54 protein-coding genes and 1 other RNA gene (1 of these 55 only partly in view) are annotated in these 56073 nt (G+C 69.2%); 35 read left to right on the top strand and 20 right to left on the bottom strand.

All coding sequences use genetic code 11. The features are described 5' to 3' along the window. The 4 genes from EV670_RS10220 to EV670_RS10205 form a co-directional block, all read left to right on the top strand. A protein-coding gene (locus tag EV670_RS10220) for a cell division protein ZapA (RefSeq protein WP_130431770.1) crosses the window boundary here: on the top strand, window positions 1-211 show its 3' portion. 113 nt of this gene lie to the left of the window's left edge; the window shows 211 of its 324 coding nt (coding positions 114-324); its start codon lies off the left edge, out of view; its stop codon occupies window positions 209-211. Between the two features lie 39 nt (window positions 212-250). Further along, a non-coding RNA gene (ssrS, locus tag EV670_RS10215) (6S RNA) lies at window positions 251-430 on the top strand. Window positions 431-480: 50 nt separating this feature from the next. After that, a complete protein-coding gene (locus tag EV670_RS10210) occupies window positions 481-951 on the top strand; it encodes an EVE domain-containing protein (RefSeq protein WP_130431769.1) in 471 nt (156 codons plus the stop codon). Then, complete coding sequence (locus tag EV670_RS10205) at window positions 948-1766, top strand: sulfite exporter TauE/SafE family protein (RefSeq protein WP_130431768.1); 819 nt, start codon at window positions 948-950, stop codon at window positions 1764-1766. Before EV670_RS10210 ends, EV670_RS10205 begins: the two co-directional genes overlap by 4 nt. A gap of 30 nt (window positions 1767-1796) precedes the next feature. On the opposite strand, the gene EV670_RS10200 is transcribed toward EV670_RS10205, so the two are convergent. Continuing rightward, window positions 1797-2774 (bottom strand): sensor domain-containing diguanylate cyclase, encoded by a 978-nt coding sequence (locus tag EV670_RS10200; RefSeq protein ID WP_242616908.1) that lies wholly within the window; start codon window positions 2772-2774, stop codon window positions 1797-1799. 163 nt (window positions 2775-2937) lie between these two features. Between EV670_RS10200 and EV670_RS10195 the strand changes: the two genes are divergently transcribed. From EV670_RS10195 to dinB, 5 genes are all read left to right on the top strand, one after another. Then, window positions 2938-4161 (top strand): BaiN/RdsA family NAD(P)/FAD-dependent oxidoreductase, encoded by a 1224-nt coding sequence (locus EV670_RS10195; RefSeq protein ID WP_130431766.1) that lies wholly within the window; start codon window positions 2938-2940, stop codon window positions 4159-4161. Window positions 4162-4373: 212 nt separating this feature from the next. After that, entirely contained in the window at window positions 4374-4586 is a 213-nt protein-coding gene (rpsU, locus tag EV670_RS10190) for a 30S ribosomal protein S21 (protein WP_130431765.1), read from the top strand. Between the two features lie 113 nt (window positions 4587-4699). Next, entirely contained in the window at window positions 4700-5146 is a 447-nt protein-coding gene (locus EV670_RS10185; RefSeq protein ID WP_130431764.1) for a GatB/YqeY domain-containing protein, read from the top strand. 35 nt (window positions 5147-5181) lie between these two features. Continuing rightward, a complete protein-coding gene (locus EV670_RS10180) occupies window positions 5182-5538 on the top strand; it encodes a protein tyrosine phosphatase family protein (RefSeq protein WP_130432772.1) in 357 nt (118 codons plus the stop codon). 19 nt (window positions 5539-5557) lie between these two features. Continuing rightward, on the top strand, window positions 5558-6724 hold the full coding sequence (dinB, locus tag EV670_RS10175) for a DNA polymerase IV (RefSeq protein WP_130431763.1): 1167 nt from the start codon (window positions 5558-5560) through the stop codon (window positions 6722-6724). A gap of 1 nt (window position 6725) precedes the next feature. Here dinB and EV670_RS10170 read toward each other — a convergent pair whose 3' ends face one another. From EV670_RS10170 to dcd, 3 genes are all read right to left on the bottom strand, one after another. Next, window positions 6726-7091 carry a DUF1801 domain-containing protein gene (locus EV670_RS10170; protein ID WP_130431762.1) on the bottom strand — a complete coding sequence of 122 codons (366 nt, stop codon included), beginning with the start codon at window positions 7089-7091 and terminating at the stop codon, window positions 6726-6728. Between the two features lie 15 nt (window positions 7092-7106). Beyond that, the gene (ypfJ, locus tag EV670_RS10165) at window positions 7107-7967 is read right to left on the bottom strand and encodes a KPN_02809 family neutral zinc metallopeptidase (protein ID WP_130431761.1); all 861 of its coding nucleotides are present in this window, start codon (window positions 7965-7967) and stop codon (window positions 7107-7109) included. Between the two features lie 77 nt (window positions 7968-8044). Then, entirely contained in the window at window positions 8045-8614 is a 570-nt protein-coding gene (gene dcd, locus EV670_RS10160) for a dCTP deaminase (protein WP_130431760.1), read from the bottom strand. Window positions 8615-8754: 140 nt separating this feature from the next. Between dcd and EV670_RS10155 the strand changes: the two genes are divergently transcribed. The 3 genes from EV670_RS10155 (at window position 8755) to EV670_RS10145 (ending at window position 11726) form a co-directional block, all read left to right on the top strand. After that, window positions 8755-9285, top strand: a complete 531-nt coding sequence (locus tag EV670_RS10155) for an Mpo1 family 2-hydroxy fatty acid dioxygenase (RefSeq protein WP_130431759.1) — start codon at window positions 8755-8757, stop codon at window positions 9283-9285. Window positions 9286-9310: 25 nt separating this feature from the next. After that, the gene (locus EV670_RS10150; protein ID WP_130431758.1) at window positions 9311-10303 is read left to right on the top strand and encodes an MBL fold metallo-hydrolase; all 993 of its coding nucleotides are present in this window, start codon (window positions 9311-9313) and stop codon (window positions 10301-10303) included. 70 nt (window positions 10304-10373) lie between these two features. Continuing rightward, window positions 10374-11726, top strand: a complete 1353-nt coding sequence (locus tag EV670_RS10145) for a metal-dependent hydrolase family protein (RefSeq protein WP_130431757.1) — start codon at window positions 10374-10376, stop codon at window positions 11724-11726. A 4-nt stretch (window positions 11727-11730) separates the two neighbouring features. Here the strand turns inward: EV670_RS10145 and EV670_RS10140 are convergent, their stop codons facing one another. The 13 genes from EV670_RS10140 to apbC all read right to left on the bottom strand — a co-directional run bounded on the left by EV670_RS10140 (window position 11731) and on the right by apbC (window position 24116). After that, window positions 11731-12585: a formate dehydrogenase accessory sulfurtransferase FdhD gene (locus tag EV670_RS10140; protein WP_130431756.1), complete on the bottom strand. Its 855-nt coding sequence runs from the start codon at window positions 12583-12585 to the stop codon at window positions 11731-11733. 91 nt (window positions 12586-12676) lie between these two features. Then, window positions 12677-13090, bottom strand: coding sequence for a hypothetical protein (locus EV670_RS10135; protein WP_130431755.1), 414 nt, complete (start codon window positions 13088-13090; stop codon window positions 12677-12679). A 26-nt stretch (window positions 13091-13116) separates the two neighbouring features. Beyond that, window positions 13117-14256 carry a formate dehydrogenase subunit gamma gene (locus EV670_RS10130; RefSeq protein WP_130431754.1) on the bottom strand — a complete coding sequence of 380 codons (1140 nt, stop codon included), beginning with the start codon at window positions 14254-14256 and terminating at the stop codon, window positions 13117-13119. Window position 14257: 1 nt separating this feature from the next. Further along, on the bottom strand, window positions 14258-14524 hold the full coding sequence (locus EV670_RS10125; RefSeq protein ID WP_130431753.1) for a hypothetical protein: 267 nt from the start codon (window positions 14522-14524) through the stop codon (window positions 14258-14260). Then, window positions 14521-15144, bottom strand: coding sequence for a formate dehydrogenase FDH3 subunit beta (gene fdh3B / locus EV670_RS10120; protein WP_130431752.1), 624 nt, complete (start codon window positions 15142-15144; stop codon window positions 14521-14523). The genes EV670_RS10125 and fdh3B overlap by 4 nt, the downstream gene beginning before the upstream one ends. 9 nt (window positions 15145-15153) lie before the next feature. After that, window positions 15154-18144, bottom strand: a complete 2991-nt coding sequence (locus tag EV670_RS10115; RefSeq protein ID WP_130431751.1) for a formate dehydrogenase subunit alpha — start codon at window positions 18142-18144, stop codon at window positions 15154-15156. 16 nt (window positions 18145-18160) lie between these two features. Next, entirely contained in the window at window positions 18161-18388 is a 228-nt protein-coding gene (locus tag EV670_RS10110; protein ID WP_130431750.1) for a formate dehydrogenase, read from the bottom strand. A 162-nt stretch (window positions 18389-18550) separates the two neighbouring features. Continuing rightward, a complete protein-coding gene (locus EV670_RS10105; RefSeq protein WP_130431749.1) occupies window positions 18551-19180 on the bottom strand; it encodes a TorD/DmsD family molecular chaperone in 630 nt (209 codons plus the stop codon). 19 nt (window positions 19181-19199) lie between these two features. Further along, window positions 19200-21431 (bottom strand): 4Fe-4S dicluster domain-containing protein, encoded by a 2232-nt coding sequence (locus EV670_RS10100; protein WP_130431748.1) that lies wholly within the window; start codon window positions 21429-21431, stop codon window positions 19200-19202. Next, window positions 21358-22005 (bottom strand): DUF3306 domain-containing protein, encoded by a 648-nt coding sequence (locus EV670_RS10095; protein ID WP_130431747.1) that lies wholly within the window; start codon window positions 22003-22005, stop codon window positions 21358-21360. Before EV670_RS10095 ends, EV670_RS10100 begins: the two co-directional genes overlap by 74 nt. Before the next feature lie 4 nt (window positions 22006-22009). After that, window positions 22010-22495: a DUF3305 domain-containing protein gene (locus EV670_RS10090; RefSeq protein ID WP_130431746.1), complete on the bottom strand. Its 486-nt coding sequence runs from the start codon at window positions 22493-22495 to the stop codon at window positions 22010-22012. Next, window positions 22492-22974, bottom strand: a complete 483-nt coding sequence (locus EV670_RS10085; protein WP_130431745.1) for a hypothetical protein — start codon at window positions 22972-22974, stop codon at window positions 22492-22494. Before EV670_RS10085 ends, EV670_RS10090 begins: the two co-directional genes overlap by 4 nt. Before the next feature lie 38 nt (window positions 22975-23012). Continuing rightward, the gene (gene apbC / locus EV670_RS10080) at window positions 23013-24116 is read right to left on the bottom strand and encodes an iron-sulfur cluster carrier protein ApbC (protein ID WP_130431744.1); all 1104 of its coding nucleotides are present in this window, start codon (window positions 24114-24116) and stop codon (window positions 23013-23015) included. Window positions 24117-24279: 163 nt separating this feature from the next. On the opposite strand from apbC, the gene metG reads away from it, so the two are divergent. Further along, window positions 24280-26334, top strand: a complete 2055-nt coding sequence (metG, locus tag EV670_RS10075; protein WP_130431743.1) for a methionine--tRNA ligase — start codon at window positions 24280-24282, stop codon at window positions 26332-26334. Between the two features lie 270 nt (window positions 26335-26604). Here metG and EV670_RS10070 read toward each other — a convergent pair whose 3' ends face one another. Beyond that, entirely contained in the window at window positions 26605-27243 is a 639-nt protein-coding gene (locus tag EV670_RS10070) for a cation efflux transmembrane domain-containing protein (RefSeq protein ID WP_130431742.1), read from the bottom strand. Window positions 27244-27314: 71 nt separating this feature from the next. On the opposite strand from EV670_RS10070, the gene EV670_RS10065 reads away from it, so the two are divergent. After that, window positions 27315-27773, top strand: coding sequence for a Cd(II)/Pb(II)-responsive transcriptional regulator (locus tag EV670_RS10065; protein WP_165393293.1), 459 nt, complete (start codon window positions 27315-27317; stop codon window positions 27771-27773). Between the two features lie 24 nt (window positions 27774-27797). On the opposite strand, the gene EV670_RS10060 is transcribed toward EV670_RS10065, so the two are convergent. After that, complete coding sequence (locus EV670_RS10060; protein WP_130431740.1) at window positions 27798-28568, bottom strand: IclR family transcriptional regulator; 771 nt, start codon at window positions 28566-28568, stop codon at window positions 27798-27800. 102 nt (window positions 28569-28670) lie between these two features. Here EV670_RS10060 and EV670_RS10055 point away from each other — a divergent pair, with 102 nt between their 5' ends. The 21 genes from EV670_RS10055 to EV670_RS09955 all read left to right on the top strand — a co-directional run bounded on the left by EV670_RS10055 (window position 28671) and on the right by EV670_RS09955 (window position 55555). Further along, window positions 28671-29537, top strand: a complete 867-nt coding sequence (locus EV670_RS10055; protein WP_130431739.1) for an SDR family oxidoreductase — start codon at window positions 28671-28673, stop codon at window positions 29535-29537. Further along, window positions 29534-30886, top strand: a complete 1353-nt coding sequence (locus EV670_RS10050) for a flavin-containing monooxygenase (protein ID WP_130431738.1) — start codon at window positions 29534-29536, stop codon at window positions 30884-30886. Before EV670_RS10055 ends, EV670_RS10050 begins: the two co-directional genes overlap by 4 nt. 16 nt (window positions 30887-30902) lie before the next feature. Further along, a complete protein-coding gene (locus EV670_RS10045) occupies window positions 30903-31820 on the top strand; it encodes a bile acid:sodium symporter family protein (RefSeq protein WP_130431737.1) in 918 nt (305 codons plus the stop codon). Further along, the gene (locus EV670_RS10040; protein ID WP_341274605.1) at window positions 31778-32830 is read left to right on the top strand and encodes an SDR family oxidoreductase; all 1053 of its coding nucleotides are present in this window, start codon (window positions 31778-31780) and stop codon (window positions 32828-32830) included. Before EV670_RS10045 ends, EV670_RS10040 begins: the two co-directional genes overlap by 43 nt. Window positions 32831-32868: 38 nt before the next feature. Further along, complete coding sequence (locus EV670_RS10035; protein ID WP_130432767.1) at window positions 32869-33768, top strand: EamA family transporter; 900 nt, start codon at window positions 32869-32871, stop codon at window positions 33766-33768. Window positions 33769-33883: 115 nt separating this feature from the next. Further along, window positions 33884-34672 (top strand): ABC transporter permease, encoded by a 789-nt coding sequence (locus EV670_RS10030; RefSeq protein ID WP_130431736.1) that lies wholly within the window; start codon window positions 33884-33886, stop codon window positions 34670-34672. A gap of 13 nt (window positions 34673-34685) precedes the next feature. After that, entirely contained in the window at window positions 34686-35357 is a 672-nt protein-coding gene (locus tag EV670_RS10025) for an ABC transporter ATP-binding protein (protein WP_130431735.1), read from the top strand. Continuing rightward, complete coding sequence (locus EV670_RS10020; protein ID WP_130431734.1) at window positions 35358-36461, top strand: KpsE/RkpR family capsule polysaccharide export protein; 1104 nt, start codon at window positions 35358-35360, stop codon at window positions 36459-36461. Between the two features lie 2 nt (window positions 36462-36463). Next, on the top strand, window positions 36464-38167 hold the full coding sequence (locus tag EV670_RS10015; RefSeq protein WP_130431733.1) for a polysaccharide biosynthesis/export family protein: 1704 nt from the start codon (window positions 36464-36466) through the stop codon (window positions 38165-38167). Window positions 38168-38174: 7 nt separating this feature from the next. Continuing rightward, complete coding sequence (locus tag EV670_RS10010; protein WP_130431732.1) at window positions 38175-40532, top strand: glycosyltransferase family 2 protein; 2358 nt, start codon at window positions 38175-38177, stop codon at window positions 40530-40532. Next, on the top strand, window positions 40529-42370 hold the full coding sequence (locus EV670_RS10005; RefSeq protein WP_130431731.1) for a glycosyltransferase: 1842 nt from the start codon (window positions 40529-40531) through the stop codon (window positions 42368-42370). Before EV670_RS10010 ends, EV670_RS10005 begins: the two co-directional genes overlap by 4 nt. Window positions 42371-42392: 22 nt before the next feature. Continuing rightward, window positions 42393-43655 (top strand): glycosyltransferase family 4 protein, encoded by a 1263-nt coding sequence (locus EV670_RS10000; protein ID WP_130431730.1) that lies wholly within the window; start codon window positions 42393-42395, stop codon window positions 43653-43655. Beyond that, complete coding sequence (locus tag EV670_RS09995) at window positions 43652-44815, top strand: polysaccharide pyruvyl transferase family protein (protein WP_130431729.1); 1164 nt, start codon at window positions 43652-43654, stop codon at window positions 44813-44815. Before EV670_RS10000 ends, EV670_RS09995 begins: the two co-directional genes overlap by 4 nt. 38 nt (window positions 44816-44853) lie before the next feature. Next, window positions 44854-46131, top strand: a complete 1278-nt coding sequence (locus EV670_RS09990) for a hypothetical protein (RefSeq protein WP_130431728.1) — start codon at window positions 44854-44856, stop codon at window positions 46129-46131. A 124-nt stretch (window positions 46132-46255) separates the two neighbouring features. Next, a complete protein-coding gene (locus EV670_RS09985; RefSeq protein ID WP_130431727.1) occupies window positions 46256-47419 on the top strand; it encodes an alginate O-acetyltransferase AlgX-related protein in 1164 nt (387 codons plus the stop codon). A gap of 189 nt (window positions 47420-47608) precedes the next feature. Continuing rightward, complete coding sequence (locus tag EV670_RS09980; protein ID WP_130431726.1) at window positions 47609-48832, top strand: glycosyltransferase family 2 protein; 1224 nt, start codon at window positions 47609-47611, stop codon at window positions 48830-48832. Window positions 48833-48913: 81 nt separating this feature from the next. Continuing rightward, window positions 48914-49933 carry a glycosyltransferase gene (locus tag EV670_RS09975; protein WP_130431725.1) on the top strand — a complete coding sequence of 340 codons (1020 nt, stop codon included), beginning with the start codon at window positions 48914-48916 and terminating at the stop codon, window positions 49931-49933. Further along, the gene (locus EV670_RS09970; protein WP_130431724.1) at window positions 49930-51402 is read left to right on the top strand and encodes an alginate O-acetyltransferase AlgX-related protein; all 1473 of its coding nucleotides are present in this window, start codon (window positions 49930-49932) and stop codon (window positions 51400-51402) included. Before EV670_RS09975 ends, EV670_RS09970 begins: the two co-directional genes overlap by 4 nt. After that, on the top strand, window positions 51399-52142 hold the full coding sequence (locus tag EV670_RS09965; protein ID WP_165393292.1) for an SGNH/GDSL hydrolase family protein: 744 nt from the start codon (window positions 51399-51401) through the stop codon (window positions 52140-52142). The genes EV670_RS09970 and EV670_RS09965 overlap by 4 nt, the downstream gene beginning before the upstream one ends. Then, complete coding sequence (locus EV670_RS09960) at window positions 52139-54118, top strand: capsular polysaccharide biosynthesis protein (protein ID WP_207225051.1); 1980 nt, start codon at window positions 52139-52141, stop codon at window positions 54116-54118. Before EV670_RS09965 ends, EV670_RS09960 begins: the two co-directional genes overlap by 4 nt. A 210-nt stretch (window positions 54119-54328) precedes the next feature. Next, window positions 54329-55555 (top strand): capsule biosynthesis protein, encoded by a 1227-nt coding sequence (locus EV670_RS09955; protein WP_130431722.1) that lies wholly within the window; start codon window positions 54329-54331, stop codon window positions 55553-55555. 129 nt (window positions 55556-55684) lie between these two features. Here EV670_RS09955 and EV670_RS09950 read toward each other — a convergent pair whose 3' ends face one another. Then, a complete protein-coding gene (locus tag EV670_RS09950; protein ID WP_130431721.1) occupies window positions 55685-55933 on the bottom strand; it encodes a cupin domain-containing protein in 249 nt (82 codons plus the stop codon). Window positions 55934-56073 lie beyond the last annotated feature (140 nt).

Raw genomic sequence — 56073 nt, 5'->3', positions numbered from 1 at the left:
CGCGATCCGCGACGCCGGCAAGGTGCGCGCGCGCGAACGCATCGCCGTGCTGGCCGCGCTGAACCTGGCCTACGCTCTGGCCAGGCAGCCGGAGCCAGCGCCGGCCGCCGCCAAGCCGGCCGCGCGCCTTCCCGGCGACGAACAGCCCGATGTCGATGCGCTGGTCAAGCGCATCGATGCATTGCTCGGATCAGACGGTCAGCTGCTGTAACGCTAGGCCCGCACGCAGCGGGTGCGTCGTACACTTTGATCGTCCGTCGCGTTCGCGGGAGTTTTATATTTCCTTGAACCAATGCTCATATGAGCCCGGGCTGGGAACATTGCTAGGCGGGCGTGAGCGTCTCGCGTCAGACGAACCCGAAGCCTTGCTGACCTGGCCCACCTGAACCCCCGCGTTCAGGAATGCGGCTCCCGGCTCGCGGCGGACACCTTTTCTTCCTCCCGCTGCCGCCGCGCGACAGCCCCGACGCGATCCATCCGATGGCCTACTGGCTGATGAAGAGCGAGCCCGAGGAGTGCTCGATCGACGATCTTGCGCGAGCCCCGATGCAGTCGGTGCCCTGGACTGGCGTTCGCAACTACCAGGCGCGCAACTTCATGCGTGACGCGATGCAGATCGGCGACGGCGTGCTGTTCTATCACTCGTCCTGCCCGCAACCCGGCGTGGCCGGGCTCGCCGAGGTGAGCGCCCTGGCCTACCCCGACGCCACCCAGTTCGATCCGCACAGTCCCTACTACGACCCCAAGTCCAAGCCCGATGCGCCGCGCTGGCTGCACGTGGACGTGAAGCTGGTTCGCAAGACCTGCCTGCTGCCGCTGGCCGAGATGCGCGCCGCGCCGGAGCTGGCTTCGATGGAGCTGCTGCGACGCGGCAGCCGGCTCTCGATCACGCCGGTCACCCCTGCGCAGTGGGCCGCGGTGCTGGTCAGGCTCGAAGACAAATCTCGATGAGCCTGCTCGACGGCAGGCTGGTCCTCGAACTGCTATTGCTCGGCAGCATCGGCGGCTTTCTCGCCGGGCTGCTCGGCATCGGCGGCGGCATGATCCTCGTGCCCTTCACCAGCTGGATCCTGGCCGGCCGCGGCGTCGAGCCAGGCCTCGCACTGAAGATGGCGATCGCGACCTCGATGGCGATGATCCTGTTCACCTCGATCTCGAGCGTGCGCGCCCACCATCGGCGTGGCACGGTGCGCTGGGACCTGGTGCGCGGCCTGGCGCCGGGCATCGTCGGCGGCGGGCTGCTGGCCGGCGCCGGCGTGTTCGCGATGCTGCGCGGCCAGGCGCTGGGGCTGGTGTTCGGCCTGTTCGTCGCGCTGTCGGCAACCCAGATGCTGCTCGACCGCAAGCCGGCTCCGACCCGCCAGATGCCGGGTCCGGGCGGACGCGCCGCCGCGGGCGGAGTGATCGGCTTCGTCTCGGGTCTGGTCGGCGCCGGTGGCGCCTTCATCTCGGTGCCCTTCATGACCTGGTGCAACGTGCCGATCCACAACGCGGTCGCCACCAGCGCCGCGCTCGGCCTGCCGATCGCGCTGGCCAACGTCAGCGGCTACCTGATCGGCGGGCGCGGCCTCGACAACCCGGTACCGGGCTCGCTGGGCTACCTGTGGCTGCCGGGCGTCGCGCTGCTGGCCAGCGCCAGCGTGCTGTGCGCGCCACTGGGCGCCCGCATGGCCTACAGGATGAACGTGGGCCAGCTCCGGCGCGCCTTCGCGCTGCTGCTCTACGGCATTGCCGCCCACATGCTCTGGAAGGCCGTTCGCGGCTGAAGCCGCGCAGCGGCCGCTGCACGAACCGTGTCAGCGCGGGTCGAAGGGGATGCTGGCCAGCGCCACGTGGTTGCCGCCACGCTGCTTGGCCTCGGCCAGCGCGTCACTGGCGGCCTGGACCAGCCCGCTCTGCGTCTGCGCGGTGTGCGGGAAGCTCGCCACGCCCATCGAGACCGTGAAGCGCAGCGCCTGCCCGTCGCGCACCACGAGCTGGGTCGCGCACTGGCGGCGCAGGCTCTCCATGCGCGAATGCGCGGTCGCCAGGCCGACGCCCGACAGCAGCACCGCAAAGCTGTCGCGGCCCATCCGGCAAGGCGCGTCCATCGCCCGCGTGTTGCCGCGCAGCAGACCGGCGAGGGACTCGGCCACGCGCTCGCGGTCGGCCTCGTCGTGCGCCGGCCCCTGTGCCGACGCCGGATCCAGCTCGACCAGCACCACGGCAAACTCGCGATGCTCGCGCATCGAGAGGTCGACCTCGCGCCGCAGGTGATCTTCGAACTGCTCGGCCGGGTACAGGCCGCCACCGGCCGCACGCGAGGTGCCCCGGCTCTCGGCATCCTCGCGCAGCCCGGCGTTGACCTGCTGCTGGGCTTCGAGCTGCAGCAGGGCCTCTCGCAGCGAGGCCTCGGCACGCCGCAAGGGGCTCGACTCGAGCCAGACGCCGAGCAGCGCCGCGCCGCCGGGGCCGGCCGGATCGAGCCGCATGCGCACGGTCTGAAACTCGCGCCGCTGGCCGTCGCGATCGATCGTGAACTCGCTGCGCACGGGGCCGGGTTGCACGCCGAGCGCCTGATCCTGCAATCGCAGCGTGGCGGTCAGCGCCGGAGGCAGCAACTCCGCATCTGCGCGACCGGCCAAGCTGCCGTGTGCGATGCCGAGCAGCCGCTCCGTCGCCTCGTTGGCAAACACGTAGCGGCTATTGCCGTCCTTGAGGTAAACCGCGGCCCCGATGGCGTCGAGCGCCACGGCAAGCGACATCCACGAAGGATCCAGGGCGGGCGCGGTCATCGCTTCGGTGGCGGGCAGCATTGCTGTGATCGCGCGGTTGGCTTCGGGCCTGAGCGTCCGAACGGACACCGGATGAAATGATGATAGCGGCGGCACCGCCAACCGCACCCCCGAGGATTGGTAGAACTGTGGTTCGATCAGGGTGGGTCCCGATAATCGCCCGATGCAAGTCTTCGATGTCGTGGTCGTCGGCGCCGGCGCTGCCGGCCTGTTCTGTGCAGGCGTTGCCGGCCAGCGTGGTGCCCGCGTGCTCTTGCTGGACCATGCCGCCAAGCTGGCCGAGAAGATCCGCATCTCTGGCGGCGGCCGCTGCAACTTCACCAACAGGGAAGCCGGCCCTGCAAACTTCCTGTCAGACAACCCGGCCTTCTGCCGCTCGGCACTGGCCCGCTTTTCGCCACGCGACTTCATCCGCCTGCTCGACCGCGACCGCATCGGCTGGCACGAGAAGCATCGCGGCCAGCTGTTCTGCGACGAGGGCAGCGAAGAGGTCATCCGCTTGCTGCTGCGCGAGTGCGAGGCCGGTGGCGTCACGCTGCGCCAACCCTGCGGCGTGCACGCGGTGCGCCATGGCGACGCCGGCTTCGAGCTCGACACCGACGCCGGCCCGGTGCGTTCGGCGCGGCTGGTGATCGCCAGCGGCGGCCTCTCGATCCCGAAGATCGGCGCCACCGACTTCGGCTACCGCGTCGCGCGCCAGTTCGGGCATCGGGTCATCGAGCCACGGCCGGCGCTGGTACCGCTGACTTTCGACGCCGCGGCCTGGGCGCCGTTCGCCGAGCTTGCCGGTCTTTCGCTCGAGGTGCGCGCCAGCACGGGCGCCGGACGAGTCGGCGGGACGCGCGGCGAGTTCCTCGAAGACCTGCTGTTCACCCACCGCGGCCTGAGCGGACCGGCGATCCTGCAGATCTCGAGTTTCTGGCAGCCGGGCGCGCCGATCAGCCTCGACCTCGCGCCCGGCATCGACCTGGCCGCGACCCTGACCGGCGCCAAGCAAGGCGCCCGGCGCCAGCTCGACACCGAACTCGCGCTGCACCTGCCGGCGCGCCTGGCGCAGCGCTGGCTGGCTCCGCTCGGCGAACTCGGTCGGCGGCCGCTGGCCGACGTGCGCGACCGCGACCTGCAGGCGCTGGCCACCTCGCTGCAGCGCTGGCAACTCACGCCGACCGGCACCGAGGGTTGGCGCAAGGCCGAGGTCACGATCGGCGGCGTCGATACCCGCGAGCTGAGCTCGCAGACGCTGGAGAGCCGTCGCCTGTCCGGCCTGCACTTCATCGGCGAGGTCGTCGACGTCACCGGCTGGCTCGGCGGCTACAACTTCCAGTGGGCCTGGGCCAGCGCCCACGCCTGCGCCCAGGCGCTTGCACCGGTGGCCTCTGCTGCGTGAGCGCCCGCTCACAACGCGATTGCGATCGCACGGCCCGTCGTGCTATACTCTCGGTCTTTGCCGGCAAACTCGCGCGTCGAGTCGCGGCAGCAGCTAAAGCGCAGCAGAACCTCCGGGTTCAAGGCTGGGCGGGGTGATCCGGAACCACCGCGCCACAGTTTGCGATCTGCCAGCCCCGACCTCCGAGCGCCCAACACAGGATCCTGATTTAAATGACCACCATCCGCGTCAAAGAGAACGAGCCGTTCGACGTTGCCCTGCGCCGCTTCAAGCGCACCATCGAGAAGCTCGGCCTGCTGACCGACCTGCGCGCTCGCGAGTTCTTCGAGAAGCCCACTTCCGAGCGCAAGCGCAAGAAGGCGGCTGCGGTGAAGCGCCAGCACAAGCGCCTGCGCAGCATGCAGTTGCCCAAGAAGATGTACTGAACTTTGCTCCCTCGAGCACGCTGCGCCTTCGGGCGTGGCAATTCAAAGCCCGCGGGGGACGCCCAGGCGGGCTTTGTCGTTTCTGCTGAACCACCTTTCCCGGAGTCCACGCGATGAGCCTGAAAGACCGCATCACCGAAGACATGAAGAACGCGATGCGTGCCAAGGAGGCCGAGCGCCTCGGCACGATCCGCCTGCTGCTGGCCGCCCTCAAGCAGAAGGAGGTCGACGAGCGCGTGGTGCTCGACGACGCCATGGTCATCGCGATCGTCGACAAGCTCGTCAAGCAGCGCAAGGACGCGATCACCCAGTTCACGCAGGGCGGGCGGGTGGACTTGGCCGACAAGGAAGCGGCCGAGATCGTCGTGCTCGAGGCCTACCTGCCGGTGCGGCTGTCGGCCGAGGCAGTGGCGGCCGAGGTCGCCAAGCTCTTGGCCGAACTCGGCGCCAGCGGCCCGGGCGACATGGGCAAGGTGATGGCCGCGGCCAAGCAGAAGCTGGCCGGTGTGGCCGACATGGGCCAGGTGTCGGTGGCGGTGAAAGCCGCCCTGGCGCGCTGAGGAACCTCGTCTGCCCTAAGCTTGAGCGTATGAGCATCGACCTGCCCGCTTTTCGCCTCAACGCCGACATCGCCACCGCCCCCCAGCTCGGACCCGAGCACATGGCGGCGGCCGCGGCGGCCGGCTTCAGGAGCGTCATCAACAACCGGCCCGACGGCGAAGGCGGCCCGCATCAGCCGAGCAACGCCGCGGTCGAGGCCGCCGCCCGCGCCGCCGGGCTCGAATACGCCTACCTGCCGGTGGCCGGCGGCTACCAATCGCCCGAAGAAGCGCAGGCGATGGCAGCGCTGATGGAGCGCCTGCCCAAACCGGTGCTGGCCTTCTGCCGCAGCGGCTCGCGCAGCGGGCGCCTGTACGCGCTGTCGCTGGCGGCAGCGCGCGACGCGCACTGAGTCGATCGCCGCCGCAGCGATGAGCGCCGCGGAGCGCCACATCGCCCATCTCGACATGGACGCGTTCTACGCGTCGGTCGAGTTGCTGCGCTACCCGCAGCTGGCCGGCCAGCCGGTGGTGATCGGCGGCGGGCGGCGCCACCAGCCCGAGCCGCAGCCCGATGGCAGCCTGCGCTTTGCGACTCTAGAAAGCTACGTCGGCCGCGGCGTCATCACCACCGCCACCTACGCCGCGCGCGCCTTTGGGCTGCACTCCGGCATGGGGCTGATGAAGGCCGCCAAGCTGGCGCCGCAGACGGTTCTGCTGCCGACGGATTTCGACGAGTACCGCCGCTTCTCGCGCCGCTTCAAGGCGGCGGTGGCCGAGCTGGCGCCGGTGATCGAGGATCGCGGCATCGACGAGATCTACATCGATCTCTCGCAGATCGAGGGTGTGGCAGCCGACCACGGCGCCGCGATCGCCGCCGCGATCAAGGCCCGCGTCAAGGCCGCCACCGGCCTGAGCTGCTCGATCGGCGTGACGCCGAACAAGCTGCTGTCCAAGCTGGCCTCAGAGCTCGACAAGCCCGACGGCCTGACGATCCTGCGCGAGGCCGACGTCGAGAGCCGCATCTGGCCGCTGCCCGCGCGCCGCATCAACGGCATCGGCCCCAAGGCCGCCGCGCGGCTCGAAGCCGAATGCGGCATCAGGACCATCGGCGAACTCGCGGCCGCTGCGCCGCACGAACTGATCGAACGCTTCGGCCGCAGCTACGGCGCCTGGCTGCATGCCGCAGCGCATGGCCGCGACGAGCGCGCGGTGGTGACGGAGCAGGAGACCACCAGCATCAGCCGCGAGACCACCTTCGAGCGCGACCTGCACGCGCGGCGCGACCGCGCGCTGCTGACGCCCGTCTTCACACGACTGTGCGAGCAGCTCGCGGCCGACCTCCAGCGCCACCAGCTGGAGGCCCGTACCATCGGCATCAAGCTGCGCTACGACGACTTCCGCACGCTGACCCGCGTGCAGACACTGCCGGTGGCCACCGCTCAGCCGGCAGCGATCCGGCGCGCCGCCGGCGAATGCCTCAAGCGCGCGCCGCTCGAGCAACGCCTGCGCCTGCTCGGCGTGCGCGCCAGCAGCCTGCAACCGGCCGGCACCCCGCCGCCGCCCCAGCCGCCCCAGACCGCCGACCTGTTCGCCTGAGTCAGGGCTGCAGTTCGTCGACGCTGGCCTGCACCAGGTTGGCGACCAGCTCGACATCGAGCGGCTGCTGCAGCCGGCACTTCAGGTGCCGCAGGCCCTTGCCGGTGCCCTCGAGCGCGCTGAACTGGGTCGCCAGCAGCGCGCCGTTGAAGAACTGCAGCAGCACGTAGCTCTTGTGAGCCGCGATGCCGATCGCGTTGCGCCCCTGGTGCTGGAACACCACGTTGCCCCATTGCAGCGTCTGAGTCAGCTGCGGCGCGGTCTCGGCCACCAGCTTGTGCAGGGCCTGGGCCACTTCGCGCACCGGCGGACTCAGGGTGTCGAAATGCGCCGCGATCAGCGCAGCGGGTCGAACCGGGGAGCGCATCGGCGTGGCGCCCCTTCAGCGACTGCCGGCGAAGGTATTGCAGTCGGGCACCTTGCCGCCGGCAAAGCCGCGCTTGAACCACTCGACCCGTTGCGCGCTGCTGCCATGCGTGAAGCTCTCCGGCACGATGCGACCCTGCGACTTGCGCTGCAGCGTATCGTCGCCGATCTGCGCCGCGGCGTTGAGTGCTTCCTCGATGTCGCCTGCCTGGAGCCACTGCTTGGCCTGCTGCGAATGGTGAGCCCAGACGCCGGCCAGGCAGTCGGCCTGCAACTCGACGCGCACGCTGATCGCGTTGCCCTGCGCCTCGCCGGCCTGGCGCTGCGCGGCGTTGGCCCTGTCGCTGATGCCGAGCAGGTTCTGCACATGGTGGCCGACCTCGTGCGCGATCACGTAGGCCTGGGCGAAATCGCCGGGCGCGCCCATGCGCTGCTTGAGCGTGTCGAAGAAGTCGAGGTCGAGGTAGACCTTGCGATCGGCCGGGCAATAGAACGGCCCCATCGCGCTCTGCCCGGTGCCGCAGGCGGTCGGCGTGGCGCCGCGAAAAACCACCAGCCGCGGCGGCTCGTAGCTCGCACCGGCCTGCTGGAACAGCGGTGTCCAGACATCCTCGGTGCTGGCCACCACCACCCGGACGAAACGGGTGTCCTCGCTGGTCGCCGCGGGGCCGGACTGCTCCTGCTGCGCCCCCGGCATTGCCGGCATCCCGCCGCCGCCGAGCAGGCCAAGCACCGTCAGGGGGTTGATGCCGAACACCGCGCTGGCGATCAGCGCGATGACGATCGCCCCGATGCCCAGGCCCTTGCCGCCTCCCGGCATGCGCATGCCGCGCCGGTCCTCGACGTTCTCGCTCTCGCGCTCGCCATCCCACCGCATCCTGATCTCCGGTTGAACTGCTCCCGGATCATGGTACGCCGCAGCGTGCCGCCCACGCCTGTGCGACTAGGGGGCTTTCAGGTCTTGGGCAGGGTCACTCCGCGCTGCCCCTGGTACTTACCACCGCGATCCTTGTAGGAGGTCTCGCAGACCTCGTCGCTTTCGAAGAACAGCACCTGGGCGCAGCCCTCGCCCGCGTAGATCTTGGCCGGCAGCGGCGTGGTGTTGCTGAACTCGAGCGTGACGTAGCCCTCCCATTCGGGCTCGAAGGGCGTGACGTTGACGATGATGCCGCAGCGGGCGTAGGTGCTCTTGCCCAGGCAGATCGTCAGCACGTTGCGCGGGATGCGGAAGTACTCGACGGTACGCGCCAGCGCGAAGCTGTTGGGCGGGATGATGCAGACATCGGCGTTGATGTCGACGAAGCTGCGCTCGTCGAAGGCCTTCGGGTCGACCACCGTCGAGTAGATGTTGGTGAAGACCTTGAACTCGGGCGCGCAGCGGATGTCATAGCCGTAGCTGCTGGTGCCGTAGCTGACGATCTTGTGGCCGTCGGCCGCGTGCCGGACCTGGCCCGGTTCGAAGGGCTCGATCATGCCGGTCTGCTCGGCCATGCGGCGGATCCACTTGTCGCTCTTGATGCTCATGCTGTTTCCCTGTCGCGGCGCGCGCCGCAGGCGGAATTGTAGGCAGCGCCCCGGGCCGCTCCCGATGGCGGCCGGCGCCGGCGCTGCGTAGCATCCGGGCCTGTTCCGGCGCGACGATGGCCGCCGGCCTGGAGGATCCCATGCGCAACGCCACCCAACTGCTTTCCGACTACGCCGCCTACCACCGCGACCGCCGCAACATCGCGACCCACTTCGTCGGCGTGCCGATGATCATCTTCGCGGTCTGCATCCTGCTGTCGCGCCCGAGCTTCGAAGTCGCCGGCCTGGCGCTCAGCCCGGCCTGGATCGTGTTTGCCATCAGCGCAGCCTGGTACCTCACGCGCGGCCAGCTGGTGCTCGGCTTCGTCACGAGCGCGATCATCGGCGCGATGACGCTGGCCGGCGCGCAAGTCGCCGCCGGCTCCACGGCCACCTGGCTGGCCAGCGGCATCGGACTGTTCGTCGTCGGCTGGGTGATCCAGTTCGTCGGCCACCACTACGAGGGCCGCAAGCCGGCCTTCGTCGACGATCTCACCGGCCTGATGATCGGCCCGATGTTCGTGTTTGCCGAGATGATGTTTCTGATGGGCTGGAACAAGCCGCTGCTGGCCGAGATCGAGGCCAAGGTCGGGCCGACCCACCTGCGCGACATGCAGCAGCCCGTGGCCTGAGGCACGCACCCGAGCACTGGCCACGATGAGAAGAAACACCCTTCGCGCCGTCCTCGCGCTGCTGGTGCTGGTGCTGCTGCTCGGCAGCTGGATCACGATCCAGTGGCTGCGCCGACCGGCCGTCGAGCCCTATGCGGATCTGGCGCTGTCGCAGGCCTTCCCGGTGCCCGGCAAGCTGAGCATTCGCCACGCCGGCGTCTCGACGTTGGTCTTCGACGATGGCGAGACCGCCTGGATGACCGATGCCTTTCTCTCTCGCCCCAGCCTGCGCAGCGTGGTGCTCGGCAAGATCCAGCCCGATACGGCAACGATCGAGCGCGAGCTCAAGCGTCTCTACGTGAACCGGCTCGCCGCGGTGATCCCGCTGCACACCCACTACGACCACGCGCTCGACTCGGCGCTGGTGGCCGAGCGCACCGGTGCCCTGCTGGTCGGCTCCGCGTCGGCCATGCAGCTCGGCATCACGCAGGGCCTGCCGGCCGATCGCATGAAGCAGGTGAGGTCGGGCGACACCTTGCAACTCGGCAAGTTCAAGCTCACGTTCATCGCCTCGCACCACAGCCCGACACCGCTCGACGATGGCCGCACGCTCGAGACCATCGACGCGCCGCTCACGCTGCCGGCGCGCGCCTCCGCGTGGCGTGCCGGCGAGGTCTGGTCGCTGCTGGTCGAGCACGCGAGCGGCCAGCGCGTGCTGGTGCAGGCCAGTGCCGGCTTCGCGCCGGACGCGCTGGCCGGCAAGCGCGCCGACGCGGTGCTGCTCGGCGTCGGCACCCTCGGCAAGAAGGACACGGCCTATGTCGAGTCCTACTGGCGCGAGGTGGTGCTCGCCACCGGCGCCAAGCGCGTGATCCCGATCCACTGGGACAACTTCAGCTTGCCGCTCGACCAGCCGCTGCAACCGATGCCGCTGCTGCTCGACGACTTCGAGCACACGATGAACGAACTCAGGCGGATGGGCGCGCGCGACGGCGTCGAGATCCGCATGGCGCCGCCTCTGCTACCGTTTCGCCCCTAAGCGCGGGCCGACGGGCGGCTCGCACTCACCCGATGCTTCGCCCGGGCGGTGAAGCGAGGAAGGACTGCAGATGCACTTCACGCGCAGGGCGCTCTCGACCGCGCTTCTCGCCCTCGGCGGCCTGTGGTCGCCGCTCGCCTCGGCCCAGGAACAGGCGCCCGGCGCGGTGCTGTTCGAGAACGTGCGCGTCTTCAACGGCAGCGGCGACCGGCTGTCGGCGCCCTCGAACGTGCTAGTGGTCGGTGACGTCATCAAGACGATCTCCGCCACCCCGATCGCCGATCCGCCCGGCGTTGCCGTGCAGCGGATCCGCGGCGGCGGCCGCACGCTGATGCCCGGCCTGATCGACAACCACTGGCACACGATGATGGCGGCAACCCCGCTGCCAACGCTGCTCGACGCCAACCTCGGCTACCTGAACCTGCTGGCCGCCGCGCAGGCCCATGCCACGCTGATGCGCGGCTTCACCACGGTGCGCGATCTCGGCGGGCCTTCGTTCGCACTCAAGCGCGCCATCGACGAAGGCCTCGTGCCGGGGCCCCGGATCTATCCCTCGGGCGCGATGATCACCATCACCGGCGGCCACGGCGATTTCCGCAGCACGAGTGAACTGCCGCGCCAGCTTGGCGGACCGCTGACCCACGCCGAGCTCATCGGCGGCAGCATGATTGCCGATTCACCCGACGAGGTGCGGGTGCGCGCCCGCGAGCAGTTCATGCTCGGCGCCTCGCAGATCAAGCTGACGGCCGGTGGCGGCGTCGCTTCGCCGCACAGCCCGCTCGACATTTCCACCTTCGACGAAGACGAACTGAAGGCAGCAGTGCGAGCGGCCAGCAACTGGGGCACCTACGTCGCCACCCACGCCTACACGCCGGCGGCGATCCAGCTTGCGATCGCCGCCGGCGTCAAGGTCATCGAGCACGGCCACCTGATGGACGAGCCGACCGCGCGACTGATGGCCGAAAAGGGCATCTGGCTGAGCTTCCAGCCCTTCACCGACGACGGCCACACGCCGCCGTTGGCGCCAGCCAACCTGGCGCGACTCAAGCAGGTCCAAGCCGGCACCGAGCGCACCGTGGAGCTGGCCAGGAAGTACAAGATCAAGACGGCCTTCGGTACCGACGTCCTCTTCTCGCCCGCCGGTGCGGCCAGGCAGGGCGAACTGCTGGTCACGATGGGCCGCTGGTACAGCGCGCCGGAGGTGCTGGCGATGGCCACCGCCACCAACGGCCAGCTGCTGAAGCTGTCGGGCCCGCGCGATCCCTACCCCGGCAAGCTGGGCGTGGTGGAAGAAGGCGCCCTCGCCGACCTGCTGCTGGTCGACGGCGACCCGCTCGCCCGGCTGCAATTGCTCGCGGAGGCTGACAAGAACTTCCTCGTCATCATGAAGAACGGCAAGGTCTTCAAGAACCGGGGGCCTTGACGCCTTAGCCGGTCGACGCCGAAGCCAGCTCCGGCTGCGCATCGAAACGATCGAAGCCGGTGTAGGCGATGAAGTGTCGGTTCACCGCGCGACCAAACAGCGCCAGCCCGAGCCGCTGCGCCAGCTGGTAGCCCATCTGCGTGATGCCCGAGCGCGAGACGACGATCGGCACGCCCATCTGGGCCGACTTGATCACCATCTCGCTGGTCAGGCGACCGGTCGTGTAGAAGGCGGTGTCGCGCGCGCTGACGCCGTTCATCCACATCCAGCCGGCGATGGTGTCGATCGCGTTGTGGCGGCCGACGTCTTCGACGAAGCTGAGCAGTTCGGCGCTGTCGGCACCGACGCGGAACAGCGCGCAGCCATGCACCGAGCCGGCCGACTTGTAGGTGCTCTCCTGCTGCCGCATCGCCTCGAGCAGCGCCAGCAGCGCGCGCTGGCTGATGCGCGCCTCGTCCGCAGGCGGCAGCTCGATGCTGTCGAGCTCGTTCATCAGCGAGCCGAACACCGTGCCCTGGCCGCAGCCGGTGGTCACGACGCGCTGCGCGGTGCGGGCCTCGTAGTCGGGCAGGCCGCCGCGCGTGTGCACCGCCGCGGCGCCGACCTCCCAGTCGACGGTGATCGACCGGATCTGGCCCGGCTCGCTGGTCAGCCGCTGGTTGCGCAGGTAGCCCAGCACCAGCAACTCGGGCGCGGCGCCGAGCGTCATCAGCGTGACCAGTTCGCGCTTGTCGACGTAGACCGTCAGCGCGCGCTCGGCCGGAATCTGCAGCGTGCGGCGCGCGCCATGCTCGTCGATGACCTCGACCTCCTGCGTGAGCTCGGCGGCGGCTTGGGTGAGGTGGGGCAGTGAACTCATGAGCAAGAAGGCAGGATCGGCGGCCAAGCAGCCACAAATGCAACGGGCCGCCGAAGCGGCCCGCGGGCGTGGCAGCGCAGCAGTATGCGCGCTACTTCCTGGCCTCGGAGGCAGGCTTGGCCGGCACCTTGGCCGTCGCCTGCTGGGCGGCGGTCTGCGTCGTGCTCGGCGGGCTGGCCGCGGTGGTGGTCGGCGAGTGGGCACCCGCGGCCTCGAGCGGTGGCGCCGGCGGCACGAAGGGGCCGGGGTCAGCGCAGGCCGGGGTCTCGGTCGGCGGCTTGACGTCCTTGCCGGCCGCCTTGGCGCTCTTCTGGTAGTGGGCCGCGGTGCGGTCCATCGACTTGCAGAGCTGGTAGTTGGCGACCTTGTCCGACCAGGCGGTCTTGGCCCTGGCCTCGTCGGCCTTGAGCTTGGCCTCCGGCGACGGCGGCGGCAGCTTGGACCAGGCCGGCGCGGCCAGCAGACCACTGGCCAGTGCCAGCATGAGAAGGTGGCTACGTTTCATCGGCTTCGTCTCCGCTGTGCGTCTTGTCAGGCCAGCGCCGGCGGGCCATCGGCCGCGGCATCGCTGCGCTGGGCCGGGATCTTGCCGGCCTTGATGTCGTCGTACCAGAGTTCGTGGTGCTGCCTGGCCCAGGCCTCGTCGACCTGCCCGGTCTTCATCGCGTCGAGCGCGCCCTCCATGCCGAGCGTGCCCATGTAGATGTGGCCGAGGAACAGCGCCACCATCAGCAATGCCGCGCTGGCGTGGATCATGTGGGCGACCTGCATCTCGGGGCGCAGGTACGACAGGCCGGGAATCAGCTTGTCGAGCCACAGGCCGGAGCCGACCACGACCAGGCCGAGGCCGAACACGCCGGCCCAGAAAATCAGCTTCTCGCCGGCATTGAATCGATGCGAGGGCACGTGCTTGCCGCTGAACAGGCCGCCGCCCTTGAGCAACCAGTCGAGATCGCCGCGCGCTGGCAGGTTGTCACGCACGAAGGTGAAGATCATCACCAGCAGCGAGACCGCGAACAGCGGGCCGGCGAAGTTGTGGATGTTCTTCAGCGCGTAGGCCAGCCAGCCGAACAGCGTGCCGCCGAGGATCGGCAGCAACAGCGCCTTGCCGAACACCATCACCAGCCCCGAGACCGCGAGCAGCACGAAGGCCAGCGCGTTGCTCCAGTGCGCCGCACGCTCGAAGTAGGTGAAGCGCTCGATCTTGCGGCCGGTGGCCGGGCCCTCGAAGCGCACGCCGCCCTTGGTGAAATGGAACAGCGCGATCGCCAGCAGCGTGACGAACAGCACCGCACCGCCGTAGGGGATGATCAGCTTGTTGCGCACCTGTCGCCAGGCCTCGCCGGCGGTCAGGTAGAGCGTGCCCGGGTACTTGACGAAGGGCTGGATCAGCACGCCCTTCTCGGCCCCTGGCAGGTTGCTGATGCCGGGCTGGCTGCCGGACTGCTGGACGTTGCGCCAGAACGGCGCGTTGTTGAGCGGCTGGCTGCGCGCGCGCTCGGCGTTGGTGTCTTCGGGGCGCGGCGCGGGCATCGCGGCAGCGGCGGCCGGCGCAGCCGCGCCGGGGGCCGAAGCCGCAGGTGCGGCCTGCGCGATCGCCAGCGTGGTCGCGGCCGCCAGCCCGGCACCAAGCAACCAGCGCCGGACCGAGGCGAAGTGGGAGGCGCGCATGTCAGCCCCCCTTGCCCTGGATGCGGACGTACTCGTTCTGGTTCTGGCTGCGCGCGCGCATGTGGCGCTCCCAGCTGGCCTGGTCGCCCGGCGTCCAGCCGGCGGCCTTGAAGCCGCTGCTACTGCCCGCGGCCCAGGCCTCGGTGCCGGCCTGCTGGCGCTGCTCCTGGCGCGTCTGGGCCGGGTTCTGCCGTTCGCCGCAGGCGCCGAGCAGCAAGGCCGCGCCGATCGCCAGCGCAGCCGAAGAAAGCCTGAGCGCCGCACTCATGACTTGCCAGCCTCGGTCTTGGCGGCAGGCGGCTTGCCGCCGCCGTAGGCCGTGCCCCAGCCCCAGACCTCGGCGCCCTTGCCACGCTGCAGCACGCGGGTGCGGAAGATCTCGGCCAGCTCGTCGCCGTCGCCACCGAGCAGTGCCTTGGTCGAGCACATCTCGGCGCAGGCCGGCAGCTTGCCTTCGGCCAACCGGTTGCGGCCGTACTTCTCGAACTCGGCCTCCGAGCCGTGGGCCTCGGGGCCGCCGGCGCAGAAGGTGCACTTGTCCATCTTGCCGCGCAGGCCGAAGGTGCCGTTGGTCGGGAACTGCGGCGCGCCGAAGGGACAGGCGTAGCTGCAGTAGCCGCAGCCGATGCAGATGTCCTTGTCGTGCAGCACCACCCCGTCGTCGGTGCGGAAGAAGCAGTCGACCGGGCAAACCGCCATGCAGGGCGCGTCGCTGCAGTGCATGCAGGCCACCGAGATGCTGCGCTCGCCCGGCACGCCGTCGTCGAGCGTGACCACGCGGCGCCGGTTGACGCCCCATGGCACCTCGTGTTCCGACTTGCAGGCGGTGACGCAGCCGTTGCACTCGATGCAGCGCTCGGCGTCACAGATGAATTTCATGCGGGACATGTCGGCTCCTTAAGCGTTGGCGCGTTCGATCTGGCAGAGCGTGGTCTTCGTCTCTTGCATCATCGTCACGCTGTCGTAGCCATAAGTGGTCGCGGTGTTGATCGCCTCGCCGCGCACGATCGGCACCGCACCGTCGGGGTAGTAGGGCGCGAGATCGACGCCCTGCCATTTGCCCGAGAAGTGGAAGGGCAGGAACACCGTCTGGCGGTCGACCCGCTCGGTGACCAGCGCCTTGACGCGGATGCGGGCGCCGGTCGGCGTGCTGACCCAGACCTGCTCGCCGTTGCGGATGCCGCGGTCGTTGGCGACCGCCGGGTTGAGTTCGACGAACATGTCCTGCTGCAACTCGGCCAGGTAGCGGTTGGAGCGCGTCTCCTCGCCGCCGCCCTCGTACTCGACCAGCCGGCCCGAGGTCATGATCAGCGGGAACTTCGTGCTGATGTCGGCGTTCTTGCCCTGGACCGACTTGAACAGCGTCGGCAGGCGCCAGAAGGCCTTGCGGTCGTCGTGCGTGGGGTACTTGGCGACCATGTCGGGCCGGTTGCTGAACAGCGGCTCGCGGTGCTGCGGGATCGGGTCGGGGAAGTTCCAGACCACCGCGCGCGCCTTGGCGTTGCCGAAGGGATGCACGCCGTGGTTCTGCATCGAGACGCGGATGATCCCGCCCGAAAGGTCGGTCTTCCAGTTCTTGCCCTCGGCCGCCTTCTGCTCCTCGGGGGTGAGCTCTTCCCACCAGCCGAGCTTCTTGAGCATTACCGAGTCGATCTCGGGGTAGCCGGTCGTGATGTCGGAGCCCTTGCTGTGCGAGCCGTCCTCGGCCAGCAGGTTCTTGCCCTCGCGCTCGACGCCGAAGTTGGCGCGGAAGTTGCCGCCGCCTTCCATGACGTGCTTGCTGGTGTCGTAGAGGTTGGGCGTGCCCGGATGCTTGAGCGCCGGCGTGCCGTAGCAGGGCCAGGGCAGGCCGAAGAAGTCGCCGTCGAGCTTGTAGCCGGTGGCCTTGTCGATGCCGCCCTGCGCGCGCAACGTGGTCGCGTTGAACACGTTCATGTTGCGCATGTGGGCCTGCAACCGCTCCGGGCTCTGGCCGGTGTAGCCGATGGTCCAGACGCTCTTGTTGATCTCGCGCAGGATGTCCTCGGGTGAAGGCTCGGCCATGCCGCCGCGGCCCGGCACCATCTTGATGTTCTTGACCAGCTCCTTCTCGAAGCCCAGCTTCTGCGCCAGCTGGTACATGATCATGTGGTCGTTGCGGCTCTCCCACAGCGGCTCGATGACCTGCTCGCGCCACTGGATCGAGCGGTTCGACGCGGTGCACGAGCCGCTGGTCTCGAACTGCGTTGTGGCTGGCAGCAGGTAGACCGCGCGCTTGGGGTTCTGCTCGTCGGCCTTGCCGGGCATCGCCGCCATCGCCGCGGTCGCGCTCGGGAAGGGATCGACGACGACCAGCAGGTCGAGCGCGTCCATCGCCTTCTTCATCTCGAGACCGCGGGTCTGCGAGTTCGGTGCATGGCCCCAGAAGAACAGCGCGCGCAGGTTGCTGTCCTGGTCGATCAGCTCGTTCTTCTCGAGCACGCCGTCGATCCAGCGCGAGACCGTCATGCCGGGCTTGTTCATCATGCCCGGCGCGTACTGCTTCTTGATCCAGTCGAAGTCGACGCCCCAGACCTTGGCGAAGTGCTTCCAGGAGCCGTCGGCCAGGCCGTAGTAGCCGGGCAGCGAGTCGGGGTTGGGGCCGACGTCGGTGGCACCCTGCACGTTGTCGTGGCCGCGGAAGATGTTGGCGCCGCCACCGCTGACACCGATGTTGCCCAGCGCCAGTTGCAGCAGGCAGGAGGCGCGCACGATCGCGTTGCCGATGGTGTGCTGGGTCTGGCCCATGCACCAGACGATGGTGCTCGGCCGGTTCTGGCTGAGGATGGTGGCGACCTTCAGCGTGGTCGCGCCGTCGACGCCGCAGACCTCCTCGACCTTCTCGGGCGACCACTTGGCGAGGATGTCCTCGCGCACCTTGTCCATGCCATAGACACGGTCGTTGATGTACTTCTTGTCTTCCCAGCCGTTCTGGAAGATGTGCCACATCACGCCGAACAGGAACGGGATGTCGGTGCCCGAGCGGATCCGCACGTACTCGTCGGCCTTGGCCGCGGTGCGCGTGAATCGCGGATCGACCACGATCATCTTGCAGCCCTTCTCCTTGGCATGCAGCATGTGCAGCATCGAGACCGGATGTGCCTCGGCAGCGTTGCTGCCGATGTACATCGCAGCCTTGCTGTTCTGCATGTCGTTGTAGGAGTTGGTCATCGCACCGTAGCCCCAGGTGTTGGCAACACCCGCGACCGTGGTCGAGTGACAGATCCGCGCCTGGTGGTCGCAGTTGTTGGTGCCCCAGAGGCTGACCCACTTGCGCAGCAGGTAGGCCTGCTCGTTGTTGTGCTTCGAGGAGCCGACCACGAACAGCGCGTCGGGGCCGCTCTGCTGGCGGATCTCGAGCATCTTCTTGGAGATCTCGTCGAGCGCGACGTCCCAGCTGATGCGCTGGTACTTGCCGTCGACCAGCTTCATCGGGTACTTGAGGCGGTACTCGCCGCGACCATGCTCGCGCAGTGCCGCACCCTTGGCGCAATGGGCACCGAGGTTGATCGGCGAGTCGAACACCGGCTCCTGGCGCATCCAGACGCCGTTCTCGACCACTGCGTCGACCGCGCAGCCCACCGAGCAGTGGCCGCAGACGGTGCGCTTGACCTGGATCTTGGACGCCGCCGCGCCTTCGGCGGCCTTGGGCGCGTCGGCGGCGCGCGCCTTGCGCACCAGCGTGAGCTGGGTGGCGGCGATGCCGGCGCCGACACCGAGGCCGGAGCGGCGCAGAAAGCTGCGCCGATCGAGCGTGGCGATCGGCCGGCGCGCGGCGCCGTCGAGACCGCGCACCAGCGACGAAACCATCGACGACGGGGAGGAAGAGGACGCGAGATTCGCGTCGGAAGGCTTGCGGGTCAGCAACATGGCGGCGCTCCTCGCTTCAGACCTTGGCGGTCTGGTAGTAGCGCTTGACATGCGCGGTGAGCTGGTAGCCCTGACGCTCCTCGGCTGCCGCGACGGCAGGGGCCTGGACCACCTCGACCGGCTCGGCGGCCGGCAGCAAACGACTGGCGGCCACTGCCGCGACGCCGGCGGCGCCCGCGCCGATCAGCAGGCCGCGGCGGCCAACGGCGGCACCGGGCTGGTTGGCACTCTGGGTCTTGTCCATGCTCTGTCTCCTGGCATGACGAACGCGACACGCGCGCCCATCCGAAAGCTGGGGTTCTTTCTTGAGTATGCGCAATCGTGCATAGGGGTCAACGGGGATCGACCCGATTCCGAGCCAGCGGGTCGGAATCGATGCGCCAATCGCACGTCGCGGGCCGCGACGCTACAGATCGAGCAGGTCGAAACCCTGCCGTTCGACCGCGAAGAAGTCACGCGCAAACAACGCCAGCGCGCGGTAGAAGTCGGCCTTCGGGTGTTCGGCGATCTGCGCCGTCAGCGCTTCGACCCAACCCGCCAGGTGCGCCATGAAGAAGCGCTGCTGCGAAGGCAGCGAGCCGGCGGCGGCATCGGCACCGGCGATCAGGTAGCGCATCAGTTCGCACAGCACGGCGATGTGGTCCTCGGTCTCGGTCGTGGCCGGATCGCGCTCGAGTCCGAGTTCGGCCAGGTCGCTGCGCAAGGCCACCAGCGGCCGGTCGTTGATGGCACCGGCGAGGTGGAAGGACGAGAACAGGAAGATTTCCGGCTTGCCAACGCCCTGGAACAGCGCGTCGTACTCGCGCGCCACCACCTCGCGCGGCAGGCGCCGCGAGGCCGCCACCACTTCCTGCCAGGACGACTCGAGCAGCGCCCCCGGCGCCGGCGCCTCGGTGGCCGCGACCTGGATCTGCGCGTAGAGATCGGTCGAGGGTGCGGCGTAGAACAGCGCGGCGAGCAGGCCATAGACCTCGGCGCGGGCGAGTTCCTCGCGCTCGTCGGGGCGCTCGGCAAAGGCGATCGGTTGCGGCTTCATCTTGTGGTCGCGTGCGCGCTCAAAGGTCCGTGATCCGCACTTCCTGCGGGTTGGTGTAGATGTCGACCACGCGGCAGTCGCCGCACATCTTGAGCCGCTCGCCGGCGGCGCCGGCGAAGGCCGGATGGGCGCCGAGCCTGGCGATGATGGCCTCGATCGCGCGCAGCGTGCCGAAGGGCTTGCCGCATTTCACGCAGGCGTAGGGCGCCATCTCGTGCAGCACACGCGGCGCCTTGCGCGCCTTGCCGCCGTCGGCCAGCCAAAGGCGCGGTTCGAGCGTGAGCGCCTGCTCCGGGCAGGTGCCGACGCAGAGACCACATTGCACGCAGTTCTTTTCGGTGAACTTGAGCTGCGGCCGCTCGGGGTTGTCGCCGAGCGCGCCGGCCGGACAGGCGCCGACGCAGCTCAGGCACAGCGTGCATTTGTCGGTGTCGATCGCGAGGCTGCCGAACGGTGACGCGGCGCCGAGCGGCACCGCAGCAGGTGCCTCGGCCAGCGGCGAGCGTTCGATGAAGTGATCGATCGCCAACTCCAGCGTTGCGCGCTTGTCGTTCTGCACCGCAAAGCTCGCCTGCGGCGGCAACGCCGACAGCGCGGGCAGTTCGGCCAGGCCGGCATGCAGGGCGGCGTCGAGCGCGGCGGCGTCGCGGACGTCGATCAACCGGAAATGGGTGCCACTGAAGCCAAGACCCTGAAGCAGTTCTTCAGCAAGCGCGAGCTGCGCCGACACCGCACGCCGGTAGTCCGGTGCTTCCTCCTCGCTCATCAGCACCCAGACCGCCGCCGCGCCTTGCGCCACCGCGGCCAGCCACAGATCGAGGCCGACCGAGGCCGTATGCCACAGCGCCAGCGGCAGCACCCGCGGCGGCACGCCGCGCAGTGCCGGCGTGCCAGCAGGCGCGGTACGGCCCGGGCCGGCGTGCTTCGTACCCGCCGCCGCGCGTCCGAGCGCCTCGACCAGCTGCTGGCCCGCGCCCTGGCTGTGCAGCAGCAGCACCGGCGCATCGCTGGCCGCGCGGCGATAGGCGCCGACCAGCGTGCGGATCGTCTCGCCCTGGTGCGCCGGCGCCGGGTAGCGATAACTCAGCGCGCCGCTCGGGCAGACCGTGGTGCAGGCGCCGCAGCCCACGCACAGGTGCGGCTCGACGCGAATGCCGCCGCGACCCGGGCCGTCGACCTTGGCCAGGCTGGTGATCGCCTGCGCCGAGCAGACCTCGATGCAGGCCGTGCAGCCATCGCGCTCGTTGCGACTGTGGGCGCAGACGCTCTGGCGGTAGTCGAAGAACTTGGGCTTCTCGAACTCGCCGACCGCGTCGCGCAGTTCGATCACGGCCCTCGTCAGCGCGGCCGCGCCGGCCTGCGCCGCCGCCCCTTGTGTGCCGCCTTGCAGCGGCACGTGCCAGTAACCCTGCGGCGGCGCATGCAGCGCGATCTGCGGCTCGCTGCCCAGGTCGAGCACCAGGTCGTAGCGTTCCTTGTGCACCTGCGGCGCGCGCTCGAAGCTGATCGCGCCGACCGCGCCGCAAGCCGCCACGCAGTCGCGGTGGTTGGTGCAGCGCGAGAGGTCGATCTGGTAGGCCAGCGAGATCGCGCTCTCCGGGCAGGCCGTGACGCAGGCGTTGCAGCGCGTGCAGAGATCGAGGTCGATCGGATTGGCGCTTTCCCACTCCACCTCGAAGGAGCCGAGCCAGCCGCCCAGCCTGGTGACGCGCCCGGCGGCCACCGGCAGCGTGCGCATCTGCGCCAACTCTCCGCCGGCCTCGGTGACCAGCAGCGACACATCGAGCCGGTCGGCCAGCAGCGCCGCCGCGGCCTGCGCATTGGCCGCGCTGCCGATCACCAGGCAGCGACCGCCGCTGCGATAGCTCACGCTAGTCACCGGATCGGCCTGCGGCCGCTGCGCCGCCTTGATCAGCGCCGCGAGCTTGGGCACCAGCGCCGCCGGCTGCGCACGCGCCGCCGCGCTCCAGCCGCCGCTCTCGCGCAGGTTGACGAAGCGGATCGGCCGCTCGGCCACCGGCCGCGCACCCTCGGTCTGCTCGTTCAGTTCGAGGAACAGCCGCTGCTCCTGCGTGCAGGCGACCAGCAACTCCTCGCCGCTCTTGGCCGCGCGCTGGAACTCCGGCGCCTGCTGGCGGCACAGCAGCTGGTGGACCGTCTCCAGCCCGTCGCTTGAGTCAGCCAGTGCCTTCTGGAGCGCCGGGCCGTCGATCGGGATCGTCTGGTTGCAATTGCAGATCAGGGTCTTCATCGGGGGGCGTGTTGGCTGGGCCGTCCACCGGGGCGGTGGCTTCGACCTCGCTGCTGGATACGGGTGCCGCGTCGGGCGCAGTCGCGGGTGCGACGGCAGTCACCGGTTGCTGCACCGGCTTCTCTTCGTCTTCCTCGAACAGGCGCAGGAACTTGGACTGATTCATCTGGCGCAGCATCGACTCCGGGATCGGGTCGGGCTTGCCGTAGTCGTCGATGTAGGTATCGAGTCCGTCCATCACGTTGAAGTGCGGATCGGCGAACAGTTTTTTCAGCGCGGCGCGCTGGACGCCGGCATCGACGCCGGGCTTGATGAAGCGCGAGACCTCGTCGCCGGGCGCGAGCAGCGCGACGTCCTCGAGCGTGGGCGCGGGAGGTGCCTGCTCGGCCGCCGGCAGCGCCGCCGGCAGCGCCGCCGGCTCGACGGCGACGGGCGCGGGGGTGGCGCCGGCCACCGGCGGCACAACGGCCGGCACCACCGCCGGCTCCTCGCGCCGCTGCTCCGCCTTGCGCCGCGACCAGCGGGAAAAGAAGCCGCCGTCGGCCGGATCGGATTCGCGCTCAGGGGCGGTCATCGCGCTAGCTCCGCTTGGCCGGCTCGACAAAGGACTGCGGCCGCCGGCGCTGCTTGGGCTCCGGCCGGTAATGCCGGTCGTTGAACTCCTGCAACCAGTCGCGCACCTCGGCCGGCAGCGGCAGGTTGTCGACCCGCTCCTGCGCGTCGAGCAGGCGGCCAGCCTCGTTGTACGAGAGGGTCACGATCTCGGGCCAGGCGCGCGAAGGGTCTTCATCGTCGATGCGCCACATCACGAACCAGACCGGCCCGCCGCTGCTGAGGTTGAGGTAGTAGCCCTCGCCCTCGTCGGCAAAGAGTTCGAGCTTGAAGCCGGGGTAGAGCGTGCGCCGGAACTTGCCGTCGTCGCGCAGCACGCGCGGCTCGGTGCCGAAGCTGGCGTCGTCCTGCACCACCTCGGCGATCGTGAAGCGCCAGTCCTCCCAGCGGTTGGGCTGCGCCTCGCGCTCGATCACGACGGCGACCTGGAGAAAGGGCCGATCGCTGCTCATGGCAAAAGCCGAGCTGTGTCCGGAGGATCGCCGACGAGCGCCGGGTCGATCGACGAGACGGGCACGTTCCAGCTGCGAAGCACTTCTTGACGCAATGCGTCTGCTTCACCATCCGCGTCATCACACGCGAGGTAGGGCACTGCTAGCGCGCAGTGTTGGTCGCGATACGGCGCAACAGACCGCATCGCCTGCAACGCGCGCGCTACGGGAACTGGTTGCTTGCGGAGCATTGCCTCGGCAATCGGCAGCAAGGTTGCGACGACCGGATGCCGGAAGCTGTTGGCCCAAAACGTAAGCATGGCACTAAGACTGGCCTGATCAATCGACTCCCCGCGCGGCGGTCGGCAGATCTCGTGCAGAACCGCGAACGCAGCGTTCGGGGAAATGAGCGCGCCCTGCTCGATGAGCTTCCTCCACTGCGACTCGTCGCGGTAGGGGAAGTTGCAGTCGATCGACTCGATGAACTCGATCTCGGTCATGTGCGACAAGCGCCCGACGCCAGATGCCACCTAGGCACTCAGGTGTTCTTCGAGATGTTGATGCTCGGGAACTTCGCCGAGTAGTCCTTGGCCTTCTCGGCGATCTTGACCGCCACCTTGCGCGCCACCGTCTTGTAGAGCGCGGCAATCTCGCCGTCGGGCTCGCTGACCACGGTCGGGCGGCCGCTGTCGGCCTGCTCGCGGATGCTCATCGCCAGCGGCAGGCCGCCGAGGTAGTCGACGCCGTACTGCTCGCTCATCTTCCTGCCACCCTCGGCGCCGAAGATGTGCTCGGCGTGGCCGCAGTTCGAGCACACATGCACCGACATGTTCTCGACGATGCCGAGGATCGGCACGCCGACCTTCTCGAACATCTTGAGGCCCTTGCGCGCGTCGAGCAGCGCGATGTCCTGCGGCGTGGTCACGATTACCGCGCCGGTCAGCGGCACGCGCTGGCTCAGCGTGAGCTGGATGTCGCCGGTGCCGGGCGGCATGTCGACGATCAGGTAATCCAGGTCCTTCCAGTTGGTCTGCTTGAGCATCTGCTCGAGCGCCTGGGTGGCCATCGGGCCGCGCCAGATCATCGGGTTGTCGGCCTCGACCATGAAGCCCATCGACATGATCTGCAGCCCGTAGTTCTCGAGCGGCTCCATGGTCTTGCCGTCCTCGCTCTCGGGGCGGCGATCGACGCCGAGCATGGTCGGCTGGCTCGGGCCATAGATGTCGGCATCGAGCATGCCCACGCGCGCACCCTCGGCGGCCAGCGCCAACGCGAGGTTCACGGCGGTCGTGCTCTTGCCGACGCCGCCCTTGCCCGAGGCCACGGCGACGATGTTCTTGACGCCCGGCAGCAACGGCACGCCGCGCTGCGCCGCGTGCGAGACCACCTTGCTGGTGATGTTGACGCTGACGTTGCTGACGCCGGCCACGCTGCGCGCGCCGTCGATCAGCAGCTTGCGCAGCGTCGCGATCTGGCTCTTCGCCGGGTAGCCGAGCTCGACATCGAAGCTGAGGTCGCCGCCCTCGAGCCTGAGATTCCTGAGCTGCTTGCCGGAGACGAAGTCCTTGCCGGTGTTCGGGTCGATGACGGTGCGCAGCGCGTCGAGCACGGCGCTTTCTGAAACGGGCGTGGACAGGGACATGGAAACCTATGAAGTGGACTGCACAGCAACGTTCAGTCTAGCCGCGCCTCGCATGTCCCCTCGGGCCTGCAGGCCGCTCGCTGCCTAGAATCAGGGTTTTCCACCAAGCGTCACGCGCACAAGCTCATGGCTTGTCGCGGCCACGCCGCAGCTCCTGCCTGTCATGCCGCGCCAGCTCTTCGTCACAACCGCCCTGCCCTACGCCAACGCGCCGTTCCATGTGGGCCACATGATGGAGTACATCCAGGCCGACATCTGGGTGCGTTTCCAGCGCATGCAGGGTCACGAGGTGCACTTCGTCTGCGCCGACGACGCGCATGGCGCGCCGATCATGATCGCCGCCGAGAAGGCCGGCCAGACGCCGCAGGAGTTCGTCGCCGCGATCGCCGCCGGGCGCAAGCAGTACCTCGACGGATTCCACATCGCGTTCGACCACTGGCACTCGACCGACGGCCCCGAGAACCACGCGCTGGCGCAGGACATCTACCGTGCGCTGCGCAAGGCCGGGCTGATTGCCGAGCGCACCATCGAGCAGTTCTTCGATCCGCTGAAGAACATGTTCCTGCCCGACCGCTACATCAAGGGCGAGTGCCCGAAGTGCGGCGCGAAGGACCAGTACGGCGACTCGTGCGAGGTCTGCGGCGCGGTCTACAGCCCGACCGAGCTCAAGAACCCGTACTCGGCACTCAGCGGCGCGGCGCCGGTGATGAAGAGCAGCGTGCACTACTTCTTCCAGCTCTCGTCGCAGCGCTGCATCGACTTCCTCAAGGACTGGACGCACGCGCCCGGCCGGCTGCAACCCGAGGTGCTCAACAAGATCAGCGAGTGGTTCGCGGTCGACGAACTCGGCCACGGCGGCCTGGCCGACTGGGACATCAGTCGCGACGCACCCTACTTCGGGATCCGCATCCCCGACACCGACGACAAGTACTTCTATGTCTGGCTCGATGCCCCGGTCGGCTACCTCGCCGCGCTCAAGGCCTACTGCGACCGCAGCGGCCGCGACTTCGACGCGCTGCTCGACCCTGCCGGCACGACCGAGCAGGTGCACTTCATCGGCAAGGACATCACCTATTTCCACACGCTGTTCTGGCCGGCGATGCTGCATTTCTCGGGTCGCAAGACGCCGGATCGCATCTACGTGCACGGCTTCATCACCGTCAGCGGCGAGAAGATGAGCAAGAGCCGCGGCACCGGCATCAGCCCGCTCAAGTACCTCGAGCTCGGCATGAACCCGGAATGGCTGCGCTACTACATCGCGGCCAAGCTCAACGCCAAGGTCGAGGACATCGACTTCAACCCCGATGACTTCGTCGCGCGGGTCAACAGCGACCTGGTCGGCAAGTACATCAACATCGCCAGCCGTGCGGCGGGCTTCATCACCAAGCGCTTCGACGGCCGGCTCGCGGCCGCGCTCGGCGCCGATGGCGACGCGGTGGTGGCGCAGCTCGCCGCCGCCAGCGACGCGATCGCCGCGCTGTTCGACGAACGCGAGTACGGCAAGGCGCTGCGCGAGATCATGGCGCTGGCCGACCGCGTCAACGAGTACGTCGACCAGCACAAGCCCTGGGAGCTGGCCAAGCAGACCGGGCAGGAGCAGGCGTTGCACGAAGCCTGCAGCACCTGCATCGAGGCCTTCCGCATCCTCAGCCTCTATCTGAAGGCGGTACTGCCTGCGCTGACAGCCGAGGTCGAAGCCTTCCTGCGCATCGAGCCGCTGCGCTTTGGCGATGCCGGCAAGCGCCTGGGCGCCCACTCCATCGGCAGCTACCAGCACCTGATGCAGCGCGTCGACCCCAAGCTGCTCGACGCACTCTTCGAGCCGGCCGCATCAGCGGTCGAAGAGGCACCCGCACCCGGCGGCGAGGACATCGCGCCGATCGTGACGATCGACGACTTCGGCAAGATCGACCTGCGCATCGCGCAGATCGTCGCCGCCACGCGCGTGGAAGGCTCGACCAAGCTGCTGCAGCTCACGCTCGACGTCGGCGAGGGCCGCACGAGGAACGTGTTCTCCGGCATCCAGAGCGCCTACACGCCCGAGCAACTGGTCGGCAAGTTCACGGTGATGGTCGCCAACCTGGCGCCACGCAAGATGAAGTTCGGCATCAGCGAGGGCATGGTGCTGGCCGCCAGCCATGCCGACGAGAAGGCCAACCCCGGCCTCTACGTGCTCGAGCCGTGGCCGGGCGCGACGCCGGGCTTGCGGGTGCGCTAGGGCCTGTTAACGCTACCGGAGGGCTCGCGCCCGGGCCGCGCAGGCCGCAGGGGTAGGCGCGAGGGAGGCCGCGTGCTCATGCACGCAACGACCGAGCAACGCCGCCCTGCGGCCTGCGCGACCCGGGCCCGAAGGGTGATCCCAGGAAACTGCGGCCCTCGGCGTTGCAAAGCTCGCCGGGGGGCCACCCAGGCTGCGCTTTGCGCCTTGATGGCCTTTGTTTCCTGGGTCACGCGAGCCCTCCGGTAGCGTTAACAGGCCCTAGCCGCCTCAACCAGCGGCACGGGAGGCGGCCGGCGCGCGCAGCTCGGCCAGCGCCTGCCTGATCACCTGGCTGCCACCGAACAGCGCGAGCATGCCCATCACGGCGGCCACCAGCAGGTCGGGCCAGGCGGTGCCGGTGCCGAAGACGCCGAGCGCGGCCAGCATCACCGCCAGGTTGCCCAGCGCGTCGTTGCGGCTGCAGACCCAGACCGAGCGCATGTTGGCGTCGCCGCCGCGATAGGCGTAGAGCAGCAACGCGACGCCGACGTTGACCGCCAGCGCGACCACGCCGACCAGTCCCATCGTCATCGGCTCCGGCACCACGCCCGCCGTTGCGCTCCAGGCCGCGCGGCCGAGCACGAAAAGGCCGAAGGCCGTCATCGTCAGCCCCTTGAGCAGCGCGACCCGGCTGCGCCAGACCATCGCGAAGCCGAGCACCGCCAGCGACAGCGCGTAGCTGACCGAGTCGCCGAAGAAGTCGATCGCGTCGGCCAGCAGCGAGACCGAGCCGGCCGCCAGGCCGGCACCGATCTCGAGCGCAAACATCGCGGCGTTCAGCGCCAGCGCGATCCACAGCGCGCGGCGAAAGGCGGCATCGCGGCGGGCGACGGGGCCGTGGTCGTGGTCGCAGCAGTCGGAAGACATCGTCGGGCCTCGGGCGTGGAATGAACTATGCGAGAGTGGAAACCTTGGAGCCACACCAAGGTCAAGTCCCCATGCGCATCAAGGAACTGGCCGCGCGCTGCCAGGTGCCGGTCGACACCATCCGCCACTACGAGAAGGCCGGCCTGCTCGGCCGCCCGGCGCGCAGCGCCAATGGCTACCGCCGCTACACCGAGGCCGACGCCGAGCGGCTGGTGCTGGTTCGCAACTGCCGCTCGCTCGACATGAGCCACGACGAGGTGCGCGAGCTGCTCGCCTTCATCGACCATCCCGCGCCCGACTGCGGCGCAGTCGACCGGGTCGTCGCCGCGCACCTCGAGCACGTGCGCAACCGGCTCGACGCGCTGAAGCGGCTCGAACAGCAGCTCGGCGGCTTGCTGGCGAGTTGCGGCTCGGCCCGCACGGGTGAAGGCTGCGCCATCGTCGCGGCGCTGGCGGCAGACGGCGAGCGCGGGGTGCCGGTCGCGCCCGGCGAGACCGGCACTCATGGCGGTCCGCGGCGCTCGCACTGACGGACGAGCGCCAGAAGCCGGCGCTCAGCCCCAGGTACGTGCCATCGCCTGCGCCGCGCGCTGCAGCGCCGGCACCTGGCGCAGCACCGCCTCGAGCGGCATCCGCACCGCGGGCGCCTGCAGCGCCAGCGCCATCCGCACCTCGTTGCCGCCGGCGGTGCGCACCGGCACCGCCACGCAGACCATGCCGGCAATGAACTCCTCGGCATCGACGCTGTAGTCCTGCTGGCGGATGCGCTGGAACTCGGCCTCGAGCGCGGCCGGCTCGGTGATGGTCTGCGGCGTGAGCCGCTCGCGCGGCATCTGCTCGACCAGCGCGCCGCGCTTGGCCGGCGTCATGTGGGCCAGGAACAGCTTGCCGCTGGCCGAGCAATGCATCGGCACCCGCGAGCCCGGCCTCAGCTCCATGCGCAGCGGAAACGCGGTCTCCACCCGGTCGAGGTACATCACCTCGGCGCCGGCCAGCGCGGTCAGGTTGCAGCTCTCGCCGACCTCGACCACCAGCTGGCGCAGCACCGCGCGCCGCAGGCCCTGCTGGGTGCTGCCGCGCATCAGCGTCTCGGCCAGCAGCAGCGCACGCTCGCCAAGCTGGTAGCGGCGGCCGTCGGGTTCGCGCGCGATCAGTCCGCCAGTCTCGAGTTGCTGCAGCATGCGGTGCACCGTGGGCTTGGGCCAGCCGCTGCCCTGCACCGCATCGGCCAGCGTGAAGGCGCGGTCGAGCCCGGCAAGTTGCTCCAGGAGCTCGATCAGGCGCAGGCCAGGCGTGCCGGCGTCGGGGGTTTCGGGTCGGGACATGCCTCATTGTCTCGTTTTTCGAGACGATTTCATATTTCTTTTCGGAATTAGTTGCCTGCTGCCCTAAGCTCCACCGTCTTCAAATTGCTCGCGCTCACCCCGATGTCTTCACCCCGCCCCTCCAACGTCGTGCTCACCGGTGCCTGCGGCGGCCTCGGCCAGGCGCTGGCGCGCGAGCTGCTGGCCGCCGGCAGCAAGGTGGCGCTGGTCGGCCTGCAGCGCGAGACGCTCGAGGCCCTGGCCACACTGGCGCCGGAGCGCAGCGCGATCTACCTGCTCGACGTCAGCGACAGCGCCGCCGTCAACGCGATGGCCGCCGACTGGTGCGCACGCTTCGGCACGCCCGACGCGGTGATCGCCAACGCCGGCGTCGCCGGCGGCTACCTGACCGAGGCGGCCGAGGACCTGGCGGTGATGCGCCGCATGCTTGAGATCAACCTGCTCGGCGTCGCCACCACCTTCCAGCCCTTCGTCGCACCGATGCGCGCGGCCGGCCGCGGCAGCCTGGTCGGCATCGCCAGCCTCGCCGGCTGGCGCGGCCTGCCCGGCAACGGCGCCTACTGCGCCAGCAAGGCAGGCCTCATCGCCTACCTGCAGAGCCTGCGCGCCGAGTTGCGCGCCGACGGCCTGCAGGTGCTGACCGTGCACCCCGGCTACATCCGCACCGCGCTGACCGCCGGCAACCGCTTCACGATGCCGGCCCTGCTCGAACCGCAGGACGCGGCGCGGCGCATCGTCGCCGCCGTGCGCGCCGGCCGCGAACAGCTGGTGATGCCGCGCCGGCTCGGCTGGCTGTCACGGCTCCTTTCGCTGCTGCCGGCACGCTGGCACGACCGCCTGCTCGGCGGCCAGCCGCGCAAGCCGCGCGCCGGCGAGGCCGGCGCCACCCCGATCCCTGGACTCACGCCCCCGGCCGCGCCGGGTGCACAGCCACATTCCGCAGAACACGAATCGAAGGCCAGACCATGAACGCCGTGCTTGCCCCCTCCCCCGTCGCCGCCACCGCCGCCGCCGAGGCGGCCACCGAGACGCTGATCGCCATCATCGGCGCCGGCCCCTCGGGCCTGGCCGCGGCGCGCAACCTGCAGAAGCTCGGCATCGGCTTTCGCGGCTTCGAGGCCCACAGCGATGTCGGCGGCCTGTGGGACATCGCCAACCCGCGCAGCACGGTCTACCACTCGGCGCACCTGATCTCGTCCAAGCGCACCACCGAGTTCGCCGAGTTCCCGATGGCCGATCACGTGGCCGACTACCCGAGCCACCGCGAACTGCGCGACTACTTCGCCGCCTTCGCCGACCATTTCAAGCTGCGCGAGCACTACCGCTTCGGCGTGCGCGTGCTCAAGGCCGAGCCGCTCGACGCGAGCGACAAGCCGCTGTGGCGCATCACCACCTCCGACGGCCAGAGCGCCGTCTACGCCGGCCTGGTCATCGCCAACGGCACGCTGTCCGAACCCACGCTGCCGAGCTTCAAGGGCCAGGAGAACTTCAAGGGCTCAATCCGCCACACCGCCGACTACAAGCATCCGAGCCTGTTCAGCGACAAGCGGGTGCTGATCGTCGGCGCCGGCAACTCGGGCTGCGACATCGCGGTCGACGCGGTGCACTACGCGCAGAGCGTCGACATCTCGCTGCGCCGCGGCTACTACTTCGTGCCCAAGTACGTGTTCGGCAAGCCGGCCGACACGCTCGGCGGCGCCATCAAGCTGCCGGCGCGTTTCAAGCAGGCGATCGACAGCGTGGTGCTCAAGTGGTTCACCGGCGACCCGGTGCGCTTCGGCTTTCCCAAGCCGGACTACAAGATGTACGAGTCGCACCCAGTGGTGAACTCGCTGGTGCTGTACCACGCAGGCCATGGCGACATCGGCGTGCGCGGCGACATCGACCACCTCGACGGCAACAGCGTCCACTTCAAGGACGGCACGGCGCGCGACTACGACCTGATCCTGTGCGCCACCGGCTACAAGCTGCACTACCCCTTCATCGACCACGCGCTGCTCAACTGGAAGGGCATGGCGCCGGGTCTGTTCCTCAACATCTTCCACCCGCGACTCGAGAACCTGTTCGTGATGGGCATGATCGAGGCCAGCGGCATCGGCTGGCAGGGCCGCTACGAGCAGGGCGAGCTGATCGCGCGCTTCCTCAAGGCGCGCGCCGACGGCAAGGCCGCCGCTGCCACCTTTGCCCAGCGCAAGACCGGCCCGCAGCCCGACCTCTCGGGCGGCTACAAGTACCTCAAGCTCGAGCGCATGGCGTACTACGTCCACAAGGACACCTACCGTGGCGCCCTGCGCGACGCGATCTCCGCCCTGAGCTGAGCCGGGAGGACACCGCATGCTGCCCGTCGACGAGGTCCGCCTCAACTTCAACCCCGCCTCGCTGGCGCTGCTGAACGCGATCCTCGCGTTCATCATGTTCGGCATCGCGCTCGACACCCGCGTCGCCGACTTCAAGCGCGTGGCCAAGATGCCGCTGGCGATGGCGGTCGGCATCGCGGCGCAGTTCCTGCTGCTGCCGGCCTTCACCTACGCGCTGACGCTGCTGCTCAAGCCGACGCCGAGCGTCGCGCTCGGCATGATCCTGGTCGCCTGCTGCCCGCCCGGCAACATCAGCAACGTTCTGACCCATCGCGCCGGCGGCAACGTCGCGCTGTCGGTCTCGATGACCGCGATCTCCAACCTGCTGTCGATCGTGCTGATGCCGCTGAACTTCGCGTTCTGGGGCAGCCTGAACCCGGCCAACGCGGCGCTGCTCAAGCAGATCGCGATCGACCCGGTCGAGATGGTGCTGCACATCGTGCTGATCATCGGCATCCCCTTCGCGCTCGGCGTGTTCGTGGCCGAGCGCTTCCCGCGCTTTGCCGACCGGGTCAAGGTCGGCGCGCGCCGCTTCAGCCTGTTCGCGCTGGTCGGCTTCATCCTCGCCGCGATCGCCGGCAACTGGCGCTACTTCCTAGACTACGTCGGCCTGGTGCTGGTCGCGGTCGCGATCCACGACGCGCTCGCCTTTGCCACCGGTTACGGCAGCGCGGCGCTGATGGGCCTCAAGGAGTACGACCGCCGCGCGGTCAGCTTCGAGGTCGGTGTGCGCAACGCCGGCCTCGGCCTGGTGCTGATCTTCAGCTTCTTCGGCGGCCTCGGCGGCATGGCGGTGGTGGCCGGCGTCTGGGGCTTCTGGGACATCATCGCCGGCCTCGTGCTGGCCAGCTGGTGGGGCCGGCGACCGGTGGCAGTGCCGAGGTCGGTGGCATGACCGTGCTGTTCGACTTCATGCGCGATGAGGCTTCGCACGGCGCCGGGCCGTCGTCCGGCGCACGCCGCGTTCTCGTCACCGGCGGCGACGGCTTCCTCGGTCGCGGCGTGGTGCGAACCCTGGCCGCGCTGCCGCGCTTCGAGGTCGTCTCGCTCGACGTGCGCGAGGTGCCGGCCGAGCGCCGCGCGCCAGGCGTGACCTACCGCACCCAGGACGTGCGCGACCCGCTGCTGCTCGACACCCTGCGCGAGCACGCGATCGACACAGTGGTCCACCTGGCTTCGATCGTCACGCCGGGCCGCGACAGCGACCGCGCCTTCGAGCATTCGGTCGACGTCGGCGGCAGCCGCAACGTGATCGAGGCCTGCGTCGCGGCCGGCGTGCGGCAGCTGGTGGTGTCCTCCAGCGGCGCCGCCTACGGCTACTACGCCGACAACCCCGAGTGGTTGGTCGAGACCGACGCGCTGCGTGGCAACGTCGCCTTCGCCTACTCCGACCACAAGCGCCAGGTCGAGGAGCTGCTGGCCGAGTTCCGCCACAGCGCGCCGCAGCTGCAGCAGACCGTGCTGCGCATCGGCACCATCCTCGGCGCGACCGTGAACAACCAGATCACCGCGCTGTTCGAGAAGAAGGCGTTGCTCGCGATCCGCGGCAGTGCCAGCCCCTTCGTCTTCATCTGGGACGAAGACGTCACCGCGATCATCGTGCGCGCGGTCACCACGCGCCGCGCCGGCGTCTTCAACGTCGCCGGCGATGGCGCACTCGGCATCCGCGAACTCGCCGCGCTGCTCGGCAAGCCGGTGCGCGAGCTGCCGGCCGCACTGCTGCGCGCCGCGCTCGCCGTGGGCCACGCGCTGCGCATCAGCCGCTACGGCCCCGAACAGCTCGACTTCCTGCGCTACCGCCCGGTGCTCGACAACGCGCGCCTGAAGAGCGAGTTCGGCTACCGGCCGGCCAAGACCAGCCGCGAGGCCTTCGAGGCCTGGATGCTGGCGCGGGGGCTGCAATGACCGGCGCCGCCCACGCGTTGCCGCAGCCGCCGGCGGCCATGCCGCGCGCGGATTACCTGCGCGCGCTCGCCGTGGTCCTGATCTGGGGCCTCAACTTCGTCGTCATGAAGTGGGGCCTGGCCGGGCTGTCGCCGATGCTGCTGGGCACGCTGCGCTTTTGCGTCGCGGCGCTGCCCTTCGTGCTCTTCATCCCGCGTCCGGCGCTGCCGGCGCGCTACTGGCTGGGTTACGGCCTGGTGCAGGGGTTGGGCCAGTTCGGCCTGCTGTTCTGGGCACTGTCGGTCGGCATGACGGCCGGCATGGCCTCGGTGGTGATGCAGAGCCAGGCCTTCTTCACGATGGCGCTGGCGGCGCCGCTGCTGGGCGAACGCGCGCGGCCGCAGCAGTGGGCCGGCCTGGTGGTGGCCACCATCGGCCTGCTGGCGATCGGCCTCTCGCACGGCGAGGGCCCAGGTCAGATGACGCTGATCGGCTTCGTGCTGACGCTGGGCGCGGCCTTCATGTGGGCCAGCTCCAACCTGGTCGTGCGCCTTGCGGTACGCCACACGCCGAACTACGACCCGTTCGCATTCATCGTCTGGAGCAGCCTGGCGCCGATCCTGCCGTTTGCGCTGCTGGCCGTCGGATTCGACGGGCTGGGCGGCGAGCACGGCGTGCTGGCGCAGCTGGGCTCGCTCAACAACGCCGGCATCGGATCGGTGCTGTACCTCGCGCTGCTGGCCACGCTGGCCGCCTACACGCTGTGGACGCGGCTGCTCAAGCGCCACGCCGCGGCACGCGTGGTGCCCTTCTCGCTGCTGGTGCCGGTGGTCGGCCTCTGGGCCGCGGCGGCCGCCTTCGGCGAGCGGCCGAGCCCGGCACAGTGGGCTGGCACCATCGCGGTGCTGGCAGGCCTGCTGATCAACCAGTGGGGCGGGCGCTCACTTGGCCGCCGATGAAACAATTCGGTACGCCCACCGCGTGACAGGTTGCCGTTCCTAGAGCCGGCAACCGTCAGCATGCCGACAAGCTCCGGCAAAATCGGAACAAAGAAGTTCCATCGGAGATTTCCCTATGTTGCGCGCGAAGCGGTCCGCCTGGGCCGTTCAGCGCGCTGTTGTCTTTGCACTTCTGCTGCGCGAACTCAAGACCCGCCTGGGAGGCCGGTGGCTGGGCGTCTTCTGGCTGCTGCTGGAGCCGCTGGCGTACCTGCTGCTGCAGGTCCTGATGTTCAGCACGATGCACGCGGCGGTGTCGCCGAGCATCGAGTACCCGGTGTTCCTGATCACCGGCATGTTGCCGTTCCTGATCTTCCGCAGCCTGATGTTCAGGCTGATGGACGGCATCGACGCCAACCGCGGCCTGTTCGGCTACCGCCAGGTCAAGCCGATCGACACGCTGGTCTCGCGCGGCCTGCTCGAGATCGGCCTGCAGAGCATCGTCTACCTGATCGCGCTCGCCACGCTCGGCTGGTTCGGCTACCACTGGTGGCCGGCCGAGCCGCTGGAGCTGATCGCGGTCAGCATCGTGCTGATCACGATGGGTGCCTCGCTCGGGCTGCTGTTCGCGGTGCTCACCAACGACGTTCCGCAACTGCGCGCCTTCGTGCGCATCACCTCGTTTCCGCTCTACCTGCTGTCGGGCGTGATCCTGTCGGTGCACGCGCTGCCGCCGGAGCTTCAGAAGTGGCTGCTGTGGAACCCGGTGCTGCACCTGGTCGAACTGTCGCGCCACAGCTTCTTCCCGCAGTACCCGCTGCTGGCCGGCATCAACCTGGGCTATCCGCTGGGCATCACGGTGGTCGTGCTGGCGCTGGCGCTGAGCCTGTACCGCGTTCGCCGCGACCGGCTGATCGCCGCCTGAGCCGCACGCCGCCATGCTCGAACTGCGCCAGCTCACCAAGTGGTACCCGACCCCCCGGGGGCGGCGTTACGTCTTTCGCGACCTCTCGTTCCGCTTCCCGGAGAACGCCAGCATCGGCCTGATGGGCCGCAACGGCGCCGGCAAGTCCACGCTGCTGCGCCTGCTCGGCGGCATCGACACGCCGGACCACGGCGAGGTCTACAGCGACGAGCGGATCTCGTGGCCGGTCGGCCTGTCCGGCGGTTTCCAGGGTTCGCTGACCGCGCGCGAGAACGTGCGCTTCGTCTGCCGCATCTACGGCGCCGACGCCGCCGACATGCGCGACCGGATCCGCTTCGTCGAGGACTTCGCCGAGATCGGCGAGTACTTCGACCTGCCGATGAAGACCCTGTCCTCGGGCATGCGCTCGCGAGTGGGCTTCGGCCTGAGCATGGCCTTCGACTTCGACTACTACCTGATCGACGAAGTGATGTCGGTCGGCGACCCGCAGTTCAAGAAGAAGAGCCGCGAGGTCTTCAAGTCCCGCATGGACCGCTCCAAGATGATCCTCGTCACGCACAGCGTGGCCGACGTGCGCGAGTACTGCAACGTGATCGTGCACCTGCAGTCCGGCAGCGCGACCCTCTACACCGACATCGAGGCCGGCATCGCCGCCTACCAGAACAACGCCCCGGCGCCCCGCTGAATGAAGCTTCTCAAGATCCTGACGCCACGGCGGCTGCAGCTCGCGCTGCTGGCCGCGCCGCTGGCGCTCGCCGCGCTGTACTACGGCGTCTTCGCTGCCGACCGCTATGTGAGCGAGTCGGTGCTCACCGTGCGCCAGTCCAACCACGCCGGCGGCGGCGTTCCCGGCGCGGCCCTGCTGCTGGCCGGCATCACGCCGCCCTCGCGCGAGGACGTGCTCTACCTCAAGCACTACATCCACTCGACCGAGCTGCTGCGGCGCCTGGACGAGCGGCTGCAGCTACGCCAGCACTACGAGCAGCCGCGCCTCGATCCGATCTATCGCCTCTGGGGCGGCGCCAGCCAGGAAGACTTCGGCCAGTACTACCGCGACCGCGTCGAGGTGCTGCTCGACGACGTCTCGGGCCTGCTGACCGTGCGCGTGCAGGGCTTCGACGCGCCGTTCGCGCAGGAGCTGAACCGCGCGATCCTCGAGGAGAGCGAGGCCTTCGTGAACAAGCTGTCGCAGCGCATGGCGCAGGAGCAGTTGCAGTTCGCCCAGGCCGAACTCGGCAACGCCGCCGAGAAGCTGCAGGCGGCCAAGAGCAAGATGATGGTGTTCCAGGCCACGCACAAGGTGCTCGACGCCTCGGCCCAGGCCCAGGCCAGCGGCGCGCTGACCAGCGAGCTCCAGGCCCAGCTCAGCAAGCACGAGGCCGAGCTCAAGAACCTGCTGACCTACCTCAACGAGGACGCCTACCAGGTGCAGGCCCTGCGCAACCAGGTCAAGTCGATGCGCAGCCAGCTCGACGTGGAGCTCAGCCGCGCCACCGCGCCCAAGGACGGTCGCCGCCTGAACGCGCTGGCCGCCGAGTTCCAGGACCTGCGCCTGCAGGCCGGCTTCGCCGAAGACGTCTACAAGCTCGCGCTGACCGCGGTCGAGAGCGGCCGCATCGAGGCCACGCGCAAGCTCAAGAGCCTGGCGGTCATCGAACCGCCGACCCGCCCCGAGACGGCCGAATACCCGCGCCGCCTCTACAACCTGATCACGCTGATGGTCCTGAGCGCGCTGCTGTACGGCATCGTGCGGCTGATCCTCGCGACCATCGCCGAGCACCAAGACTGAGCATGAACCGTCGCCTCACCCTTCGCTCGATCCGGGCTCTCGCCGCGCTGCTCGCCACCGCTGGTGCAGCCCTGGCCCAGGCCCAGCTCACCAACGATCCGCTGAACACCAGCCCGCGCGGCGCGACCCAGCTGCCGGCACTGCGCACCATCGCCGCACCGGCCCCAGCGCCGGCACCGGCGCCCGTGCCGACGCCCATGCCGCCGGACCCGAGCACCGCGGCCAAGCCGCTGGTCTTCGGCTCGCAGATCTTCAGCGGCCGGTTCGCGTCCGAGGCCTTCAACGGCTTCAACGCCGACTACCAGCTCGCGATCGGCGACCGCATCAGCGTTCGCATGTGGGGCGCCTTCAACTTCGACGCGGTGCTGGCGATCGACCCGCAGGGCAACGTCTTCATCCCCAACGTCGGCCCGGTCAACGCGGCCGGGGTGCGCAACGGCGACCTCAACCACCACGTCGAGGCGCAGATCAAGCGCGTGTTCCGCGCCAACGTCGGCGTCTACGCCACGCTGGAGGCGGCACAGCCGGTCAAGGTCTATGTCACCGGCTTCGTGCGGGCGCCCGGCCTCTACGGCGGGCTGTCGTCCGACTCGGTGCTGTACTACCTCGACAAGGCCGGCGGCATCGACCCCGAGCGCGGCAGCTACCTCGCGGTCGACGTGCGCCGCGCCGGCAAGACGCGCGCCCAGTTCAACCTCTACCGCTTCCTGCTCGACGGCCAGATCGAGCCGCTGCAACTGCAGGACGGCGACACCGTCGTCGTCGCGCCGCGCCAGTACACGGTGCAGGTCGGCGGCGAGGTGCTGAACCCCTACATCTTCGAGTTCTCCAAGAGCAGCGTCGACGCCGCCGAGCTGCTGGCGGTGGCGCGTCCGCGCCCGGGCGCGACCCACCTGAGCGTGGTGCGCAAGGTTGGCGCCGAGCGTCGCAGCGACTACTACCCGCTGGCCGAGGCCTCGCGCGTGACCATCGCCGACGGCGACGAGGTCAGCGTCACCTCCGACAAGTACCCCGGCACGATCCTGGTCCGCATCGAGGGCGCCCACCTCGGCGAGCGCACGCTGGTGCTGCCCTACGGCTCGCGGCTCAAGGACGCGATGGCCCGTCTGCGCCCGGCGCCGCAGGCCAACGTCGACGCCGTGCAGCTCTACCGCCGCTCGGTCGCCACGCGCCAGAAGGAACTGCTCGAGACCTCGCTGCGCGGCCTCGAGACCTACGCACTGACCGCGCGCAGCGCCACCAGCGAAGAAGCCGCCCTGCGCACGCGCGAGGCCGAACTGCTGCTGCAGTACATCGAGCGCGCCAAGACCGTGCAGCCCAAGGGCCAGGTCGTGCTGGCGCAGAAGGAGCAGGCACCGTCGACGCTGCTCGAGGACGGCGACGTGATCCGCGTGCCCGAGCACAGCAACCTGGTGCTGGTCGGCGGCGAGGTCAACGCGCCCAACGCACTGGTGTTCGAAGAAGGCACCTCGGCCAAGGAATACATCAAGCGCGCCGGTGGGTTCACGCAGCGAGCCGACTCGGCCCGGCTGCTGGTGATGCACCAGGACGGCAGCGTCGCCGAGGATCCGTCCAACGGCATGCGTCCGGGCGACGAGATCCTGGTGCTGCCGAAGATCGAGACCAAGACGGTCGAGATCACGCGCGGCATCACGCAGATCGTCTACCAGATCGCGGTCGCGGCCAAAGTGCTGTTCGACCTCTGAGGCAGCGATGAGTGACGCTTTGCAGGCCGCGCCGACGGCCACGGGGCAAGGCTTGCCCGAGGCCGGGTGGCTCGCGCGCCTGCAGGCGCAACTGCGCTGGCGCGTCGGTCCCGAGACGCTGCGCCCGGCGCATCAGATCGAGCCTCTCGGCGACGAGCCGTCGGGCTACCGCTCGACCGGCACCGACCCGCATTTCCGCCTCGACGGCCTGCTGGCCGCCGGCTGGTACATGCTCGAGCTGAAGATGCGGCTGCCGCGCGCGCGCGCCCAGGCCAAGCTGTACCTCGACTGCGGCAGCGGCGAGAGCGAGGCGCTGAGCGCTCCGCTGCCGCTGCGCTGGGGCCGCATGGCCAAGCGCATCGTCCACGTGCCGGCACCGGCCCGGCTGCGCTTCGACCCGCTCGACGAGGCCGGCGAGTTCGCCATCCAGCACTTCGCGCTCAAGCGCGTCTCGGCCGCCTTTGCCCACGGCCGCATCGCCGCCAAGCTGCGCGACAACGACCGGCGCTATGCCGACGACGCCACTCCGGCGCCGACCGAGCCGCTGCAGCGCTGGCGCCACTACCAGCACGTCTTCGAGCGGCGCGACCACGCCGAGGCCAACTACGCCGAGTGGATCGAGCAGTGCGAGAAGCCGGCCTTGCCGAGCCGCGCGGAGCAGCAGGCCGAGCAGGCCAGCTGGGCCTGGCGGCCGGGCTTCTCGATCCTCACGCCGACCTACAACACCGACCCGGATCACCTGCGCGCCTGCCTCGACAGCGTCATTGCGCAGAGCTACCCGCACTGGGAGCTCTGCGTCGCCGATGACGCCTCCACCGACCCGCAGGTGCGTGAAATCCTGGCCGAGTACGCCGCGCGCGACGCGCGCGTGCGCCTGCTGCTGCGCCCGGTCAACGGCCACATCGTCGAGGCCACCAACAGCGCGTTGGCGATGGCGGGCCACGAGTTCGCGGTGCTGCTCGACCACGACGACCTGCTGCCCTCGCATGCGCTGCACATGGTGGCGCGCGCGCTGCAGCATCGCCCGAGCGCGCAGCTCGTCTACAGCGACGAAGACAAGCTCAGCCCGGCCGGCGAGCGCTGCAACCCGTACTTCAAGCCCGACTTCGCGCCCGACCTGCTCTACGCGCAGAACTACGTCTCGCACCTCGGCGTGTACCGGCGCACGCTGCTCGAGCGCATCGGCGGCTTCCGCAAGGGCTACGAGGGCAGCCAGGACTACGACCTGGTGCTGCGCTGCGTGGCGCAGATCGCCGATCCGGCCGACGTGCTGCACGTGCCGCAGGTGCTCTACCACTGGCGCATGGCCGAGCAGTCGACCGCGCATGGCGGCCACAACGCCAAGCCCTACGCCACCGAGGCGGCGCGGCGCGCGCTGCAGGATCACTTCGACGCACTCGGCCGCGGCGTGCGCACCAGCGTGATCGCGCCGGGCCTGTATCGCCAGCACTGGCCGATCCCGCAGGCCGAGCCGCTGGTGAGCCTGATCGTGCCCACGCGCGACGGCCACGACATCCTGCGCAACTGCATCGAGTCGATCCTCGAGAAGACCAGCTACCGCCAGTTCGAGATCCTGATCGTCGACAACCAGAGCAGCTGCGCGCAGACGCTGGCCTACATGGAGCAGCTTGCGTCCGAGCACCCGGACCGCATCCGCGTGCTGCGCTACGACCGGCCCTTCAACTACTCGGCGATCAACAACTTCGCCGCCCGCCATGCGCGCGGCGAAGTGCTCGGCCTCATCAACAACGACGTCGAGGTCATCAGCCCCGGCTGGCTCGGCGAGATGGTCGGCCATGCGCTGCGGCCGGAGATCGGCTGCGTCGGCGCGATGCTGTACTACCCGGACGACACGATCCAGCATGCCGGCGTGGTGATCGGCATGGGCGGCGTGGCCGGGCATGCCTTCAAGACCCAGCCGCGCGGATCGCGCGGCTACTTCGACCGCCTGCTGGTGAGCCACAACGTCAGCGCCGTGACCGGAGCCGTGCTGCTGCTTCGACGCGCGGTCTTCGAGCAGCTCGGCGGGCTCGACGAGGCCGGCCTCACGGTGGCCTTCAACGACGTCGACCTGTGCCTCAAGGCCCAGGCCGCCGGCCTGCGCAACCTCTGGACGCCCTGGGCCGAGCTCTACCACCACGAATCCAAGAGCCGCGGCGACGACTTCGCGCCCGCGAAGCGAGCCCGCTTCGAGGCCGAGTGCGCGCTGATGGAAGCGCGCTGGGCCACGGCGATCCTCCACGACCCCTGCTACAGCCCGCACCACGTGCGCGAAGAGAGCGGCTTCGTCCTCGCGGCCCCCGCCGCGACGAGCCAGGCCGCCGCACTGCAGCCCCAAGAACACCCAGTACCGGAACCGGCATGAAACTTCTCTCTCCCCGCAAGCCGATCGCGGACCCGATCAAGATCATCACGCCCGATCCCGTCGAGGCGCCGGTGGTGCCGGTGGCCCCGGTGGCGCCGCCTGCGGCCTTGGTCCATGTCGATGCCGCCTACCTCCTCGAGTCGCAGCTGGTCGTCGTCGGCTGGGCCTCGCCCGGCCTGTCGCTCGCGCTGGCCCACGAGCAGTTCGCGCCCGAGGCGCGCTGCGTCCGCGTCGAACGTCCGGATGTGGCCGCCCACGTCGGCCTGCCTTCGGGCGCCGGCCTCGGCTTCGTGCTCATCGTCGAGGCGCAAGCGCAGCGCCCCACACCGACGCTGCAGTGGCGCGACAAGGAACAGCGCCTGCTCGGCACGCGCGCGCTGCAGCCGCAGAAGTGCACCGAGCTGTCCGCGCAGGAGCTGTTGGCGCTTGGCATTGCCGCGACGCCGCTGGCCACGGTGCTCGCGCCGCACGGCGCCCTGTGGCAACAGCTCATTGATCGCGTCCCCGCGGCGCAGGTCGCCTGCACCGCGGCGCGCGGCTACCTCGAAGTGGCGGCCGCCTGCCGCCAGAGCGGCGACGCGGTCGTCGTCGGCTGGACCGTGCAGGCACCGGGCACCGCCGTCTGGCTCGAAGACGACCAGGGCACCATCCACTCGCTCGCAGGCGCCTACCGCCGCTTCCGCCAGGACGTGCAGGACGCCGTCGGCCACGACTTCATCCACGGCTGCCGCGACGCCGGCTTCTGCCTGCGGCTCGACGGCCTCGCACCCGGCCGCGTGCTCACGCTGAAGGCGCTGACGACGGCGGGCGTGCATGCGCTGGGCGAGGTGCAGTGCGGCACCCTGCCGGCCGACCCGGTGGCCGCCGCGCGCTGGCTGTTCGGCCTGAGCGTGCCGATGGCCGAGATGCATCGCCGCGTGCCGCTGTTCGACTCGGCGGTGCTCGAGCCGCTGCTGCGCCGCCGCCAGTTGGCCTGGCAGGAACTGCCGGTCAAGCTGCGCGAACTCGGCACGGCCGTGGCCGACCCGATCGTCAGCGTGATCGTGCCGCTCTACGGCCGCACCGATTTCGTCGAGCACCAGCTGCTGGAATTCTGCAAGGACGCCTGGTTCGCCAAGCATGCCGAGCTGATCTACGTCATCGACGACCCGCGGCTCGTCGACGGATTCCTGACCGAGGCCGAGACCCTGCATCGCCTGTACCGGCTGCCGTTCAAGTGGGTCTGGGGCAACGCCAACCGCGGCTTCTCGGGCGCCAACAACCTGGGCGCTGCGCAGGCGTCCGGGCTTCACCTGCTGTTTCTCAACAGCGACGCATTCCCGCAGAAGCCGGGCTGGCTTGAAGCCCTGGTGGAGGTGCTGGAGACGCGGCCCGAGATCGGCGCGGTGGGGCCGCGCCTGGTGTTTGGCGACGGCTCGATCCAGCACAGCGGCATGGAGTTCATGCGCCGCGAAGAGCTGGGCATCTGGATCAACCACCACCCCCGCATGGGCCTCGACGCCGCGCTCGACCCGCACCGCGAACTGACCACCATGCGCGCCATCACCGGCGCCTGCATGGCGATGCGCCGCGCCGACTTCGACCGCATCGGCGGCTGGGACACCGGCTACCTGATCGGCGACTTCGAGGACTCCGACCTCTGCCTCAAGCTGCAGACGGCCGGGCTCGACGTGGCCTACCTGCCCACGGTGCAACTGACGCACCTGGAGCGGCAGTCCTTCAAGCTGCTCGGGCAGGACGAGTTCCGCACCCGCGTGGTGATCTACAACGCCGTGCGCCACCAGACCCGCTGGGGCGCGTTCATCGAACAGGGCGAACAACGGCCCCAGGCCGCCTGAAGCGCGCGCACGAAGAGCAGTCATGAGTCATAGCAGCAACAGACAAGAACGCATCCTGGTGATGGCGCACGCCCACCCGGACTTCAGCCTCGGCGGCGGCGAGATCGCCGCCTACAACCTCTTCAAGGCCTACCGCGACAGCGAGCAGATCGAGGAGGCCTGGTACCTCGGCCGCGCCGACCGCGGCCGTGGCCCCAGCGGCCACATCAACCTGCGCCGGCCCAACGAGTACCTGTGGGAACAGGCGGTGCACGACTGGCACCTGATGAAGGCCGCGCACCAGGACTCGCTGACCACCTGGTTTGCCGACCTGATCCGCGCCCTCAAGCCGACCGTGGTGCACACCCACCACTACGCGCACCTCGGGCTGGAATACCTGCGCGTGATCAAGCAGGTGGATCCGAGCATCCGCATCGTGATGACGCTGCACGAGTACATGGCCATCTGCAGCAACAACGGCCAGATGATCAAGACCGGCAGCTTCAAGCTCTGCAGCCGCGAGAGCTACGACGACTGCCGGCAATGCTTTCCGCAGAAGACGGCCGAGGACTTCTGGCTGCGCAAGCACTACTTCCAGAGCCACTTCGAGCTGGTCGACCAGTTCGTCTCGCCCTCGGAGTTTCTGCGCCAGCGCTACATCGCCTGGGGCCTCAAGCCCGAGCAGATCGTCGTCATCGAGAACGGCCAGAGCGACGAGCCGGCGCTGGAGCCGCGTCCGCTGGCCGAGGGCGAGACGCGCAACCGCTTTGGCTTCTTCGGCCAGATCAACCCCTTCAAGGGCCTGCACGTGGTGCTCGAAGCCCTGAGCCAGATGCCCAAGGCCGAGCGTAAGAAGATCGTGCTCGAAGTGCACGGCGCCAACCTCGAGCAGCAGGCGCCGGAGTTCCAGGAGAAGGTCAAGGCGCTCGCCGAGCCGCTGATCAAGCAGGGCGTGGTCGTCTGGGCCGGCGCCTACCAGCCGCACGAACTGCGCACCCGCATGGCCGGCGTCGACTGGGTCGTCGTGCCGTCGATCTGGTGGGAGAACTCGCCGATGGTGATCCAGGAGGCGTTTGTCTGCGGGCGGCCGCTGCTGGTGTCGGATATCGGCGGGATGCGCGAAAAGGTTCGAGATGGCATCGATGGACTCCATGTCAGCGCGGGGAACGTGCTGGCTTGGCAGCGCACGTTGCTTGAAGCACCACGCAGCTTCGGCGAACTCTCGGCCGGCATCCAGAAGCCGAAGTCACACCAGAAGATCGCTAGCGCCCATCTGTCTTCAAACTTCGTCGAGGCCCAGCAATGAAACGAGTCGGACTGATCGATAACCTGCAGGACATCCCAACTTTCATCGGAACAAAGTTCGAGACGGCGTCTGCAGCCGAAGTCATGAAGGCGACCGGTGGCAACACGGGCAACGTCGCTTTCGTGCATGCGGCCCGCAAGATCCTTGGCAATCCGATCACCAGGATCGGCTGGGGCTGGACTCCGAGCGTCGTCCGAGAGCGGGTTGATCACCTTGTCATCTGCTGTGCCAACCAACTTGGCAAGCACGCTGACTTGGGGTCCTGGGCGGACCGGCTCGAACAATTCGATCTCCCGGTAACCCTGCTTGGCCTAGGAGCACAGTCCGACACCCTGAATGTGGCGCCTGAGATTCCAGCGGGAACTGTGCGCTTCCTGCAACTCGTTAAGCGATTGAACCGCTCGTCCGAGACCAACATCGCCGTTCGAGGGACCTTCACTCAAGATGTGCTTCTGGGACATGAGGTGCCGTCGCTGGCGATAGGCTGCCCTTCGCTTCACATCTCGCCAGTCCGCGATCTGGGTGCGTCCATCGTCGCGACGCAGCAGCGTCGCGAAGTGCAACGGGTTGCTGTCGCGGCGGGCAACCCTTGGCACGGCCCCTCGGCCTCACTGGAGCGCGTGCTCGTCGACATCGTCGACGCTTACCAAGGCGAGTACATCATTCAGCATCCGGAATCGATGCTGCAGTTTGCCTTTGGTGAGGTCGATGCGATCTCTCCCCAGGCAAAAGCCCGCTTCCTGGAGGTCTACGGCCAACGCTTCGGCTTCGAGGAGTTGCTGGAGTGGTATCGCCGCTATGCCGGGATCTATGTCGATCCGGCAACTTGGCTACGCGCGTTGAGACGCTTCGACCTTGCAATCGGGCCGCGGTACCACGGCGTCGCGCTAGCGATTCAAGCCGGCCGTCCCGGCTGCGTGATCACCATCGATAGCCGCACCGAAGAGCTTTGCCTTGGGACGGCCGTGAAGCATATGAGGATGACGGAGGCAGCCGGCCTCGGCGCCGACGAACTGGTCGCCCGTGCTGCTTGGTCGGGCGATGACGCCGAGCGCTTCGACCAGGCACGGCTAGTCAAGGCTGTCGAGTACACCCACTTCCTCCAGGCCAATGAACTGCAGCCCTCCGAGCACCTGCAGTGCAACGCGCGCCTGACCTAATCCTGGCTCTATGAATCGCCCATGCGATCAACCAAAACATGATCATTGAGCGCCAACAGGAGCATGTACTCATCGGCTGGATGGATGAGACCTGCTTTAGCCCTGACCTCAAACTGCTGCTCCGCGCGGCAGACAAGACCTTGGCATCCTGGTCCTTCGCCGATATTCGCTTCGAGGCTGCAATCTCGGGCAAGCGCTACTGGAGTCTCGCTTTAGCCTCGTCTGACCAAGCGCTCTCGGTTGTTGACGGTTCGCTGCAACTGTTGCTCTTGGCCGATGGCCGAGAGAAGGCCTTTCGCATCTTTGGTCCGCTGCAGGAAACGCTCAAGATGCGATCGCTCGACTTGGCTAGGCTGGGTTCCACCTTCAAGCTATTGCCCGGTCCGCATCGGGAGGCTTTCCGTCGAGCTGTCGAGTATGGGACTCGACCCCATATCCGCTCCGCCGTAAAGCGGCAGCGAGCATGCGTCATCACTTATGCCAATGACAGCGGTGGCTGGTTCGAGGTCTTCCGACGGCACTACGAACAGCAGTTGGGTGACACGGCCTTCATCTACGTGGTGACTCCACAGCCCGAGTCCTTCGACGGCGAACGGCTTGGAGGGATCACCGGGCTGAGGGGCTTTGCCTTCGACGACTTCGCCCGAAGCCAACTTCTCTCTGGCATGGCTCGCGGATTGGCCGCGTACTACGAGTGGGTCATTGTCGCGGACGTTGATGAACTGATATTTGTTGAATCGCCCGACGGAATTGGATGTCGCACCCTTGCCGACAGACTTGGCGATCCAGAACTACCAGAGATCAGCTTCAGTCTTGGCCTGGACATCATCCAAGGTGCGAACGAGGCTGACTTCGACCACGCTGCGCCGCTCCTGGGCCAACGGCGTTACGCCGTGCCGAACAGTGGCATGTGCAAGCCTCACATCACACGCGGCACGGTGAACCTCGACATCGGCTTCCACTATTGCCAAGTTCCTCCTCGGTTTGCTCCGTCCGGAACCGGCTTTGTGATGTTTCATCTCAAGTACGCCTGCCGAACTACGCGCACGGATGTCGCACGTATCGTCGAGCGCACGGCCTATGCCGATGATCGGATCAGGTCCTATGCCTATGACAGCGTGGGGCGTCGTTCGGCGCACCCTGGCCTGAAGGCTGCTTCGCCAGACACGGCCGTAGTCCTGCGGCAATGGGATCGGCAGGACTTCGAGCGACGGATTCGCGCTCAAGTCGGCTATGACGCTGACCGTGACCTCCACGTCGGAAAGAACTTCACCGAGGACGTCGTGATCGATTTGAGGGGCCATACGGGTGAGTAACCGTCTCCAGGGGACTATCGGTTACGTCCTAGGCGAATCGCTGGCTGGCTGGGTCCAGTGGGACAGTCCGACGCCCGGTCGCCTTAGGTTGCTTCGTCACGGTGCTCTTGATGCCGAGGCCATAGTGAGAGTCGTCCGCGAGGAAGCCTCTGGCGGAAGCCTCACCCAGCACTTCGAGATAACCCCAGTACGGGTCGTTTCGGTCGAGGCACTCGACAACGGCACGCTGCAGGTCGAGGCACTAAGTTCCTCCGGCGCGCTGCTCATCCTGCCGATCTGGGGCCTGCTACGGCTCGCTGCTCAAGTGGCGCGGCTCCCGCGGTCTCAGCGGGCGGCGTTGACGCGCTGGGCGAATCTCATCGAAGGTCCAACTGCTACAGATGAATCAAGCGACGCCCCACCCGCCGCACTTGCCGCCCAAGCATTCGGATTCGGGCAGGTGTCCGAGGACGGCGACGTTATCTGCGGCCGCAATGGCCACCTATTTCTAGGGCAGGGCACGAACCGCGTAAAGGAGCTCTACGGGCTGCCCCCACGCGATCTTCCCGAGCGCTGGGCAGAACTGTTTCATCGTCGCGCCGAAGCGCTCGCTGCTCGAGGCTGCCGCTACGCACAGATCGTCCTCCCAGAGAAGTCCTCGGCACTCCGCTGGTTCTGTCCCTTCGACGTGGCGGGGCCTTCGCCGCTAATGCAGGAGGTGCTCACCTCCGCCGCCTGCGTGCTCGATGGTACGAAAGGTAGCCTCGTCTCCGTGGACTTCGGCGATGCGCTCCAGGAAGCGATCGACTGCTTCCAGCTACGGGATTCACACCTCTCGACTGAGGGTGCGCGTCGCGTCGTTGTGCAAGTGATGAATGCGCTGGACTTGTCCTTTGATGAGCCCACCCTGGAGTTCGAGGACCGTCTGCTGCGCGGCGATCTGGCCGGACGATTTGCTGGCGATCAGCGCGAACTCGTGCGGCTGGCAACTCGGGTCAGCTTCGCCGGGCGATCCTCGCATCCGGTTGTGGTCGACTCCGTCGATCCGTCCTCGGGGCACAAGGGTATGCGCCGCGTTTGGAAGAATGCCGCAGCTCCCTTTCCCCATCGCGTGGTTGCGATGGCCAACTCCTTCTTCGAGCGAGGCGGGGCTTCGACACAACTGTCATGGTGGTTCTCTCATCTCTTCGCCGAATTCCACTTCTGTTGGGATCCAGAACTCGACGAGGACTACGTTTCGAAGGTTTCGCCGGACATCGTGATCTGCCAGACGATCGAGCGATTTCTGCGCGCCGTTCCAGCGCAATGAGTCCGACTGCAGTTCGGAACCCGGGTTGCAGTTCTTTCGTCGCGCCACGGGTGGTGCTCGGCGCCGCTAGCGACTCGCTCGAGACCGCACGCCAGCGTGCGCTATCCCTGTCTACCTAGCCCGACCCTTGCCCGACCGCCTCACCGTCCACGTCAAGCAAGCCGAGCGCTCCTGACCCCTCCGTCTTTCATGCAAGCCGTTCTGAGCTCCCTGCGCGCCGCGTTCACGCCGCGCAGCAGAAGCCCGCTGATCCTCGCCGCCATCGCCAAGAACGAAATGGCTGCCGTCCACGAGTGGACGGCCTGGCATCGCCTGCAGGGCTTTGATCGGCTGGCGGTGGTGGACAACGGCAGCACTGACGGCACGGCGGAGTATCTGGAGGCGCTGGCCCAGTTGGGGCTGTGCGAGCTGCTGCACATCGGCAAGTGCGATCGCTTCCAGGTCGTGGCCTACGAGCGCCTGCTCGGCCTGCCGGGCAGCAAGGATGCGGTGCTGTGCTTTGTGGACCTCGACGAGTTCGTGGTCAGCGAAGCGCCCGGCCGCACCGCCGGCACCCTGCTGCGCAAGGCCTTTGCCCGGCGCAAGGTCGGCGCGGTGGGCATGCACTGGCGGCTGTTCGGGTCCAACGGCCATGTCGAGGCCGGGGCCGAGCCGGTCACCCAGCGCTTCATGACGCACGCGTCCGACACGCAGCGCAGCATCAACATGCACATCAAGACGGCGGTGCGGGCCAGCGCCTGCAGCAAGTTCTTCGTGCACAACGCGCTGCTGGCCGAGGGCTACCAGTACCTCAACGGCGCCCTGCAGGAAGCGCAGTTCGTGGACCACCCGCACAAGAAGAACCCGGTGCGCCACGCCACCGCGTTTGCTTCTCCCATCGGCGGCGCCTTGCGGGTGCACCACTACGTCATCAAGTCGCGCGCGGAATACGAGGCCAAGGTCGCGCGGCGCAGCGCCGAGTCGGCCATCCCGCTCAACTGGGACGCGCCCGGCTTCTTCAAGGCGCACGACATCAACGACGATCGCTGCGAGCTGATGCTGGCCCACAGCGATGAGCTGCAGGCCGCCATGGCAGGACTCGACCGCCAGTTGCGCGAGGGCTCTCACTTTCACCTGCAGGTGCGCGGCGCGGTGGATGCGGTGTCGCCGCGCGGCGTGGTCGGCTGGTTGGCCGACGCGGCGGCCGATGACCCGGCCACGCTGAGCGTCAAGATCTACGTCAACGGCCACTGGCAGGGCCAGTGCGTCGCCGACCTGCAGCGTCCGGACTTGGTCAAGGCGGGCGTGTCGCGCAGCGGCCGGGCCGGTTTTCATTTCCGCTTCGACGCGCCGCTGCAGGCCGGCGACGTGGTCCACGTGCGCGCCTGCGCCAACCCGACGGCGCTGGCCCGGGACACGCATGTCATCGCCTGAGCGCATGAGCGCCGTGCCGGGCCGCCCCAAGCAAGCTCGCTCCCGCTTGGCGGGACAGGCCGCAGGCCGAAGGGTGCACCAATGAAACTTTCCGCCGGCCTGCTGGCGCGCTTGCGCAACAAGCTGTGGCCGCGCGCGTCTGCGGCGCCCGACGCGGCGCAGGCCCGGTTGGGCTCGACCCTCGCCTACTTCGCCGACGCCCTGGGGCATGAGGGCGAATGGCAGGGCCACGTCCTGTGCACGCCGGCGCAGGCGGTGATCGTTCGCTATGTGGACCGCGAGACGCGCCGCCGCTTTGCGCGCCCGGTGCGCGGCACGCAGCGACTCGTCTATTTCATGGACGACGACCTGCTCGATGAGAGCGTGCTCGCCGAACTGCCCAAGGCCTACGCCGACAAGCTCCGAGCCCAGGCTGGAGCGCACCGCGATTGGCTGCTGCAGCACTGCGACGAGTTCTGGGTCTCGACCCCGGCGCTGGCGCGCAAGTACGCCGCGCTGCAGGCGCGCGTGGTGCCGCTGTCGCCGGCGCCCGAGCTGCTGCGCGGCGCGCAGGCGCTGAGCCTGCGCATCGCGTATCACGGCTCCGCGGCGCACCGCGCCGAGCTCGAATGGCTGCGGCCGATCCTGGCCGAGGTGCTGGAGCAGGCGCCCAACGTGCATGTCGAGCTGATCGGCGACCACTCGATCAACCGGCTCTTCCGTGAGCTGCCGCGCACCACCATCCTGCATCCGATGAGCTGGCCCAACTACCTGGCGCACACGCGCTCGGTGCGCGCCGACATCGGCCTGGCGCCGCTGCTGGCGGGTGGCTTCAACGCGGGGCGCGGCCCGGTGAAGTTCTTCGACTACGCGCGCATGGGCGCCGCCACCCTGGCCAGCGACGGCCCGGTGTTTGCCGAGTTCATCCGCCACGACAATGACGGCCTGCTGCTGCCCAACGACCCCGAGGTCTGGGCCGACACGCTGCTGGCGCTGGCCCGCGATCCCGGGCGCATGCAGCGGCTCGCGCGGGCCGCGCAGCAACGCGCGTGGCAGCAGGCGTCGCCGGCCGGCACGGCGGCGCCCTCGCAAGCCGACCAGCCCCTTTGCCTTCAGTCATGACCGAAGAAGCCACGTTCAAGCGCCAGCCCTTGCTGCTGAGCGGCCACCAGGATTGGCAGTGGTCGCTGGACCTGCCGCGCAACGACAAGGTCGTGCGCGACGCCACCCTGGGCCTGCGCATCGAGGGCTGGGTGCTGCCGCCCGCGCAGCTGGTTTCGGCGCAGCGGCCGGTACAGCTGTGGCTGCGGCAGGTCGATGCCGAGACGCCGGCCTTCGTGCTGCCGCTCAACGTCGAGCGCAAGGACGTGATCAGCAAGGTACTGGCGCAGGAGCCGGGCGGGCATCCGCAGCTGCGCTGCGGCTACCTGGCCCATGTGCAGCTGGCGGACGGCGTCTGGGAGCTGGGCTACGCGCTCGGCGAAGCTGTGATGTGGATCTCGCGCTGGAACATTGGCCGGCCCGCCTTGCGCCTGGTGGCGGTGCCGACCTCTGCCGCAGCGCCTGCCGCGCGAGAAGCCGCACCAGCAGCCGCACCAACGGCCACCCCGGCCCCGGCCGCACCGCCCGGCCCGCCGCCCTTGAAGGTGCTGCATGGCACCGAAGGCTGGCTGTTCCTCGACAACGACTCCAACCGCAGCGTCGACCAGTTCACCGGCCGCCTGCTGCTCGACGAGCCGGCGCTGGACCAGTGGCAGGCCTACCTGGACCAGGGCCTGGCGCTCGCCGCCTCGGTGCACGCACGCCACGCGCTGGTGATCGCGCCGTCCAAGGAGCAGGTGCTGCCGCAGCACTACCCGCACCCGCGCGCGCCGCTGACCGTGCTCGACCAGGTGCTGGCGCTGGCGCGACCGGAGCATCACGTGGTCGATGGCGCGGCCCTGCTGGCGGCGCAGCCCGCGCCCGAGGCCTGCTTCATGCGGACCGACACCCACTGGACCGACCGCGGCGCGCTGCAGGCGGTGCTGGCGGCGATCGAGGCGCTGGGCTTCGACGCCGCGCTCGCACGGGCCGCGTTCGAGGCCGACAGCTACCGCGTGATCCGCAACGCGGGCGACCTCGGGCTCAAGTTCGATCCGCCGGTCTACGCGCCCACCGAGTTCCTGGTCGGCCACAGTCCCTACGAGGGCGCGCGCTTCGACAACCGCCTGCCCAACTTCGGCCGCGTGATGATCTTCGAGCAAGCCGACGCGCCGCTCGATGACTCGCTGCTGATGTTCGGCGCCTCCTCGGGCTACACGATGCTCAAGTACCTGCGGCGCCTGTTCAAGCGATGCGTGTTCGTGCACAGCGCGGGTCATGTGGACCCGGCCCTGGTGCGCCACGAGCAGCCGGGCGCGCTGCTGCTGCAGTCCAACGGGCGCTTCCTGGTGGAGCCGCCGCGAACCGACTTCGACACGCGCGGGCGCGTGGCCGCCAAGCTGGCAGAGGCCAGCGAGGGGCTGCGTGCGCATGTGCAGGCGCTGCTACAAACCGGACCGACCGACGCCGCCGACACACCCTACTTCGCGATGCTCGGAGCCTGCGCATGACCCGCCGCCTGCTGCACCACGCCGCGCTCGCCGCGGTCATGCTGGCGCTGGTGGCCTGCGGCGGCGGCTCCGACGCCGCAACCGCCGAAGCGCAGCTGCCGCCGCCGGTGCCGCGACTGGTGGCACCAGGCAACTGGGCCGTGATCGGCTCGTCGAGCGCCGCCGGCGCCGGCGCCAGCAGCGGCAAGGCCTGGGTCGCGCAACTGCAGTCGGCGATGCAGGGCCGGAGCGTGCAGATCGCCAACCTGGCTCTTGGCGGCACGACCACGTACCACGGCCTGCCTGCGAGCGCGACGCCGGTGGCCGGCCGCCCGACGCCGGATGCGGCGATCAACATCGACGCCGCGCTCGCAGGCACGCCGAAGCTGGTGCTGGTGTCCTACCCGAGCAACGACACCGCGCTCGGCTACGCGGTCGACGAGACGCTGCGCAACCTGCTGGCGATCCGCGCCGCGGCGCAGGCGCGCGGCGCGGCGGTGCTGCTGCTCTCGACCCAGCCGCGCGCGCTGACACCAGCCCAGCTGGCGCAGATGCCGCAGATCGACGCCGGGCTGCGCGCCGCTGCCGGCGACTGCTTCGTCGAGTTGCGCGAGGCACTGGCCGGCCCCGATGGCCGGCTCGCGCCCGCCTACGACGCGGGCGACGGCGTGCATCCCAACGATGCCGGCCATGCGCTGATCTTCCAGCGCGTCAAGGCCGTGATCGACGGCGGGCGCTGCGTTCGCACGAGCTCGCCGTGAGCGCCGATCCGCGGCCGGCGCTGGCGCTGGTCACGCCGGGGCTGGCGCGCGTGGCGACGCTGCCCGCGCTGTTCGACGATCACCGGCTGGTGCGCGCGGCCGATCCGCAGTTGCGCGCGGTGCTGGCCTGGGGCCGCAAGCCGAGCGCGCAGGCGGCACAGCGCTTTGCCGCCGCGCACGGCGTGCCGAGCTGGCAGATCGAGGACGGCTTCCTGCGCTCGGTCGAACTCGGCCACCGCGAGCCGCCGCTGTCGGTGGTGGTCGACCGCCTAGGCGTCTACTACGACGCGACCTGCGCCTCGGAGCTGGAGCAGTTGGTGCAGGCGCCGCTCGACGCCGCGCAGGCGCAGCGCGCTCGCGACCTGGCCACGGCGTGGCGCGGCGGGCGGCTCTCCAAGTACAACCATGCACGCGAGCGGCGCGACCTGCTGGCGCCGGGCGCGGTGCTGGTGATCGACCAGACCGCGGGTGATGCGTCGATTGCCTTCGGCCTGGCCGATGCCGGCTCCTTTGCCCGCATGCTCGAGGCCGCGCTCGACGAGCACCCGCAGGCGACGATCGCGCTGAAGGTGCATCCCGACGTGATCGCCGGCCGCAAGCAGGGCCACTTCGGCGCGCTCAGCGCCGGCCAGGCGGCGCGCGTGCAACTGGTGGCGCAGGACTGCCATGTGCCGGCCCTGCTCGATGCGGCGCAGGCGGTCTACACCGTGACCTCGCAGGTCGGCTTCGAGGCGCTGCTGTGGGGCGACAAGCCGGTGCGCTGCTTCGGCATGCCCTTCTATGCGGGCTGGGGACTGACGCGCGACGAGCAGGCAGCGCCGGCGCGCCGCGCGCCGGCCGCGCCGGAGCAGCTGGTGCACGCCGCGCTGCTGCGCTATCCGCGCTATCTGGATCCCGAGACCGGCCTGCGTTGCGAGGCCGAGCGCCTCGTCGAGTGGATGGCGCTGCAGCGGCGCCAGCGCGAGCGCTTCGCACCTGCGGTGCACGCGCTCGGCTTCTCGCGCTGGAAGAAGCCGATCGTGCGCGCCTATTTCGGCGGCAGCGAAGTGAGCTTCGTGCGGCGCGAGGCGCAGGTGCCCGAGGGCGCGACGCTGGCGGTCTGGGGCCGGCGACCGCTGGCCGGATCGCGACACGAGGTGGTGCGGCTCGAAGACGGCTTCCTGCGCTCGGTGGGCCTTGGTGCCGACCTGGTGCGGCCGCTGTCGTGGGTGATGGACCGCAGCGGCATCTACTACGACGCGAGCGCGCCGAGCGAGCTCGAGGACTTGCTGGCGAATGCCCGCTTCGATGGGCCCTTGCTGGCACGCGCGCGGGCGCTGCGCGAGCGCATCGTCGGTGCCGGCCTGAGCAAGTACAACGTCGGCACCGGCGACTGGCAGCCGCCTGCGGATGGGCGGCCGATGGTGCTGGCGGTGGGCCAGGTCGAGAGCGATGCATCGATCGCCTGGGGGGCAAATGCGCTGCGCCGCAACATCGACCTTTTGAAGGCCGCGCGCGCGGCGCGGCCCGAGGCCTGGCTGGTCTACAAGCCGCACCCGGACGTGGTGGCCCGGCTGCGCCGTCGCGGCGAGGACGAGGACGAGGCGCACCGCTGGTGCGACGAGATCGTCAGCGACGCGCCGATCCACCGCCTGCTCGAAGCGGCCGAGGAGGTGCACGTGATCACCTCGCTGGCCGGCTTCGAGGCGCTGCTGCGCGGTCGCCGCGTGCATTGCCACGGCCAGCCTTTCTATAGCGGCTGGGGCCTGACGACGGACGCCGCGCCGCACCCGCGCCGCACGCGCCGCCTGTCGCTCGATGAACTGGTGGCGGCGACGCTGCTGCTGCACCCGACCTACGTGAGCCGCACGACCGGTCGCTTCACCAGCGCGGAGCGCGCCCTCGACGAGCTGCTGCAGTGGCGCACCGAGCCGACGCCGCCCACCTCGGCATGGCGTCGCGCGTGGCGTTTTTGGGCTCGCTGGCGTAACCGCTGATTGCCGACGGCGGCAGCGTGAATTTCGCCACGCGAGGCGAAATTGCTGTGCCGCACAATCGAGGCACAAAGAAATCCGGGCGGAATCCAGCGACTCACAGGGAGGAGCGGCCGAACGCCTGAAGCTGGATTCGAATTGCCGACGCCCACCGCGCCGACCGCCGCTGCATTCCCGCCCCTGTCCCTGAGAGCGCTGCTCCAGGAGCGCCGGGTGCTCCTGTTGCAGGGGCCGATGGGACCGTTCTTCGCGAACCTGGCCGACGTGCTCGAGCAGCACGGCATCGGCGTGAGCAAGGTGCACTTCAACGGCGGCGATGCCTGGTTCTATGGCCGCCGCCCGGCCGACCGCTACAACGGCACGCTCGATCAATGGTCCGGGTGGCTGGCCCAGCGACTGCAATCACGCCGCATCGACGCGATCGTGCTGTTCGGGCAGGTGCGACCGGTGCACGAGGCCGCGATCGCGGTGGCACGCGAACTCGGCGTGCGCTGCTACGTCTTCGAGGAAGGCTACCTGCGGCCCGACTTCGTGACGCTGGAGACCGGTGGCGTCAACGCCTGGTCGCCGCTGCCGCGCGAGGCCAAGGCCTACGGCGAGCGCCGCCCGCGCATGCCCAAGCCGGCACCGACCGGCCAGCGCTTCCGGCGCACGGCCTGGATCGCGATCCAGTACAGCTTCACGAGCACGGTGGCGCGGCCCTTCTTCGGCTCGCTGCCGCACCACCGGGCGCTGAACCCGATCACCGAGCCACTGCGCTGGGTGCGCAGCGGCTTGCGCAAGCTCCGCTACGCGTGGTCGCAGCGCCATGAACTCGCCCGGCTGTGCGCGCCCGAGACGGCACGCCGCTGGTACCTGTTCCCGCTCCAGGTCGCCAACGACAGCCAGGTCACGCACCACTCGCCGTTCGGGTCGATGACGACGGCGATCGACGCGGTGCTGGCCTCCTTTGCCGACCACGCGCCGGCCGATACCCACCTGGTGGTCAAGCACCACCCGATGGATCGGGCCTACAGCGACTACTCCTCGCTGCTGCGCCAGCGCGCGCGCGAGTTCGGGCTCGAGGGCCGCATCCACTACGTGCACGACCTGCACCTGCCCACGCTGCTGCGCCATACGCGCGGCGTGGTCACGGTCAACAGCACGGTGGGACTGCAGGCGATGTACCACCGGGCGCCGGTCTGCGTGCTCGGCGAGAGCTTCTACGCGATCCCGGGCCTGGTCCACGGCGCAGGGCTGAGCAGCTTCTGGCGCACGGCCGCCGTGCCGGATGCGGCCCTGTTCGCGCGCTTCCGCGCCCACCTGCAGCGCCACACGCAACTCAACGCGAGCTTCTATGCCGCGGCGCCGGGCCTGGCTCACCTGCTGGCCGCGCCGGTCGAGGTGTCGCGCCCGCAGGAACTCGCACCGCTGGGCTCGTCGCGTCGCTACGCGGCCTGAGCCTTCGCGTCTCCGGCGCCGCTGCAACAGCGGCGCCGTTGCAGTTCGGTTCGACGCTCAGGGAGTGGCGAGGCTATCGCTGAACGCGCTTCAACTGTGTGCAGCGGCTCGGGCCTGGCCGGCCCGGCCTCAACCCGCCAGGCGCGCGACCTCCAGGCCCGACGGCTGGCGCGCCACGCCGAGCATGAACACGACGATGAGGCACGGCTCGCTGCCCCGGTTGCGCCATGCGTGGCGGGTGCCGTTCTGGACCACGGTGTCGCCGGCGCGCAGATGCACCGCGACGCCATCGTCCAGTTCGAGCCAGACCTCGCCCGAGACGATGTATTCGAAGTCGATGGTGTCGGTGGTGTGCATGCCGGGGTGGCTGCGCTCCATGTGCTCGACTAGGGCCTGTTAACGCTACCGGAGGGCTCGCGCCCGGGCCGGGGGGGGCGGGGGGGGGGGGGGGGGGGGGGCCCCCGGGGGGGGGGACCAACAAACCCGCCACCCCCCCCCGCGGCCGCGAACGGCCGGGG

Source organism: Rivibacter subsaxonicus (genome assembly GCF_004217215.1).
GTDB lineage: Bacteria > Pseudomonadota > Gammaproteobacteria > Burkholderiales > Burkholderiaceae_C > Rivibacter > Rivibacter subsaxonicus.
The sequence above is the reverse complement of the archived record's forward strand: the minus strand, read 5'-3'. Positions and strand labels throughout refer to the sequence as shown.

Coding starts and splice junctions, on each gene's coding strand:
- EV670_RS10210 (WP_130431769.1), top strand. CDS start 481: ATGGCCTACTGGCTGATGAAGAGCGAGCCCGAGGAGTGCTCGATCGAC.
- EV670_RS10205 (WP_130431768.1), top strand. CDS start 948: ATGAGCCTGCTCGACGGCAGGCTGGTCCTCGAACTGCTATTGCTCGGC.
- EV670_RS10200 (WP_242616908.1), bottom strand. CDS start 2,774: ATGACCGCGCCCGCCCTGGATCCTTCGTGGATGTCGCTTGCCGTGGCG.
- EV670_RS10195 (WP_130431766.1), top strand. CDS start 2,938: ATGCAAGTCTTCGATGTCGTGGTCGTCGGCGCCGGCGCTGCCGGCCTG.
- rpsU (WP_130431765.1), top strand. CDS start 4,374: ATGACCACCATCCGCGTCAAAGAGAACGAGCCGTTCGACGTTGCCCTG.
- EV670_RS10185 (WP_130431764.1), top strand. CDS start 4,700: ATGAGCCTGAAAGACCGCATCACCGAAGACATGAAGAACGCGATGCGT.
- dinB (WP_130431763.1), top strand. CDS start 5,558: ATGAGCGCCGCGGAGCGCCACATCGCCCATCTCGACATGGACGCGTTC.
- EV670_RS10170 (WP_130431762.1), bottom strand. CDS start 7,091: ATGCGCTCCCCGGTTCGACCCGCTGCGCTGATCGCGGCGCATTTCGAC.
- ypfJ (WP_130431761.1), bottom strand. CDS start 7,967: ATGCGGTGGGATGGCGAGCGCGAGAGCGAGAACGTCGAGGACCGGCGC.
- dcd (WP_130431760.1), bottom strand. CDS start 8,614: ATGAGCATCAAGAGCGACAAGTGGATCCGCCGCATGGCCGAGCAGACC.
- EV670_RS10155 (WP_130431759.1), top strand. CDS start 8,755: ATGCGCAACGCCACCCAACTGCTTTCCGACTACGCCGCCTACCACCGC.
- EV670_RS10150 (WP_130431758.1), top strand. CDS start 9,311: ATGAGAAGAAACACCCTTCGCGCCGTCCTCGCGCTGCTGGTGCTGGTG.
- EV670_RS10145 (WP_130431757.1), top strand. CDS start 10,374: ATGCACTTCACGCGCAGGGCGCTCTCGACCGCGCTTCTCGCCCTCGGC.
- EV670_RS10140 (WP_130431756.1), bottom strand. CDS start 12,585: ATGAGTTCACTGCCCCACCTCACCCAAGCCGCCGCCGAGCTCACGCAG.
- EV670_RS10135 (WP_130431755.1), bottom strand. CDS start 13,090: ATGAAACGTAGCCACCTTCTCATGCTGGCACTGGCCAGTGGTCTGCTG.
- EV670_RS10130 (WP_130431754.1), bottom strand. CDS start 14,256: ATGCGCGCCTCCCACTTCGCCTCGGTCCGGCGCTGGTTGCTTGGTGCC.
- EV670_RS10125 (WP_130431753.1), bottom strand. CDS start 14,524: ATGAGTGCGGCGCTCAGGCTTTCTTCGGCTGCGCTGGCGATCGGCGCG.
- fdh3B (WP_130431752.1), bottom strand. CDS start 15,144: ATGTCCCGCATGAAATTCATCTGTGACGCCGAGCGCTGCATCGAGTGC.
- EV670_RS10115 (WP_130431751.1), bottom strand. CDS start 18,144: ATGTTGCTGACCCGCAAGCCTTCCGACGCGAATCTCGCGTCCTCTTCC.
- EV670_RS10110 (WP_130431750.1), bottom strand. CDS start 18,388: ATGGACAAGACCCAGAGTGCCAACCAGCCCGGTGCCGCCGTTGGCCGC.
- EV670_RS10105 (WP_130431749.1), bottom strand. CDS start 19,180: ATGAAGCCGCAACCGATCGCCTTTGCCGAGCGCCCCGACGAGCGCGAG.
- EV670_RS10100 (WP_130431748.1), bottom strand. CDS start 21,431: ATGAAGACCCTGATCTGCAATTGCAACCAGACGATCCCGATCGACGGC.
- EV670_RS10095 (WP_130431747.1), bottom strand. CDS start 22,005: ATGACCGCCCCTGAGCGCGAATCCGATCCGGCCGACGGCGGCTTCTTT.
- EV670_RS10090 (WP_130431746.1), bottom strand. CDS start 22,495: ATGAGCAGCGATCGGCCCTTTCTCCAGGTCGCCGTCGTGATCGAGCGC.
- EV670_RS10085 (WP_130431745.1), bottom strand. CDS start 22,974: ATGACCGAGATCGAGTTCATCGAGTCGATCGACTGCAACTTCCCCTAC.
- apbC (WP_130431744.1), bottom strand. CDS start 24,116: ATGTCCCTGTCCACGCCCGTTTCAGAAAGCGCCGTGCTCGACGCGCTG.
- metG (WP_130431743.1), top strand. CDS start 24,280: ATGCCGCGCCAGCTCTTCGTCACAACCGCCCTGCCCTACGCCAACGCG.
- EV670_RS10070 (WP_130431742.1), bottom strand. CDS start 27,243: ATGTCTTCCGACTGCTGCGACCACGACCACGGCCCCGTCGCCCGCCGC.
- EV670_RS10065 (WP_165393293.1), top strand. CDS start 27,315: ATGCGCATCAAGGAACTGGCCGCGCGCTGCCAGGTGCCGGTCGACACC.
- EV670_RS10060 (WP_130431740.1), bottom strand. CDS start 28,568: ATGTCCCGACCCGAAACCCCCGACGCCGGCACGCCTGGCCTGCGCCTG.
- EV670_RS10055 (WP_130431739.1), top strand. CDS start 28,671: ATGTCTTCACCCCGCCCCTCCAACGTCGTGCTCACCGGTGCCTGCGGC.
- EV670_RS10050 (WP_130431738.1), top strand. CDS start 29,534: ATGAACGCCGTGCTTGCCCCCTCCCCCGTCGCCGCCACCGCCGCCGCC.
- EV670_RS10045 (WP_130431737.1), top strand. CDS start 30,903: ATGCTGCCCGTCGACGAGGTCCGCCTCAACTTCAACCCCGCCTCGCTG.
- EV670_RS10035 (WP_130432767.1), top strand. CDS start 32,869: ATGCCGCGCGCGGATTACCTGCGCGCGCTCGCCGTGGTCCTGATCTGG.
- EV670_RS10030 (WP_130431736.1), top strand. CDS start 33,884: ATGTTGCGCGCGAAGCGGTCCGCCTGGGCCGTTCAGCGCGCTGTTGTC.
- EV670_RS10025 (WP_130431735.1), top strand. CDS start 34,686: ATGCTCGAACTGCGCCAGCTCACCAAGTGGTACCCGACCCCCCGGGGG.
- EV670_RS10020 (WP_130431734.1), top strand. CDS start 35,358: ATGAAGCTTCTCAAGATCCTGACGCCACGGCGGCTGCAGCTCGCGCTG.
- EV670_RS10015 (WP_130431733.1), top strand. CDS start 36,464: ATGAACCGTCGCCTCACCCTTCGCTCGATCCGGGCTCTCGCCGCGCTG.
- EV670_RS10010 (WP_130431732.1), top strand. CDS start 38,175: ATGAGTGACGCTTTGCAGGCCGCGCCGACGGCCACGGGGCAAGGCTTG.
- EV670_RS10005 (WP_130431731.1), top strand. CDS start 40,529: ATGAAACTTCTCTCTCCCCGCAAGCCGATCGCGGACCCGATCAAGATC.
- EV670_RS10000 (WP_130431730.1), top strand. CDS start 42,393: ATGAGTCATAGCAGCAACAGACAAGAACGCATCCTGGTGATGGCGCAC.
- EV670_RS09995 (WP_130431729.1), top strand. CDS start 43,652: ATGAAACGAGTCGGACTGATCGATAACCTGCAGGACATCCCAACTTTC.
- EV670_RS09990 (WP_130431728.1), top strand. CDS start 44,854: ATGATCATTGAGCGCCAACAGGAGCATGTACTCATCGGCTGGATGGAT.
- EV670_RS09980 (WP_130431726.1), top strand. CDS start 47,609: ATGCAAGCCGTTCTGAGCTCCCTGCGCGCCGCGTTCACGCCGCGCAGC.
- EV670_RS09975 (WP_130431725.1), top strand. CDS start 48,914: ATGAAACTTTCCGCCGGCCTGCTGGCGCGCTTGCGCAACAAGCTGTGG.
- EV670_RS09970 (WP_130431724.1), top strand. CDS start 49,930: ATGACCGAAGAAGCCACGTTCAAGCGCCAGCCCTTGCTGCTGAGCGGC.
- EV670_RS09965 (WP_165393292.1), top strand. CDS start 51,399: ATGACCCGCCGCCTGCTGCACCACGCCGCGCTCGCCGCGGTCATGCTG.
- EV670_RS09950 (WP_130431721.1), bottom strand. CDS start 55,933: ATGGAGCGCAGCCACCCCGGCATGCACACCACCGACACCATCGACTTC.